The sequence below is a fragment of the Segatella cerevisiae genome (assembly GCF_024054555.1).
GTDB classification, from domain to species: Bacteria; Bacteroidota; Bacteroidia; order Bacteroidales; family Bacteroidaceae; genus Prevotella; species Prevotella cerevisiae.
In genome coordinates this window covers 1-42,527 of the sequence record NZ_JAMXLY010000026.1, presented here as the reverse complement: position 1 = coordinate 42,527, position 42,527 = coordinate 1, and the positions used below count along the sequence as shown (strand labels likewise).

At 42.5% G+C, this 42,527-nt stretch carries 27 protein-coding genes; 9 read left to right on the top strand and 18 right to left on the bottom strand.

What is annotated here, in order from left to right:
* The first annotated feature begins 8 nt into the window (after positions 1-8).
* From NG821_RS07825 to NG821_RS07815, 3 genes are read left to right on the top strand one after another with little or no spacing between them, the layout of a single operon-like run.
* Positions 9-122: a transposase gene (locus NG821_RS07825; protein ID WP_394802071.1), complete on the top strand. Its 114-nt coding sequence runs from the start codon at positions 9-11 to the stop codon at positions 120-122.
* Between the two features lie 24 nt (positions 123-146).
* Complete coding sequence (locus NG821_RS07820) at positions 147-992, top strand: GLPGLI family protein (protein WP_252761101.1); 846 nt, start codon at positions 147-149, stop codon at positions 990-992.
* A 20-nt stretch (positions 993-1,012) separates the two neighbouring features.
* Complete coding sequence (locus NG821_RS07815; protein WP_252761100.1) at positions 1,013-3,541, top strand: TonB-dependent receptor; 2,529 nt, start codon at positions 1,013-1,015, stop codon at positions 3,539-3,541.
* 214 nt (positions 3,542-3,755) lie between these two features.
* On the opposite strand, the gene arsB is transcribed toward NG821_RS07815, so the two are convergent.
* The 4 genes from arsB to NG821_RS07795 form a co-directional block, all read right to left on the bottom strand.
* Positions 3,756-4,814, bottom strand: coding sequence for an ACR3 family arsenite efflux transporter (arsB, locus tag NG821_RS07810; protein WP_252761099.1), 1,059 nt, complete (start codon positions 4,812-4,814; stop codon positions 3,756-3,758).
* 81 nt (positions 4,815-4,895) lie between these two features.
* On the bottom strand, positions 4,896-6,614 hold the full coding sequence (gene arsA, locus NG821_RS07805) for an arsenical pump-driving ATPase (RefSeq protein WP_252761098.1): 1,719 nt from the start codon (positions 6,612-6,614) through the stop codon (positions 4,896-4,898).
* Positions 6,615-6,624: 10 nt separating this feature from the next.
* Complete coding sequence (gene arsD / locus NG821_RS07800) at positions 6,625-7,044, bottom strand: arsenite efflux transporter metallochaperone ArsD (protein WP_262921875.1); 420 nt, start codon at positions 7,042-7,044, stop codon at positions 6,625-6,627.
* Positions 7,045-7,165: 121 nt separating this feature from the next.
* Entirely contained in the window at positions 7,166-7,501 is a 336-nt protein-coding gene (locus tag NG821_RS07795; protein WP_252761097.1) for an ArsR/SmtB family transcription factor, read from the bottom strand.
* 531 nt (positions 7,502-8,032) lie between these two features.
* Here NG821_RS07795 and NG821_RS07790 point away from each other — a divergent pair.
* From NG821_RS07790 to NG821_RS07765, 6 genes are all read left to right on the top strand, one after another.
* Positions 8,033-9,043, top strand: a complete 1,011-nt coding sequence (locus NG821_RS07790; RefSeq protein ID WP_252761096.1) for an aminodeoxychorismate synthase component I — start codon at positions 8,033-8,035, stop codon at positions 9,041-9,043.
* Entirely contained in the window at positions 9,006-9,602 is a 597-nt protein-coding gene (locus NG821_RS07785; protein ID WP_252761095.1) for an aminotransferase class IV family protein, read from the top strand. Before NG821_RS07790 ends, NG821_RS07785 begins: the two co-directional genes overlap by 38 nt.
* Positions 9,603-9,804: 202 nt before the next feature.
* Entirely contained in the window at positions 9,805-10,494 is a 690-nt protein-coding gene (locus tag NG821_RS07780; RefSeq protein WP_252761094.1) for a response regulator transcription factor, read from the top strand.
* Positions 10,491-11,873, top strand: a complete 1,383-nt coding sequence (locus NG821_RS07775) for a sensor histidine kinase (RefSeq protein ID WP_252761093.1) — start codon at positions 10,491-10,493, stop codon at positions 11,871-11,873. Before NG821_RS07780 ends, NG821_RS07775 begins: the two co-directional genes overlap by 4 nt.
* A 111-nt stretch (positions 11,874-11,984) precedes the next feature.
* The gene (gene mgtA / locus NG821_RS07770) at positions 11,985-14,633 is read left to right on the top strand and encodes a magnesium-translocating P-type ATPase (RefSeq protein ID WP_252761104.1); all 2,649 of its coding nucleotides are present in this window, start codon (positions 11,985-11,987) and stop codon (positions 14,631-14,633) included.
* Positions 14,634-15,062: 429 nt separating this feature from the next.
* Positions 15,063-15,623, top strand: a complete 561-nt coding sequence (locus tag NG821_RS07765; protein WP_252761092.1) for an RNA polymerase sigma-70 factor — start codon at positions 15,063-15,065, stop codon at positions 15,621-15,623.
* A gap of 1 nt (position 15,624) precedes the next feature.
* Here the strand turns inward: NG821_RS07765 and NG821_RS07760 are convergent, their stop codons facing one another.
* The 14 genes from NG821_RS07760 to NG821_RS07695 all read right to left on the bottom strand — a co-directional run bounded on the left by NG821_RS07760 (position 15,625) and on the right by NG821_RS07695 (position 42,237).
* Positions 15,625-17,058, bottom strand: a complete 1,434-nt coding sequence (locus tag NG821_RS07760; RefSeq protein ID WP_449619108.1) for an IS4 family transposase — start codon at positions 17,056-17,058, stop codon at positions 15,625-15,627.
* A gap of 299 nt (positions 17,059-17,357) precedes the next feature.
* The gene (locus NG821_RS07755; RefSeq protein WP_252761090.1) at positions 17,358-18,539 is read right to left on the bottom strand and encodes a glycoside hydrolase family 27 protein; all 1,182 of its coding nucleotides are present in this window, start codon (positions 18,537-18,539) and stop codon (positions 17,358-17,360) included.
* 435 nt (positions 18,540-18,974) lie between these two features.
* Positions 18,975-20,879: a RagB/SusD family nutrient uptake outer membrane protein gene (locus NG821_RS07750; RefSeq protein WP_252761089.1), complete on the bottom strand. Its 1,905-nt coding sequence runs from the start codon at positions 20,877-20,879 to the stop codon at positions 18,975-18,977.
* A gap of 11 nt (positions 20,880-20,890) precedes the next feature.
* Positions 20,891-23,935 carry a SusC/RagA family TonB-linked outer membrane protein gene (locus NG821_RS07745; protein ID WP_252761088.1) on the bottom strand — a complete coding sequence of 1,015 codons (3,045 nt, stop codon included), beginning with the start codon at positions 23,933-23,935 and terminating at the stop codon, positions 20,891-20,893.
* Between the two features lie 438 nt (positions 23,936-24,373).
* Positions 24,374-25,348 carry a FecR family protein gene (locus NG821_RS07740; protein WP_252761087.1) on the bottom strand — a complete coding sequence of 325 codons (975 nt, stop codon included), beginning with the start codon at positions 25,346-25,348 and terminating at the stop codon, positions 24,374-24,376.
* A gap of 245 nt (positions 25,349-25,593) precedes the next feature.
* Positions 25,594-27,471 carry a CocE/NonD family hydrolase gene (locus NG821_RS07735; protein ID WP_252761086.1) on the bottom strand — a complete coding sequence of 626 codons (1,878 nt, stop codon included), beginning with the start codon at positions 27,469-27,471 and terminating at the stop codon, positions 25,594-25,596.
* A gap of 24 nt (positions 27,472-27,495) precedes the next feature.
* Positions 27,496-29,283 carry a glycoside hydrolase family 2 protein gene (locus NG821_RS07730; protein ID WP_252761085.1) on the bottom strand — a complete coding sequence of 596 codons (1,788 nt, stop codon included), beginning with the start codon at positions 29,281-29,283 and terminating at the stop codon, positions 27,496-27,498.
* Between the two features lie 195 nt (positions 29,284-29,478).
* A complete protein-coding gene (locus tag NG821_RS07725; protein WP_394802070.1) occupies positions 29,479-30,849 on the bottom strand; it encodes a glycoside hydrolase family 125 protein in 1,371 nt (456 codons plus the stop codon).
* Positions 30,850-30,966: 117 nt separating this feature from the next.
* A complete protein-coding gene (locus tag NG821_RS07720) occupies positions 30,967-33,303 on the bottom strand; it encodes a glycoside hydrolase family 3 N-terminal domain-containing protein (RefSeq protein WP_252761084.1) in 2,337 nt (778 codons plus the stop codon).
* Between the two features lie 27 nt (positions 33,304-33,330).
* Positions 33,331-35,526 carry a DUF4838 domain-containing protein gene (locus NG821_RS07715; protein WP_252761083.1) on the bottom strand — a complete coding sequence of 732 codons (2,196 nt, stop codon included), beginning with the start codon at positions 35,524-35,526 and terminating at the stop codon, positions 33,331-33,333.
* A gap of 74 nt (positions 35,527-35,600) precedes the next feature.
* A complete protein-coding gene (locus NG821_RS07710; RefSeq protein ID WP_252761082.1) occupies positions 35,601-37,418 on the bottom strand; it encodes an alpha-L-fucosidase in 1,818 nt (605 codons plus the stop codon).
* An 8-nt stretch (positions 37,419-37,426) separates the two neighbouring features.
* On the bottom strand, positions 37,427-39,232 hold the full coding sequence (locus tag NG821_RS07705) for a hypothetical protein (protein ID WP_252761081.1): 1,806 nt from the start codon (positions 39,230-39,232) through the stop codon (positions 37,427-37,429).
* Between the two features lie 57 nt (positions 39,233-39,289).
* On the bottom strand, positions 39,290-41,158 hold the full coding sequence (locus NG821_RS07700; RefSeq protein WP_394802069.1) for a beta-galactosidase: 1,869 nt from the start codon (positions 41,156-41,158) through the stop codon (positions 39,290-39,292).
* Between the two features lie 323 nt (positions 41,159-41,481).
* On the bottom strand, positions 41,482-42,237 hold the full coding sequence (locus NG821_RS07695) for a copper homeostasis protein CutC (protein ID WP_252761080.1): 756 nt from the start codon (positions 42,235-42,237) through the stop codon (positions 41,482-41,484).
* Positions 42,238-42,527 lie beyond the last annotated feature (290 nt).

Genomic DNA, 42,527 nt, shown 5'->3' with positions numbered 1-42,527 from the left:
TTGAAGGGATAAACAACAAAATCAAGACAATGAAAAGACAGGCGTATGGATATCGGGATGAGAAGTTTTTTGAACTCAAAATTTTATCGCTACATGATAAAAACTACGCATTTGTCGGATGAACCATTTATAATTAATTGTTGATAATGAAAAGAACATTCTTATTAGCCTTCTTACTTTTACCCCTTATCGTTGCCGCCCAATCGATAAAGAACGGTGGTGTAAAATTATCACCTGCCAAACGCAATATTGTAGACAGCAGCAATGTACGCGTCTATTATAAAATGACCTGGGCCGTTGACCCTACGGCACCAAATACCAAGAGCGAAGCACAGACCGTCTTGCTGATCGGAAACAATGATATTCAATTTTGTGATCTGCCCAACCTGATGCTCGATTCACTCACGGATGCGACATATTACAACAAAGAAACCTCAGCTGCCTATTTCTCTAAAGCTTTTCCGATCATCCGCCAAAAGTGCTATGGACTCAACGTCGTCAAGTCACTCCATTCCGATGCAGCTACCATTCAAGACAACCGGGGTGGTGTCATACATTTCATTTATTCTGACAACATCCCCGCTATCCATTGGCAACTCATGGATGGGGATACGCTCATAGCTGGACAAGACTGCAAAAAGGCCACAACACGATACCGCGGACGAGACTATGTGGCATGGTATGCAGATAAAATAGCCCTCCCTTTCGGACCTTATGTTTTCGGTGGTCTGCCGGGACTGATCATGAAAGTCAGTGATACCAAAGGTTATTTTGACTATGAACTCAACGGATTGGAGCAACGCAGTCATAAAGAACCGATCTATCTTTTCGTCAACCGGAAAGAGGTGAAGACCACCAGAGAAGGCGACAGAAAAGGCTACAAGAATTATTGCGATCACCCTGACGAGGCGTCCAAGGCATTTATTCACACTTTGGATGATGACTCTGATCCGACACCTCCAAAGCCTTATAATCCTATGGAATTGGAATGAGCAGGTGGATATGTCTATTCTTGATGTTACTGAAGTGCCTGTGCAATGCAGCACAGGATGCCGGGACTTATTCGGGGAGAGTGACAGATGCAAAGGGAACCTCCATCGGCTACGTGACTTGCAAGAGTTGTGATGCTCAGGGCAAGACCCTTTCCTACTGCATCACTGACCATGAAGGAAAATACACATTATCGGTGCCTCATGGGACAAATTCCTTGCTCTTTTCACGAGTGGGTTATGTCTCAGTGAAATTGCCTCGGAGCAAGATCCGTCAGATTCAGACGATCGTGATGGAACCATCCGTCGTGGCATTAAAAGGCATAGAGGTACAGGTAAAGCCTATCCGACAACACGGGGATACCCTGATCTACAATGTAGCCTCCTTCAAAAGCAAGGACGACAAATATATAGAAGACGTACTGAAGAAACTGCCGGGCGTCAAAGTCTCTACCAACGGTTCTGTGTCTTACATGGGGAAAAGCATCAACCAGTTGAATATCGAAGGCCAGAATCTCATGGGGAACAGATACAATGTGGTGACGAGAAACATGCCTGTGGACGCCGTCTCGCAGATAGAGGTTCTGGAAGACAATCAACCTGTGCGTGCCCTGCAAGGAAAAGTGCCGAGTGATCGTGCCACATTGGACATCAAGTTGAATGCCGGCTACAAGGCGAAGCCTTTCGGTGAGGCCTATTTGTCCGGAGGAAGTGGCGATAAGATCTTGGGAAACGGCAGGCTCACCGGCATTCTGGTAGACAAGCGAAAGCAGGTATTGGTCAATCTGAAGGCCAATAACAGCGGTGAAGACATCTCCTCAGACCTCACTGCGCACGACCTGTCAGATGATGAGACATGGAACGCTGCATCACCCCTACCGCTCATCTCTCAATTGGAAGCCCCTTCTCTGCCCATCAGTGCCTCCCGGTATCTCTGGAACCACTCGATGTTGCTGACAGTGAACCGTCTGTATAGGCTCTCCCAATATGGTTCTCTGAAATACAATGTGTCCTTTGCCGACGACAGGAAGAACACGTCAGACAGCAGTTATGTGTATTATGGCAGCAATCAACCCGTGGAAGTTTTTGAAAGCCGCCATCAGAATGATGGCAATTATGCGGCACTGGGCACGATAGAGTATGAACTCAATGCCAAACAGACATATCTGAAAGATGCTCTGAACGGCAGTTTCTCTTCCGTCAGCCAAAAGGGTGCCCAAAGAGGCAATGTGCAACAGTTGGACGTCAGCACTGCGCACCATCCGCTGCAAGTGTCCAATCAACTCCAGGCAACTTTCAACACCCGACGGCAAACGTATGAGTTGTTGTCCACAATCAACTATGTCGGACAGCACGAGTCGATGGACTTGTCCGGTTCTCCTGTGTATACCGGCAACACGTGGGTCAATTCCTCCCGTCTGGAGACAGACAATCATCTGAAGGTCTCCCTGCCTTTCTTCAAACAGCAATTGGACCTGACTATAGGCAGCACAGGACGGAAAGACCATCTGCAAACCAAAGATGGCAGTTATGACTACAACTATCTGACCTTTTACGCCAGTCCCTCATTTGTGATACGTTACGGTAAAGGCTATGTGAGTTTGGGCGGGAAGATGATGTATATGAGGACAACGCTGCCGGCAAGCCGCGAGAAGCATGAGGACAAATGGCTGTTCTCTCCAGAGTTTAACTGGCGGCACACCTTCTCTCCTGCTTGGGAGATCAGAATGAGATCGGCACTTGCTTCCAGCGCCTCAACGGAAAACATCGCACCGGTCATGCTCCGCACAGACTACCGGACGCTCTCGCAAATGGCAGACTCCACGAATTGGATCTATCGCTCGATGAGTTCGGCATCCCTTGCCTACCATAATGTCATCTCACTCCTCAACTGGGATCTCTTCGTTTACTATACGACTTACAGGAGGAGTTATTGCCGGCAGTATACCTATACGGAAGATTTTTCCTTATCACAACCCCTATGGCATTCCACCACACAGAAAACACTGCAGATCCTGACTTCCCTGGACAAGTCCTTCTATAACACAGGACTGACACTGAAATCTTCCCTCGTCTACAGCCGCATGATCTTGCCAATAGCCCAGAACGGCTTGTTCCGGGAAGCACGGTCGAATGCTGTAAGTGCATCGGCGGCACTTTATGAGAACAAATGGAAATGGGTGAACTTCTCAAATATCCTGACCGGCAATCTCACATGGCAGGACAAAAACCAGTATCTTGACCGCACACTGCTGAAGAGTTATTCGGATATCGGCACACTGAGTCTCTATCCTGTGGCACATTTCTCCGTCCGTATCGCCTTAGACTACAGTTGTGCGGAACTGTCAAAGGGGCACTACCAGCATCTCACCTTCCTGGACATGGGTTGTCAGTGGAGGGTAAGCAACGGACTGGACCTGGACCTGAAAGCCTCGAACATCCTCAATAGGAAACGCTATAAACAGGCTGAATATAATGGTCTGGATTACAACTATTATCAAGTGGCTCTTAGAGGATGTGAGGTCATGGCGGGCCTGCGATTCAATTTCTGATCTGATCAAATGATTTTACCTAGGCAACAAAAGAATGGCATCAACGCCGAAAGACTTATTGGCATCAGGATACCTTTGCCTAGGCAAAATATAAGAAAAACGGAATTGAATCATATGCTTAAGTGCGTATTCATTAAACGCACTCTATTTATTTGGAAAGTAACTTACGCTCCCCAATACAGCACATTAAAGTTAAAGGATACAATTTCTTAAATTAGTTATTCAAGTGCAGTCCCTTAACAAAGAATTTTTTCTTGAAAAATAATGCTATATTAACTAAACCTATCATTACAGGAACCTCTATAAGTGGTCCAATAACCGTTGCAAAAGCTTCTCCAGAATTAATTCCAAAAATAGCTACTGCGACCGCAATTGCTAATTCAAAGTTATTACTGGCTGCAGTAAATGAAAGGGTAGCACATTGCTCATAATTTGCTCCCGATTTTTTACTTATAAAAAAAGTTAGCAAAAACATTATAATAAAATAGATTACTAAAGGAATTGCAATATGGATAACATCCAACGGCATTTGAACGATGTATTCAGCTTTAAGAGAGAACATAACAATAATAACAAATAGCAATGCTATTAAGCTAAGTGGGGAAATTTTAGGAATAAATTTTGCATTATACCATTGCTCGTCTTTTAAATGGATTAAAATAAAGCGAGTGGAAAATCCGGTTACCATTGGTATACCCATATAAATTGATACACTTTTTAATATATCAATTATTGTAATTCGAGACACGGACTCATTTGCAGGTAATCCAAATAATTGTGGAAATATAACCATAAAAATATAGGCATATATCGAATACAGAAATATCTGAAATAATGAATTAAGTGCCACTAGTCCAGCTGCATATTGCCGGTCTCCTTGGGCAAGATCATTCCAAATAATCACCATTGCAATACAACGAGCTAGACCAATTAGTATTAGCCCATACATGTAATCTATATTGAAACGAAGAAAAGAAATAGAAAGTATAAACATTAGGATAGGCCCAATAATCCAATTTTGCAATAATGATAGTCCTAATATCTTTGTATTTGAAAAAACTTCACCTAATTTTTCATATTTTACTTTTGTAAATGAAGGATATATCATCAATATCAAGCCCAAAGCTATATAAATATTTGTAGTTCCGATTGTAAGACTACCCCAGATATAACTAATATAGGGAATAAAACATCCCAAGAGTAAACCCAAAACCATAGCCAAAAATATCCAAAAAGTCATATAATGGTCTAAAAAATTTATCCCTTTCTTCATAATATAATTTGTTAAATATAACACCTTAAAATTGAAATCTACCACAAAACGAATCCGTCCGACTATTTAAATATCATATCTTTATATTCTAGATTCATCATTCTTCCATTCAATTAGGACAGTATGTCTGTCTGAACGCTGGCAAACTTTCTTTATCCATTGTCGTTCACTTCTTGCTTTTTCTAAAAGGAACATGTCACTGGTTTGATTGAGTAAAACGCATTGATTAACTACCCACCATGTAGAATAAATTCCTGCTCGTTCAAGATCATCTTGTAGTCTTGAAGCTTCGTATACAGGTGTTGCTTCTGGCAATGTAACAATAATAACTTCTGTTTGGTATCGATCATGTAAACGTGGCAATAGATTTTTTACAGATTTTGGAGTAATTCCTTCTGTATGTAATATTTGACGATCATAGCTTTGCACAGAGCTAAGCAATAATAATGTATGGCCAGTAGGCGCTGTATCTATAACTACTATTTCTGCTGATGCTTTTTCCACGATATCTGCAAAAGCACGAAAAATCGCTATTTCTTGTGTACAAGGAGAACGAAGATCTTCTTCAATATAAGAAAAATCCGTAACCCCTGCTTTTTTAGCTTGCATCCTGACTTCATTTTTATATATTTCAAGTTGTTCTTGAGGATCAATCTTGCTAATATTAATTCCTGCATGAACAGCTAACTGATAGTTTAAATGATCAGCAGGATCTGTTGTCGTCAATCTAACCTTAGCCCCTCTTTCCTTAAGTCCAAATGCAATTTTTGTAGCGATAGTTGTTTTTCCCACTCCACCTTTACCCATCGTGAAAATAATACGCTTTCCACTTTTATAAATATCATCAATAAGGTCGTCTAAATGAGGACATTTGGGAATAGAACGAATGGCTTTTGCTTGAACATGTCTATCAGAAATAAAAAATCTACGAAGATTATTAATATTTGAAAGACTATAAGATCGTAAAGGCACTTTAACAACAGGAAAGGACTGGAGTTCTTGGGGGATGCCAATTATCGAGCGTTGTTGTTCTTTATAGATTTGTGAAGCCAAGTTGTCATTAGATTTTTTATCCATAAGTCCGTTGATAATAAGAAGTTGATTACGAATTCCTATTTGCTCTAATTCTAACGAAGCACGTGCAGCCTCTTTTAACGGTGCCATTTCAGGTCGACTTACTAGTATCAAAATAGTCCTTTTATCGTCAGAGAGATTTCTTACAGCCTGTTCGTAACTTTTTTTTCTTCCTCTTAAACCTGATAATTGACCAAGACATGAAACTCCGTATTTACTTGTTTTAATAAATGTATTCCATGCTGATGGCAGGCGAAGCATACGTAGAGTGTGGCCTGTAGGAGCAGTATCAAAAATAATATGATCATATTTGCAAGCAATTTTTTCACTTGATAAAAAATCAGAAAACTTATTGAAAGCTGCAATTTCTACAGTACAAGAACCTGAAAGTTGCTCTTCTATATTTTTAATGACAGATATTGGCAATAAATTTTCATAAAGTTTCAACACATGATTTTTATATTTGTTAGCAGCTTTTATGGGATCAATGTTAATAATTGTCAAGCTTGGTAAGGCTTTGATTGATAAGCCTTGCTCTGGAATTTTTTCTCCAAAAACATCTTCCAAATTTGATGCAGGATCAGTACTGATAAGCAACACCTGTTCTCCTTTATCAGCCATTGCTACAGCTGTAGCACATGCAATACTAGTCTTCCCAACTCCTCCTTTACCTGTGAAGAACAAGTATTTAAAAGTCATTAAATCTGAAATAGAATAAGATTTCATTTTCCTTTCCTTATTTTTTTTTGCTACAATTACAATGATTTACCTTCTCATTATTTTTAGCACAACATAAATAATTACTAGTAAGACTCTCTAGTTGAGAGATTGAAGATGACGGGACAATCATTAGATTTTTATCTGTCCATTCACTCATTTGCTTTGTGGAAGGATATTTCCCTTTAACAACAACCTTCCCGTCAACTAATGTGATAGGTAACACCTTTACTCCTTCCGAATTTAACATTTCATATACCTTCTGATTTTTCATAAAAGCCTGCGGTTCAGAACTTAAATTATACCGCTTGACAAATACTCCCATATTCTTTAGAGAGTCTACTAAAGTCGCAAATCTCAATAAATCTTTGTCTATGCTAGGACCACAAATACCAGTTGAGCAACACATAGCAGGATCAAAAATTTCTATTTTTTTCATTTTATTATGATCGTTATAATTAAAATTTGATATCTATTATATTATTCATAAGATATATTTCGTATATTTACGAACATTTAATCACTTCACAAAGACCAGAAGCAAATATTCCAAATATAATCTATTGATTAGAACATTTACATTTTTCTGTTTGAATTTTCTGAGAGAAAAAATTCAAGAAAAGTTCTCGTGCATAAATCCAATTTTCTTTATTAATACAATACTTTACCTTAGGAGGTACAATGGTGCCTTGTATTAATCCAGCATCTTTTAGCTCTTTTAGATGTTGACTAACAGTAGCTTGAGATATAGGTAGTTCGTTATTAATATCTCCAAAATAACATTCGTTCTGTTGTGCCAAGAATTGCAGAATTTGAACTCTAGCAGGATGGCCTAAAGCTTTGGCAAAACGAGCTATTTGATCAGTTTTAATTCCATATTCTCTTTTTTCATCCATCTTTATTATTATATTTTAAAATGTTTCTAACATTTATCAGAATAATCTACTTGCTATTATTCGTATTTCGCAAATATACGAATATCCATTTCTGCTTATACCATTTCAAATATATTTTTATAGTACTTTAACTTAATATCAGGGAATAATTTTCATTTTTTCAATTGATTTTTATTATTTGCCTAAAAGAATTCATATAGTTCACATAATTTACTAATCAGAAAATAGCAATTTCAGACGATCAATTAATGTATAAATCACTTTTTTAAACTCAAAAGCTCATATTAATTCCATAATGTAACCATAACAAACATTTTTATAATTAAAACTCCTTCTCAAATCATAAGGCATAATCGTTTATGCCGGAATAAATTTCAGAAACGTTCTTTTTTATATTATAACACCTCGTATTTGGATAACTCAAAAAAAACGCTAACCTTTGCATATCCGGAGAAAGTTCTCCGGAACCCCACTATCCGATATCAGCGCTGAGGAGAGCAGGAAAAGAACAATTGGCGCAAGCCGAATAGTGTGAATATTCTCAGTAAAAACCTTGCCATCCGGAAGATGAACGAGTTGGGAGGCCGGCATCAACCGTTTGTCTTCATTATCAGTTATGACCAGAACCAGTGTATTGTCCTCCAACCGGAAGAAGTTGATCCTAAAGAACTCCTTTATCATTTGGGGCCGTTTTCCAATGAACCGCCTCAATTCACTGGTCTGCAAACCAAGTCATTGGAGTGGAAAATTTATCCTCCCACTTTTGAACAGTACCGGAAAGCTTTTGACCATGTCCGGCAGAATGAGTTGAAAGGCAATTCTTACCTTGCCAACTTAACCGGTTGTACACGAGTGAAGACCAATATGACACTTCAGGAGATTTTCAGAATCTCGAAGGCAAAATACAAGGTATGGTTGAAACAGCAATTTACCGTTTTCTCGCCCGAGACCTTCGTGCAGATCAAAGGACGGAAGATCTATTCCTTTCCGATGAAGGGCACTATAGATGCCGCTATACCAAATGCGGCACACCACCTCCTGAATGACCCCAAGGAAAAAGCCGAGCATGCCACGATCACAGACCTGATCAGGAACGATCTCAGTAAAATAGCAGAGCATGTCACTGTGGAAAGATACCGCTATATCGAAACTATCAAGACCCACAGCCATACTCTCCTTGCGACAAGTTCGTGCATCTCCGGTGTCCTTCCCAGTGGATACTATACGCAGATTGGAGACCTGTTCTTCAGCCTCCTCCCTGCCGGTTCCATCACCGGTGCACCTAAAGACAAGACGGCTGAAATCATACATGAAGCAGAGCAGTATGAGCGTCACTTCTACACCGGTGTAACCGGTTATTTTGACGGTCAAGACCTCGACAGCGGGGTAATGATCCGATTCGTCGAACAAGAGGTTGACGGCAGCATGGTCTTCAAAAGCGGAGGTGGCATCACCGTCCGGAGCAATTGCGCGAAAGAGTATCTGGAATTAAAACAGAAAGCTGATGTACCGATTTATCGAAACACTGAGGATAGAGGATAAGAAGGTCTTTAACTTCGAAGCCCACAATCAGAGACTGAACAAGACTATCAGACATTTCAGTCCCCGATCACCGGAGATCGATCTCGGAGAACATATCTCCGCTGACCTTGTACAACGGACAAAATGCCATATCGTATACAGTGACCAAGTCCTCTCTGTCAGTTATCAACCCTATCACCCTCGCCCGGTCCACAGTCTGCAACTCATAGAATGTGATGCGATCGATTATGCCTATAAATATGAAGACAGGGACCTCCTTCTGTCTTTGTACGGTCAGCGTGGCCAATGTGATGATATTCTGATTGTAAAGAACGGCGTCATCACCGACACTAGCATAGCCAATATTGCCGTCTATGACGGAACGCAGTGGTACACCCCTGCCCATCCGCTCCTCCGAGGCACGCAACGAGAACTGCTGTTGCACCAAGGTCTGTTGACAGAAAGGGAGATCACGCCGGCAGAACTATTCAGTTACAGGAAACTCTGCACACTTAATGCCATGTTGGATTTCGAAGAAATGGAATTCGAAATATCTGACCAGACAATCAAACGGCCTTAAAGGACAGAAGACTGTTCATGAAAAGGCATTCTTTTTCCATAAAAACGGACAATATCTACAAAAATACACTACCTTTGTAATCATCTGAACGAAGAAATCACAATTCAGGAATTCTAATCAGATTCTAATATTACGGCATTGCATAAGACACTGAAAAAACGTATTTTTGCAATGGATTTGTCTTTCTTACAATAAAGGGTCTATGGAATCTATACTGGTCATAGAAGATGAGCAACGCGTGGCCTCGCTTCTCAAGCAGGGCTTGGAAGAGAGCGGTTATCAGGTGAGGGTCGCCTATGACGGACTGACGGGATTGCGTCTTTTCAGAGAAAACAAATTCAATCTGGTCATTTCAGACATTATCCTCCCCGGAATGAGCGGCTTCGATCTCTGCCGTCAGATCAGAAGTCTCGTCCCGCAAATCCCGATCCTCATCCTGACGGCTTTAGGATCTACAGATGACAAACTTGAAGGGTTTGACGTCGGAGCCGATGATTACATGGTCAAACCTTTTGACTTCAGAGAACTCAATGCCAGAATCAAGGTCTTGCTGAAGCGCCGGAGTTCTGATGAGACTGCCAAACAACCTGAAGAAATCCACTACGCTGACCTTACCATCCATCTGGGTACAAAGAAGGTCACGAGGAACGATACGGAGATCAAACTCTCACCTAAAGAATATTATCTGCTGCTCTACATGGTGGAGAATGCCGACAGGGTCCTCAGCCGTGCAGAGATCGCTGATCAAGTCTGGCATACCCATTTCGATACAGGCACCAACTTTATTGATGTTTATATCAATTATCTGAGAAAGAAGATCGACCGGAATTTTGATACAAAACTCATCCATACTCGAACCGGGTTCGGATTTATACTCACTGACAAGCCATGAAGATCAAGTTGAAACTCACTTTGGAATATTCTGCCATCACAACCCTTCTCTTTCTGACGGCAATGGTATCCGTCTACTATGTCAGTGCACGGACCCGCAGTGAGACTTTTTACAGAAGTCTCGAACAGGAAGCGATCACTAAAGCTCATCTGTTTCTGAGCGGTAAGATCAACCCTTCCATCATGCATTCCATTTACCTCAACAACAAAAATTTCATCAATGAGGTGGAAGTTGTCGTCTATCAACCTCCCTTCCATATGCTCTACCATGATGAACTGAAAAGTGATATTATCAAGGAGACTCCCGGCATGATGAACCGGATTCTCAAGCAGAAAAGGATTCATTTCAAGGTCGGGAAATACCAGGCTGTCGGGATCACCTACCATTTCCGGAAGAAGCAATATATCATCACGGCTGCAGCCTATGACCAATATGGGATCACCAATATGATCGCCCTGAGAAACTTGCTTATCTGGTTTTCCATCGTCGGCATCTCCCTTTTAGGACTTGCAGGATACATCTTGGCACGCCTCGCCTTTGCCCCAGTTAAGGTGTTGTCTGACGAAGCCGAAAACATCACTGCCAAAGATATCAACAAGCGGCTTCCGGTAAAAGACGACCGCGATGAGGTCGGAGAACTCAGCATCGCTTTCAACCGCTTGCTGGATCGCCTCGAGAAAGCCTTCAAGTCACAAAAGATGTTTGTAAGCAATGTCTCCCATGAGCTCCGGACGCCTATGGCAGCCCTGATAGCAGAACTGGAATTGGCCGTATTCAAGAAAAGGACATCCGAAGAGTACGAAGAGGCTATACAAAGGGCCTTGCTCGATGCACATCACGTCGTCAAATTGATTACGGGGTTATTGAACCTTGCAAAAGCCGATTACCTGCCGGAACAGATCAAAATGAAAAATATCCGGTTGGACGAGCAACTTCTCGATGCAAGGGAAACCGTACTTAAGGCTAATCCGGACTATAAAGTCGAACTCATATTCGAGAACGAGGCTGAAGACGACTCTGTCCTGACGGTTTCCGGCAACAGTTACCTTCTGACGACAGCCTTCATCAACTTAATCGAAAACAACTGCAAGTTTTCTCCGAATCATACCTCCTCCGTACATATCTCCTATTGGGAGAAAGTCTCTATTCTGAGATTTACGGATAACGGAATAGGCATCTCTGAAAAAGACCAGAAAGAGATTTTCAAACCTTTCTACAGAGGAGAGAATCAAGACTACACTTCCGGGCACGGTATCGGCATGGCTTTGTGTTTCAAAATCATTCAATTGCACAAAGGCACCATCGAAATCAATTCCCTGAAAGGTGAAGGGACAACCTATATCGTCAGTCTGCCTCATATCCCCAGTCCTTCATTCTAATGGTTTTCTAATAGAAGTCTAATTTTCCTCTAACCCTCTGGACAAGCGGATAGCCTTACCTTTGCAGCCGCAAAAGGTAAAAAGAACTATCAACTATTAAATGGAGAGTTTATTATGTGGAGAAAAAAAATGACAACCCGGTATGTATTCGATACCGCTAAAGTCTTCAGAGCTGCCATGCAACCTCTGGCAGGCATCTATTCTTATTTCAAGACTACTCCCAATGGTCTGGATACCGATGAGGTAAAAGACAGAAACCGACAATATGGCCCTAATGATATCGCTCATGAGCACCGTAAAAACCCCATTCTACTCTTTATCTCTGCTTTCATCAATCCTTTCACGGGTATCCTGACTGCACTTGCCATCATCTCCTTCATCCTCGATGTCGCAATGGCTGCGCCGGGACAAAAGAACTGGACCTCCGTCATTATCATATCCGGGATTATCATTATCAGTGCGATCCTGAGATTCTGGCAGGAGACAAAGGCAAGGCTTGCCACGAACGGTCTGATGAAAATGGTGACCAATACCTGTAGTGTATTGCGGTCCGGAGAACCGGAACAAGAAATAGATATCTGCGAACTGGTACCAGGCGACTTGGTCAGGGTAGCTGCAGGAGATATGATTCCGGCAGACCTGCGGATCATAGAGTCAAAAGATCTGTTTGTCGGTCAGTCCTCACTCACAGGCGAGTCAGAACCGGTAGAAAAAGTTTCCGTCCCTGAGAATGTTTCGGAAAATACCGGTAATGTATTGGAATTGAAGAATATCTGTTTTATGGGTTCCAATGTGATCAGTGGGACAGCTAAAGGCATTGTCTTCGCGACAGGCAGTCACAGTTATCTGGGAACCATTGCCAAGACCATTACCAATAAGCGCGTGACGACAGCCTTTGATAAAGGCATCAGCAAAGTCAGTTATCTGCTGATCCGGTTCATGTTGTTCATGATACCTTTCGTCTTCCTGATTAACGGTTTTACAAAGGGCGACTGGTTGCAGGCCTTTCTCTTCGCCGTCTCAGTAGCTGTCGGTTTGACTCCTGCCATGCTGCCGATGATCGTTACAGGTAACCTGGCAAAAGGTGCCATCACCATGTCCAAGAAAAAGACTATCGTCAAAGACCTGAATGCCATACAGAATTTCGGTGCCATGCATATCCTTTGTACGGACAAGACAGGTACCCTGACTTGTGACCGTATTGTCTTGGAAAGGTATCTGAAAGCAGACGGACAAGACGATGAAGACAAACAGGTCTTACGCCACGCGTACTACAACAGTTATTTCCAGACAGGATTAAAGAACCTGATGGACCAAGCCATCCTTTCCCATGTCAAGGAACTAGGGATGGAAAATGTCAAGGATCAGTATACCAAGGTGGATGAAATCCCCTTCGACTTCCAACGGCGGCGCATGTCTGTCGTGATCGAAGACCGGAACGGGAAACGCCAGATCATCACGAAAGGTGCCGTGGAAGAAATGCTGTCTATCTGTTCCTTTGAGGAAATCAAAGGCAAGATACTGCCTCTCGAACCGGAACGGAAGGATAGAGCAGAAAAAGTCAGCAGGGCACTCAACCAAGAAGGCATGCGCGTCCTGGCAGTGGCCCAAAAGAGTTTCCCGACGAAAGACCATGACTTCGCCGTTAAAGACGAAAACGAGATGGTGCTGATCGGATTCCTGGCTTTTCTGGACCCCCTCAAGCCTTCTGCTACAGAAGCTATCAAACAGTTACATGAAAACGGAGTAGAAGTGAAGATCCTCTCCGGTGACAATGATATCATCGTCAAGAATGTCGGCAGACAGGTCGGTATTGATACCCGCCTAGCCATTACCGGTATGGAAATCGAACATCTGACAGACGATGATCTGAAACCTATCGTCAGGAAATGCAAATTGTTCTCCAAACTGACGCCCCTACAAAAGACACGTATCATCAGTCTTCTGCAGAACCAGGGGAATACGGTAGGTTTCCTGGGGGACGGCATCAACGACGCTTCGGCATTGAGACAGGCGGACATCGGAATATCAGTAGACTCAGCTGTAGACATCGCCAAGGAAAGCGCTGACATCATCCTTCTCAAGAAGGATCTGTTGGTACTGGAGGCTGGCGTCATCGAAGGACGGAAGACTTTCGGAAATATCATCAAGTACATCAAGATGACAGCCAGTTCCAACTTCGGGAATATGTTCAGTATGATGGTTGCAAGTGCGTTCTTGCCCTTCCTGCCTATGTTGCCGGTGCAGGTACTCATCCAGAACTTTCTGTACGATATCTCTCAAGTTGTCATTCCATTTGACCGGATGGACCCTGAATACCTTAGAAAACCCCGGATATGGGATGCTTCAGACCTGAGCAGGTTCATGATCTGCATCGGGCCTATCAGTTCTATCTTTGACATTACGACATTTCTGATCTTATGGTACATCTTCGGTTATGACAGCCAAGTCCATCAGAGTTTTTTCCAAAGTGGGTGGTTCATCGAAGGTCTCCTCTCTCAGACTCTGATCGTGCACATGATCCGCACGCCGAAGATCCCATTCCTGCAAAGTCGTGCAACATGGCCGGTTACGTTATTGACCTTAGTGATCATGGCAGTTGGTATCGGCATCCCCTATACATCTATCGGACGTTCTTTAGGTTTCGGGTCAATGCCTTTGAATTACTTTCCTTGGCTTTTCGGAATCTTACTCGCTTACTGTCTGACCATTCAATTCGTCAAGAAAATATACATGAGACGTCTTCACAGATGGCTGTAACCACCCTTAAGGATTTCCTTTCTCAACAGTATGGGCAGAAGCATCTGTCGTAGAAATAATACAAGTTTAAACTAGGACATAAAGAAAGTCATTGATGATTTTCTTTATTTCCTTTTTGTGAAACATACTCTTAATACTCGGATAAGATTTATCCTAATCTTGGTCATATTTATAGGCATTTATTGTTACATCTATGGGATCTTGAGAGAATCTGAATTCTAACAATTATACAAAATGAGTTCTTTATACGATAAACTCATTTCTTTCTAAGTAAAAGTAAATATTTAACTATTAAAATTTTTATTTCTTCACTATTTTTTTTACTTTTGTAACATTATAACATATCTTAATAATTTCTACCAATTTCATGGAAGAATAATCTCACTGATTAAAGTTTTCTAATAGATTTGTGCCATAAGGTATACCAATATGATTATAAATCAAATTCTCCTACAAAGGCTTCAGGAAGGTGACCAGAAATCTTTTGATAAGATATTTTTGCAGTATTATCCCAAAGTCCAATTATTTATTAATGGAATTATCCACCAAAAAGAAGATTCAGAAAATATTGCACAAGATATCTTCATAAAATTATGGCAAAACCGTTCAACAGTGGATAGAATTCAAAATTTCGACTCCTATATTTTTACTGTCTCCAAACATGCCGCTTTCAATTATTTGAGAAAAGAAGTATACCATAATTCAGAATCTATTAATCGCATCGCTTCACAGGAAGATTATTCTATAGAGGATGAAATGATGGCTAAAAGTTTATTGGAATATATAAGAAAAGCCATTAATAGCATGCCGGATCAACGTAAAAATGTTTTTCTACTGAGTCGTATCGAAGGTCTGTCTAATGAGGAAATAGCCAACAAGTTACATATCAGCAAACGAACCGTTGAGAATCATATCTACAGTACTCTCTGTTATTTAAAAAGGCTGATTATATTTTTTCTATTCATTTGCTCAACTTTCGCAAGTGAATAACTCACGAAGCGACTTTATAAATATTCAAAAGTTTATGGAACTTGGGATTTCCATCAATCAAGGCTGAGAGCAGTTCACCGGCATCAGCGGACACGATTTCTGCCACTTCAAGAACGGCATCCAGGATAAGTTCCCATATTTTGTCCGTTACGGACAATTCTAGAGTGTTCCCGGTAGTCTCATTAAAGAGTTCACCGAGCGTTTCATACGATTCAAACCTTTTGACCGTACACAGTATATTGTACTGCATCATGGCCAGTGTAATACCGGCTATCTGTGCTGAAAAGTGAACGGACTGGCATTTTCCAAATCCGAACAGGGACTTTTCATCGTGATAGGCTACTTCCGTGGCCCATCTCATGGAGTAAATCCTGTATGCCCTTAGGAAACTGAGACTCAGGTCCGTAGTCAACAGTCCGTTCCATTGTCCGTTGCGTCCTCTCTTACAAAAGAACAGGCGGACTGTGGTGCGGGCAAACTTCACGTCAATCGTCAGATAAGTGCATTTGAGCGTAGTATTATACTTGCAGAGCTTCCTGCCGTGGAACTTCCGGATGATTTCCTTGGCCGTAAGAAGTCCATATTCGGTTTGATAACGGGTCTTGCCCAGTTTGACCATGCCCAGAAGATTACATTTGATATGACGGGAAGTAATCAGACGGACAAAACCGGCATTGGTAAACCAGCTATCCATCAGCAGATAGTCGAAACGGATACCCTTCCTGATGGCGTACTTCACCATTTCAACGGCCTTGTCTGTCTTTTTCATACTGTATTCCCCGATGCGCCGTGCAACTTCCCTCCCGTCATGATTCTCGCTAAAACGGGCATTACGCTCCTTGTTGGTGAGACCCTGCTTCCTGTCCGGGTTCTTTCCGTTCTCTCCATGGAGGGAGAAATCGAGCATCAGCTGGCTCATGCCGTCAGAGAGCAACAGTGTAAGGCACTTGTAGCCAAGGATACTCCCATGACGGACATGGGAGTATATCCGACCGATCAGCTCGGATTTCCTGCCCGTCTTCGGGAGGTCGGTATCATCTATTATCAGACAGACAGGCTTATCATGGGGCGACACGGTATTCCTGCTGATTTTCCTGAGCAGCTGAAGATTCATCGAATAAAGCAGGCTGCGCCACTTGACGTTGTCATCATTTATAAAACGATAGAACATGTCCTTCTCACACAGGAATATCCTACCCAGTGAGGAACAGGAATACCTGAATGCATTCTTCACCGCAAAGAACGGGAACAACATGAGAAGACTGAGCACCTGCAGGCTGGTAAACCGGCAGTTCCCTTTCTTCTCGGCTCCTATTTGCCCCGGGCGTATGTTTATATGTTCCATTACACTCATTATGCTGTCTATTGCACGATTGTTGTCATTTTCTGAGAAAAAACTTCTCAAATCTGATAGAATTGTAGTATCTTTGTTCACGGCTTCAAAGTTTGTGCTTTATTCTTTTGCGATTATAAAGTTACTCATTTTCAATGAGTTATACAAATTTTGAAGCCTCTTTTATTCCAAATTTATGTTAACTTATGCAACTGGTTCTTCACTTGCGAAACTTAAATTCATTTACTTAAAACAGTAGTAAACCATTTCATTCTCTTTATCAAAAACGAATCTCTGTTTTTTCATCAAATCTATCCGGTCTTTCGGAACCAGCTTAAAACAAAAAAGGAAGGATCTTCTCTTTACATCAAAGACCCTTCCATTTTCAAGCTTTCTCTTCTTTATTTTATCTTAGGCGTAAGTCTATACATTACAACATCATGACCAGGAATGACTTCCTTTTTTATCTTCTTGGTAGTCCCCTCATTTTTCTTTGTCCATAAATTACGGATAGAATAGACCTTCTGGTCAAAAGCGGTAGAGAGTTTGCTCACGTCATCTGTAAAATTAAATTTCTGCCAGTCAATGACATACTTTTCTGGTATTATCCCTCTATTAAGAATACAAAAAGCCCAATCACCGCCTGCCAAAGGTTTGAACCAGATTTCCAAGTCGTTCTCCTTTGCATATCTAAGACCTTCAATCCCCAACTTATCCTGATCTACGGCAATCACATCCTTATTCATAATAATACCTGCAGTTTCCTTGCTCATATGACGGATATCATTCCCCAAGATCAGAGGCGCTGCCAGCATACACCACATTGAGAAATGGGCTCTATCCTCATTGACGGGCATGCCATTACCAACCTCCAACATATCAGGGTCGTTCCAATGTCCCTGACCGGCATACTTTCTAAGACCGTTTTGCTGGTCTAGTATACTCAATACACTTTTGAAATTATTCTGTATATCCCCGGTCGTCCGCCAAGACTGTGCGAATTTTCCTGCCCAAAGCCAAGGCTTGTTCGTACCCCATTCACACAAACTGAAATACATTGGTCTGCCCGTTTGCTTAATGGCATCAGCCATCAGACTATAAGCACCTTTAGCATTCACATTTTCCGTATTACACCAATCCTCCTTGATATAATCGATTCCCCATCTTGCATACTGCAAAGCGTCCTGATACTCATGTCCAAGACTACCTGGATAGTTGGCACAAGTCTTGTTACCAGCGCAAGTATAGATACCGAATTTCAAACCTTTGGAATGGGCATAATCCGAAAGGGACTTGATGCCTGAGCTGAACCGCTTTGAGTCAGCCTGAATGAATCCGTCTTTGTCACGTGGACCATGCCAAGCATCATCGAGATTAACATACTGATAACCGGCATCCTTCAAACCCGTCGAGACCATCGCATCGATAATCTCATGGATCAGGTCCTGATTGATTTGGCAATTGAATTTGTTCCAACTGTTCCATCCCATAGCCGGCGCTTCTCCTAACTTCTCCTGCGTTTGTCCCATGGCTGTCATTGCAAGACAACATAAAAGACTAACTAAAACAAAAATTTTCTTCATTACAATAAATAGTATTAATCAAGTTGATATTTTAAAAGTATAAGATCGACAATATGATATTTCTACTTTTCAGACTTATTGTTTTTCACTTTTACAAAAATAGTGTTTTTTATGTTCTTAACCATAAAATATTGACGCTATTTTAAAGAATTCATTACAGTATTTATTCGACCTACATAAAAACATTTTATAAACTAGACCCTAAGACCGATAACTAATTAATTCCACGATTTATAATCAAAAGTGTAATAAATAGAATCCAAAAATTCTACAAATATAAGAGAATTATAATCGAGCCTTATTAGAAGGTTTAAAAGGAAATTTTAATATAAAGCGCAACACAAGACTAAAGAGTTTTAGTAAAAAGAGCCCCGAAAATTCTTGATAAACTTTCGGGGTTCATTTTTTACTTGTCTACAATCCTCTTTCCTAAAGTTAATAACCTGGGTTCTGAACAAGATTTGGGTTAATTTGAATTTGGTCTAGAGGAATGGCCAACCAGTAATTCTTAGGAGCTTCAAAAACCCGTGTTCCTCCTTCTTTCATATCCTTTAATTGATAGAACTCTTTTGCAGTTTTTCCAGCCAAATTCCACGCTTTCTGGTAGCGCATCATTTCCTTATCCGCAATTTTCCATCTACGAATATCATGAAAACGGCGACCTTCCATAGCAAGTTCTATTGAACGTTCATCGTGCAGGACCTGGCGCAATTTATCTCCTGTCGGTATGCCACCTACTTTTGCCCAGGAGTCTTGAAAAGACGGCAGTCCGCAACGCGCTCTGATCTTATTCAGATATATAAGACTTTGACTACTCAGTTTACCATTATATTCAAAATCCGCCTCAGCATAATCCAGATACACTTCAGCCAAGCGTATTATAGGAAACACATAAGAACTAGTTGTATATTTTTTACTATTCCAATTATATGAATCTGCTTTAGAAACCCATTTCTGACAATAATAACCATTGTCTGATTGATATTCATGATCTGAATTACCATCATTTTGTTGCATTTCTCCCCGACGGCATTTGAGAGTAATCGTACCACCTTGGATTTCATAACTACCTCTGTCATAGCCGATAGAAGCATAAAAACGTGGTTCCCGATGCAAGTGGAAGCATGCAGTACTATCACCATTAGGGAGTTTGACGATAGAATACGGATCGAGATCTTTTGTTTCCGGATCATCTTTCCAAGGTAATCCGTTTTCCGTATAATAACGGTTTATACAATCCCACGTTGGAATCATATATCCACGAAAACCTTCACTGGTATATTTATCTATACCAACACGAGGAGCCATGCATTTAACATCATATGAAACAGTACCTTGCTCGGCATATCCAAAAAGTAATTCTTTCATATTATCAAGGTTAAATGTTCCAGAAGCACCTACAAAAGCATAGTGATAGTTGTTCTTGCCAGTTGTGGGATCAGCAGTAGAACTTCCATAGAGTTGGTATCCGTTAGCTTCACAATAATCTATAGCCTCTTTAGCTGCATCCATGGCTTTTTTCCATTTCTCCTTGTCATAGACTTGGTTGATCAGATTCGTACCATCGAGATTTTTAAAATTTGCATAATATTCACTGTTACCGTTGACCAAGGGTGATGCCGCATACAACAAGAGACGTGCCTTAAGGGCAAGCGCTGCTGCAGCCGTGGCGCGATTCATGTTATTAGGTTCCCACTGTGAAGGAAGAAGCTTAGCTGCTTGGGTATATTTGTCAGCAATAAAATCAACACACTCATCATAAGTGTTACGTGGCAGATTCATTTCTGCCGGAGTGCTATTTGGTTCCATTTCCTTCTTTACCAAGATAATTGGACCATAGTATTCCAACATAATTTGGTGGTAATAGGCAATCAGGAAAAGTACTTCCCCCTTATAGTACTTTAGAGCGTCAGCATCGATATTGGGGACCCTGTCGATATTGTTCAACACATTATAACAATACCGGACACCTTCCCAAATCAATTTTGTTTGTACTCCAGTAGGGTAAGAAGCTGCGGTATTGCTCCATAAGGAGAAGTATGTTGATGTGGGAGATTCGAGTCCATAAATTAAGCTCTTGAAATGAAAATACCTGACTGATCCATACCAACCGGTTATCAAATCGTTCCCAGCCGTTATATCTGGAAAATCCTGTGGGTGAAAATAATTGGGAATCTCAGAATAGCAAGAGAGTACCATTTTCTCCGCAGAATTCTGAGTTTTGTAGATATCATCAATGGTAGCGGAACTTTGAGGTACAACATCCAGAAAATTACAGGATGATAAAGTGAAAAGCAGTAATAATGTAACTGTTAAAGATGTGATATGTTTCTTTTTCATGACTCCAATGTTTAATAATGAAATTGTATCCCTATTTTTACGGTGCGTTGTAATGGATATGATAATCCGTTTCCGCCTCCCATCTCAGGATCCCACGTCTTAAATGGTGAGAAGGTCAACAGATTTGTTCCGGACAGATACACACGCAGCCACCTATTGAAGGTGTATCCGACCTCTGCAGTCTTCAGACGCAAATAGGATGCATTTCTAACGTAATAAGTACTTGTTTGTATGTCATTCTGCAAATAGACAGATGACAGGCGTGGATAGGATGCGTCGGCAACATTATTTGCTTCGGACCAATGGTCATCTACGATATACCGGGAGATGTTATACCCTTGATGGGCCGCGTCAGCAAAGGGCCAAATGTCGGACATCAGGAGGCTCACTTTGGCATCTCCCTGAAAAAAGACAGACGCGTCCCATTTCTTGTATTTGATGTTGAGACCTAAGCCATATACAATTTCCGGTACAGTAGGATTTCCGATGGTTGTGATGTCGTTGCCGTCAATTTTGTTGTCACCGTTGAGATCCTTGTATTTAATATCCCCTATGGTATAATTGGAAAGAGTCTGTTTGGGCGAATTGTCTATTTCTTTCTGTGAAGTGAACAGGCCTTCTGCTATATATCCGCGGATACTGTTTATAGGATGTCCGATGACCGAATAGTAAGATGCGACATTGGTCGGCTCATCTTTATTTGTTACTTCATTGTGTGCATACGTAAAACTGCCGTTGACCCCTATAATAAAGTCTTTATTGACTGCCTTATGAAAATCCAATCCAATATCCACGCCATGATTCTTGACTGAACCGATGTTTGCATAAGGAAAAGCATTTGCAAAACCTGAAATAGCAGCCATTGAACGCCGTTGCATAAATATACCTGTACGGTTCTCATGAAAGAAGTCAAAGGTAAGATCCAAATCGTTGAAAAGCCCCATATCCATACCAATGTTCATTTTCTTAGATTTTTCCCAAGTAGCATCTTCATTACCATATACACTGATTTCTGGACCAGAGGCCTGACCATGGTTTGTACCATACCACCATGCTTGTGCTTGATTTAAATTAACAGATGTCACATACGGAAATCGTGTACTAAGTACATCATTTCCTACCAGTCCGTATGTACCTCTTATTTTCAGATTATTGACAATATGTTTCAGAGGTTGAAAGAACTTCTCGTTGGAAATGGTCCATCCCAAAGCGATAGCCGGAAAGAACCCGAACCGGTGTTTGGGTGCGAAGTTCTCTGAACCATTATACCCGAATGTAGCCTCCATTAGATATTTCTCGTCATAATTGTATGTCAGCCTTCCTGCAATCCCCTGTTCACGATAGGGAAGGAGGTCGTATTCGTTACCGTTGGTCTTATCATTGCGCGTCTCTTTCATATGATATACAAATGTTGCCCCCGTATTGTGCTTCCCGAATGATCGTGCATAGTCTACTGTGGCCTGTAGTGACCAGACGCGGTTTGTCGGGTCCTGGCCTGAAGCAGACTGAATGGCTGTGTTGCCTGCCGTACCTATAGGGGATTCCGTATATTGGTAATTCCCGTTTTTGTCAATGGTATAATCATCGGACACTTTATAATAATAAGGCTGTATCCAATGGTTCAACCAGCTGAAACTATAATTATAGAATGAGGCTAGTGCGCTGGCGCTCAATCCGGGTGTAATGAACTTGAGATCCTGATTGACAGTAAACGCCGTAGTCATGTAAACGTAGCTGTGTTCAGTATAGCCGCTACTCATTTTGGCATAAGGGTTAATTTCAACTGTCCCGACATCCCAGGAAGTATTGTTCCCGTAGCGTACGAAAGTATCTTCATCTTGAGCAGGAAGGGTGGCAGGGAAGCGTACAGGATTGCCTCTCATAACTAAATAAAAGAAATCAGACAACTGCATTTCCCCTCTAGTATCTCCAGGATCAGCACCGGCATAAGGTGCATGATATTGGTAAATCTGCGCATTCATGTTCAATCCAACCTTAGTAGTAGAGGTAATGTTAGCCGTAATATTACTTTGGAAGAGGTATTTCTTACTGTATGTACTTGTATTCATCACGGCCTCTTTGGGAGATCGGGTCATGCCGTTTTCATTGAATATGCCTGCATTCATGAAATATCCGATTTTTTGACTTCCGCCCTTTACAGATATATTCAGATTCTGGTTCAAACTGTAATCCTTGAACAGAAGTTTGTACCAGTCATTGTCAGGAAATAAGTAAGGATTTGCCCTGGAACGGGTCTTGTCAATTTTATCCTGGCTATAAAATGGGGTATACGTTGTGCCGTTCAAATTGGCATCATTCTTCTTCGCCTCGTTATACATTTCCATATAAGTAGCCCCGTCTGCCATTTTCTGGATTGTTGTCGGCATCGATACAGTATTGTCAAAACGGATATCCACAGACATCTTGTCTGACAGCCTCCCTGTCTTGGTCGTGATGAGGATGACACCGTTGGCGCCCCTAGAGCCGTAAAGGGATGTAGCAGTAGCATCTTTTAAGACAGAGAAGGACTCTATGGATTCTGGTTGGATATTGTTCAGCATGGTGGTATTAATCTCCACACCGTCAAGAAGGATCAATGGAGAAGTGTTTGAACCGAAAGTGGATACGCCTCTGATATAGAATTGGGCTGCATCATTGCCAGGTTCTCCTTTTTTCTGGAAAGCGATGATACCCGGTATTTTACCGGCAAAAGAAGTGGTCAAGCTGCTTGAGGTCATCTTCAAGTCGTCGGCCTTTACAGCCGTAACGGATCCTACTAGAGATTCCTTTTTCTGCTTTCCGAAACCGACTACTACAACCTCATCCAATACTTTGTTGTTTGGGATCAAGTTGAATGAAATAAACTTTTTGTTCTTTATTGCTATTTCTTTCTTGTTATAGCCCAGATAAGATGCCGTAAGCGATTCGTCATCACTGGAAACAGCTATGGAGAACAGTCCGTCTTCATCAGTAATAGCCTTGTTGCTTCCTTTACTTTCAGTTATCGTCGCCCCTAGAACAGGATCATTGTTTTCATCACAAACAAATCCTTTCATAACATGTTTTCCTGAATTTTCATGGGTTTCCTCTTTTCCCTCCAAGGTTGTTTTTTTTATAGGCACTTTCGCCTTAGTTCTAGTCTTCTTTGATAAAATAATATGGCGACCTTGTATAGAATAAGATAAGTCATTTCCCACTATCTGTTCCATAATAGACTGTAATGAATTTGCACCTTTTTTAACCGGGATCACCTTTTGCAAATTCAAAAGATTTCCAGTATAATCTACTGAATAACCTATTTGACTCTCTATGGCATCAACGGCTGTTTTTACACTCACTTTTGCCTGTCCGAATTTTACAGTTTGGGCAGAGATAGACAACATAGGTAACAAAAGAAATAAGAATAAAAAATATTTTATTCTTTTTTTACTAATATCACATAAATTCATTTTCGCATTTTTCATTTTGATTATTAATTAAGGATAAGGAAATAATTACTTTTCACTGAGACATATTGTATCTCCTATCATTTCATATTTGAAATTCCCCATTTTAGTCAACACATTCAACACATCTTGTAACGATTCCGAAGAGCTGAATTGAGTAGTAAATAACAGATTTACAGGAATGCCTTTTTCCACATTTACCTTCACATTAAAATGATGTTCTATATCTGAAATAACATGACTTAAAGGACTCTGAATGAATATCAGATTTCCTTTTGTCCAAGATATATATTTATCCGCATCCACTTTCTCCTTCGAAAATTCATGCTTGTTTGCACAATAAATGCATTGTTCCCCCGGAACAAGATTCAGAACTTTTGGGGATTTAGATTGACATTCATATTCGCATACTCTCCCATCTACCAAAGTTGTTACGATTAAATCAGGATGATATGCCTTTATATTGAAACGAGTTCCTATATCCTTGACAATTAAATTTCCTACATGAACGAGAAAAGGTGTGCCAGGGTTATGCTTGATCAAAAATACAGCCTCCCCACTTAGATAGACCTCACGAAAACCTTTATCAAAATGCTTCGGATATTTAATGACGGATCCGGAATTCAATTTTATAACTGAACTATCTGGTAAATAAATGGTTTTTAATTGTCCATCTGGCACCCTACAAATAACCATTTCTTCTTGTTGGTGTTTTCCATTCATAAATAACAACGTCCCTACTGTTACTGAAAATAGCAATAAGACAATAGCTGCATATTTTAGATTAGTACGAATTTGATGTGAAGAAGACAAACCTAAACGATGATGTACTCTATGTAACGCATGAGACGTATTTTTATCTGACTTTACATTTATATGATTCCATATAAAATGTAAAGCCTCTGTTTTCTCTTCCACGTTTTTTGCTTCCAATAGCCACCTTTTTACAAATGAATGGTATTTGTTGGGTAAGGTATTGTTAAAAAACTGAAAGACTATTTGGAATAGTTCGTCTTTTCTCATTTTTCATGGTCTTTACACACAGAGGAGTCAATAACAAGGCCTAAGTACTCAGTTAAATAAAGTAAAAATAATTAAAATAGAACATAAAGATATTTGAGATTCTGATAAGAGCAAAATCTCAAATAAAGAAAAGGCGAATAGAATATATCAATCTATTTCAGAACCATCAAACTAACATCTACGTTAACAAAACGACAACGTTAAGGTCAACAGAATGAGATGAGATAACCTAAAAATCGATATTTTTATTTCCTTAATACAGGAATGCGAATACAAGAAAAATGCGCTTTATCCGAAAAGATATTTATCGTGCAAGGTCTAAACGCAGACTCCTCACAAGTATAGATATCCGTGAATGTCTGAGGATTACGATCAAAAAGAGGAAAACAAGAACTCTGAATTTGTACCATCAAACGATGACCGGGAAGGAAAGTATGGGCAATATCATTCATTTTAAAAGTGACTTTGGTGATTTGGTTAGGTACAAAAGGGACTTCTCTATCAAATCCTTCTCTGAACTTCCCCCGCATTATATCCCCCCTGACAAGCATCTGGTAACCTCCCATAGGATAGTTTTTCACAGGGAGTTGATTCTGAATTTCCTTGGTATATGAGAATCCATCAGGGTAGACGTCAATAAGTTTAACCACGAAATCTGCATCAGTAGAAGAGATCGAAGTTTGTAACTCTACGTCCAAAGGACCACCTAAACACAATGTATCATTCAGAATATCACTCATATAAGTCAACACATCAGGACGAGTAGAGGCAAACCGTTGGTCTGAAGCCATATATTCCCGATTACGATAGTTTTGGACATCAGCAGTATAAGGTACAGGATGTGCAGGGTCTGAAATATAGGATCTATATAAATCCGTTCCTTCGGGTTGAGAGAAAGAGAGTTTTCCATCCACATGAAGATAAAGAGGCTCCATGTGTACATTGGATAAAGGCCATGATCCTGCATGATGCCAACGATTTTCACCACTGAAATAGATATTAGTCAAACTCTTCGGCTGCGCTTCTTGGTTATCATTGAGATAGTAATCAAAGAAGGGAAATTCAATGTTCTTCATGAAATAATCAGAAGTCGAATCTCCAAACCATACCTGGCCCAGATTCTGGTAAGAAGCATTATTCCAGCCTCCATGATACCAAGGGCCGAAAGTCAGATAGAGCGGAGTCTTCGGAGACTGTTTCTTAATTGCTTTATACAGGTTCCATGCTCCATAGCAGTCCTCTGCGTCAAAGAGACCGCCAACTACCAGCACGGCCGGTTTGACAGCCTTGCAATATTGAAGAGGTGTCCGTCTGACCCAGAAGGTGTCCCGGTCAGGGTGATCCATAACAGTATTCCAGAATCTGACACTATCCCCGAAAGTCCTGGTGAAATTGCGTATCGGCCCCATCTTCAGATAATCAGTATAAATATCATTGGGGAATTTGATCCCTCCGGATATGTGTGCAAGACCATTAGGATGATGAGGAACATCAAAAGAAGCATCAAAGCGGTAAGTATCCACCAGACAGAAAGCGCCGTTATGATGCTCGTCATCTCCCATAAACCAGTCGGACACCGGTGCCTGTGGAGAGATCGCCTTGATAGCCGGATGGCCGGACAAACCAGCCATCAACGCATAGAATCCAGGATAAGAGGTGCCCATAACTCCTTCCTGTCCATTATTATGGGTGTGCCTTAAAAGCCAGTCGGTGGTATCATACACATCTGAAGCCTCATCAAAGACTTTTCCTTTTTTCTTAGGGATAAAAGGACGGATATTCTCATATATCCCCTCACTTCTATAGGTTCCACGGACATCCTGGTAGACAATAATATAATGATGAAGGGCAAAGAACTTCATAGAATTCCAGAGTGACGAACTGAACCGGTCCGGACCGTAAGGCTGACAGGAATAAGGTGTCCTGCAAAATATGATCGGATGCTTTACCGTATGATCCTTCGGCTCATAGACTACTGTATATAGTCTTGTTCCGTCCCTCATGAGGATCATCACTTCACGTTTGGAATAATTCTCCTCTATCCATTTCTGATTGATGCCATCAGCCGAAACTGGAGTATAAACCAAGATCAGGGTAAGAGCTAAACTGATTAAATATTTCATGTCTTACGTTATTCAAATTAGAATCTACCTGACACTTTCAAAAATAGCCTTGATCCGTTTCATATCAAACTTAGGTGTCCTGTCATAATAGTAAATACCATTCTTCTCCTGCTCCACATCTGTCAGTTGGGTATAGCAGAAACCACATACATTCTTGCAAGCTCTAAGCGCATCCACTTCCTTTTGCAGACATTCATAGAAGTCTTCCATGCTCTTGAAACCTCCTCCATAGCCCCATGAAGTTTTCTGATCCTGAGCCTTCATCCAAGGCAATCCACCAAACTCATCCACAATATAGGGCTGACCTTCATAAGATGCCAGGAACTTTTTATCCGGTTGATTACGATAGGGTTCCTGACCTTCTTTAAACGTCAGCTCTTTAATTAATTTATTCGGATCCCGCTCATAATCGTGCACACTCCATATATCCGTGACAACATGTCCGTCACCACTTGCATCATTTATGGGACGAGCAGGATCCATAGCCTTTGTCGTATGATAAACATCCGTGATCAAACGTTGATAGGTACCCAGCTGGCAATTCCACGTTTCGTTAAAAGGTGTCCAGATTGCAATCGAAGGATGGTTTCGTCTGCTCTCTACGATTTCACTCCATTCTCCGATAAAATTTCTTGCTCCCAGCTCGTCATTCACATCCAGGTCCCAACTCGGTGATTCTGCATACGTAAAATAACCCAGTTTATCTGCCCAATAAAAATACCTCTCTTCAAAGGCTTTCTGATGTGTGCGAGCCCCGTTAAAGCCAGCCCCCTTACCTAATTCTATATCTTTCTTCAAAGCCTCGTCGGAAGGGGCTGTCCACTCTCCATCCGGATAATAGCCCTGATCTAGCACCAGGCGTTGATAATAAGGCTTGTTATTTAAACAGACATATCCGTTCTCCGTTGATACCTTACGCATCCCTGCATACGATTTCACTTCGTCTATGACTCTCCCATTTTTATCTACCACCTTGTAAATGATAGTATATAAGAACGGGGACTCAGGACTCCACAGTTTCATCTTTGGAATCAGCAGTACCAGTATACTGCTGTTGCTGCAACGCACGGTTTTTGAAACGACCACTTTCTTTCCGGATAGGACTGTTGTTGTAAGCCTGTCATCAGATTCATGATAGAATTGGGGATGGACTACCAACTGCTGCTGATCAATATCCGGACAGGCATACACTGATTTTAATCCTTCCGCAGAAACAGCTTCCATCCATACAGTCTGCCAGATTCCCGTTACACGCGTATAGGAGCATCCCTGAGAAAAATAACTGGTACACTGCTTGCCACCGGGTTGTTTTCCTGAACGGAGGTCATCCTTCACGTACACAACCAGACTATGCGTCGTACCGGGGGCGACATAACGTGTGATATTGGCAGAAAATGATGAACTGCCGCCAGTATGGCTCATCACAAACTTACCGTCAATATAGATATCTGCCTGATAATAGACCGCACCAAAGTTCAGCAGAATATCTTTACCTTTCCAATTTGAAGGAATTGAAATCTCGCGCTGATACCACATTGCATTTATAAAATCTTTGTACTCTACACCGGATAGCCGGCTTTCAGGACAGAACGGAACGATGATTGTACCATCAAAATGCTTTAACGACTGCCAATTTCTGTCTTTCCCGGAATTACTGAAATCAAAAGCATAAGTCCACGCCCCATTCAAATTAATCCATGCGGACCGCTCAAACTGCGGGCGCGGATACTCGGGCCGAGGTATGATTTCGGCTCCTCTCAAGCTTATTAATGTTACGAACAAACAGAGTACACAAATAATTGTCTTTTTCATTGCATATTAAATTAATGTGAGTTTAACCAGCAAATGCAAATTTATAGAATTAATTCAAGAAAACATTGATGTGGAAAAAGAAAATCTATTTTTTGTTTGTTGTTTATTTTCTATTGTATTTTTACTCTCTGCATTTTCTAAATTAAACTTGCCGAAACAACAAATCACAGATATTTCTTAACCTTACTCCTTTTATCATTTAGCACTATTCAGCAGATCAGCCTTCCCTTCATCAATGAGTTTCAGAACCAGTTCCCCGAACAAAGTGTTCGACCAGGCAAACCAGGGACGGGTAAACTTCTTCGGATCATTCTTGTTGAACGATTCATGCATGAACCCTGTACCTGCATCCGTATGCTCCAAAGTCTCGATGCACCATTTGATTTCCGCATCATCCGTACTCGTGAAGGCTCTCATCATGATGGACATCGGCCAGATCATATCATATCCGATATGAGGCCCCCCTATTCCTTCAGCTGCACTCCCACGGAAGAAATAAGGATTATCCTCACTCCAGACGAAACGGCGCGTGTTCTGATAGATGGGATCCTTCATCTCTGACGGATCCAGATAGCCCATAGCCAGAAGGCTCGGAGCATTCGCATCATCCATCAGCAGGTGATTCCCGAAGCCGTCCACTTCATAGGCATAGATCCTGCCATACTTGGGATGATTGTATACGGCATACTTGTGCAAGGCCGTTTCCACTTCATCTGCCAGAGAGGTACACTGTGAAGCCAGGTCATCACGGCCGTTCACCCTCTTCAATATTTCAGATGCCTTACGAAGGGAACTCACTGCCATAAAATTTGAAGGCACCAGAAACAGGAATGTCGTCGCGTCATCAGAGGGACGGAAGACCGAGGCAATCAGGCCTACCGGTTTTACAGGCGCTCCATAGCCGTCATTCTGTACCGTATCCAGGGCACGGTCCGTCTTGCGCATAAAATGATAGGGACCAAGTCCGCTCTTGCGCTGCTGTTCACGGAAGGTTTTCAGTACGTTCTGTATGGCTGACAGCCATTCCGGACCGAACACGGATGTATCACCGGTCACCTGCCAGTAATAGTAGGCCAGGCGGATCGGATAGCACAGGGAATCAATCTCATATTTACGTTCGTGCAGTTCCGGTTTCATAGCTGTCTCGTCACTGTCCCATTCACTCCCGGTAGGACCGTCATTGAAGGCATTTGCATACGGGTCAATATTGATACATTTCATCTGACGGTTGATCACTCCGCGAAGCATGGCTTTCAACCGGGGATCCTTGTTGGCGAACTGGACGTAGGGCCATACCTGGGCTCCTGAGTCGCGGAGCCACATCGCATGGATATCTCCCGTATAGACAACGGTATCGTCATTACCATTCGCATCCTTACCATAATGGACAGTCGTATCCAGCGTATTCGGATAACAGTTTTCAAACAGCCATGCCAGATAGGGATTCCCCTTCAGGATTTTCTTTACCTCTGCTATTCTCCGGTCAATCACTTTGGAACGGAACAGACGCTGTGCCACCGGAGGACGATGGGTGACCAGACTTACACCAGGAACGGATGCTGTCATCGTACTATGATTCACACATTTTTCTACATGAAGATTTGGAACAGCATATACGTTTTTGACTGACAAGAGGGACAAAGCCATCATCAATCCTAAAAGTTTTTCGTTATTTCTCATCATTTATTGTATTGATAATTTTGTTTTCAAACGGATATCTGCGGATGAACTCCCTATCTGGATATCAAAGTCTCCGGGCTCTACCACACGCTTCATGTCCTCATTGATGAGGGAGAAGTCATCTGGCGTGAGGATGAAAGTCACATGTCCGATCTCTCCTTTCCGGATATGGATACGCCGGAAGTGCTTCAACTGTCTGACGGGCTGGACGACGGAGGCGTACTCTTCCGTAAGGTAGAGCTGGGGCACTTCATCTCCATCATAACTGCCTGTATTATGGATATCAAATGATACCTCATAATTCTTGTCTGAGAGCCTGGTTACCTTCAGGCCGGAATACTCAAAACTGGTATAGCTCAGTCCATAGCCGAAGGGATAAAGGGGTGTTGCCGGCATTTCCACATAATCATGGGCTACGGGGACCTTCTGGTTATAATATACAGGCAACTGCCCTGTACTTCTTGGGACGGAGACCGGAAGACGGCCGGCGGGGTCATAGTCACCGAAGAGGACATCCGCCAGGGCATCCCCACCTTCCTGGCCGGGATAATAGGCCGTAAGGAGGGCATCTGCATTCTTTGAAGCCCAGACCTTATCAAGGGGACGGCCTTCTATGTAAACCACGACCAGGGGCTTACCCGTTTCCTTCAATGCTTCAAGGAGTCTGTTCTGGAGCCCGAGCAACCTGAGTGTGGCCCGGTCAAAACCTTCGCCGCATTCCATGTCACTGACCGTCTTGCTGTCGGCCACCGCTGCTCCCGTCTCTTTATAGTTGGTCTTGAAATCACGTGCACTCGAGCCTCCTACCGCTACGATGACCACGTCTGAACTGTATGCTGCTTCCACAGCCTCCTTTATATTCTCTGTCGTAGTGTCCCGGATAGCACAGCCTTTGACGTATTCAACGTCTGACAAAGGCAGTTTGGTACGTACTCCGTCAAGAAGGGTCTTGATATTCGAGTCTTCCTGGGGTGCGGTATAGTCTCCGAGCATGTTATAGCGGTTGTCTGCATTGGGACCGATGACGGCTACTTTGATCTTGCGGCGCAGGGGCAGGGCTCCGTCGTTCTTAAGAAGTGTAATTGAGGCCCGGGCTACACAGCGCGATACTTCTATGTTCGCAGGAGTACGCACACCTCTGGCCGCTGCCTCCGGATTGACATAAGGGTGTTCGAAAAGGCCCATCTCCATCTTCATCCTCAGGACTCTTGCCACTGCCGTATCCACGGCTGACTCGCTTACCTTCCCGTTCTTCACGGCATCACATAAACGGGAATAGGCATTTGCCCCAAGGTCTACATCCACTCCGGCCTTGAGTGCCATCACGCCTGCATCTTCCAGGGAACGGGCAACATGATGTGTACCGTAGATTCCGTCTATGCTGTACAGATCCGAGACGACAAAGCCCTTGAAATGCCACTGATGGCGGAGAATATCCGTCAGCAGGTACTTATTGGATGTACAGGGTATGCCATCCATGGAATTGTATGAGGTCATTACGGACAGGGCGCCGGCATCTATGACTTTATGAAAGGGGGGAAGGAAACTCCCGAGAAGTTCACGCTGTCCGATAATCGACGGACGGCCGTTCTGGCCGCCTTCCGAGATTCCATAGGCGATAAAGTGCTTCAGCGTAGCAAGGGTACTGTAAGGCTTCGTCAGGTCTCCTGCACCGAGCCCTCTCACCTCTGCCGCTCCGATGTCACCGCTCAGTACGGGGTCTTCACCCATCGTCTCCTCCACACGGGACCATCTGGGATCGCGGGCAAGGTCGAGGACGGGGCCATAACTGATATGGCCGCCCTGAATGCGGATCTCTCTGGATATCACCCTGCCGGCCTGTTCGATCAACTCCGGTGACCAGGTGGCGGCCATACCCAGTCCGGTAGGGAAGACTGTCGTACCTATTGCCATGTGCCCGTGAGGGGCTTCTTCTGCAAGGAACAGTGGGATGCCCAGACGGCTGTGCTCTATGGCATACTTCTGCAGTGCGTTGCCTGCCTTGGCTGCCAGCTCAGGATTCAGTCCGTTGGCAAGCGTCTTACGGGTCCACGGATCTGCGCGGTATGTACCCCACAGCATGCCGGGATGCCTCTCTGAAAAGTCTTTCATGAACTTATCGGATACCGTCACTTTCCTGCCTTTTATGGTATAGTAGTTCCAGCCCAGGGCACACTGGATCTGACCCACCTTCTCTTCCAGCGTCATGCGATGGAGGAGGTCTTCCACACGCTCTGCTATAGGTAACTTCGGATTCTTATATGGCAGGACCTGTTTGGCTGAGACTGCTGCAAAACTGCATAAACAGAGACTTATACCCCAAATCTTCAAAAATTTCATATTTTATCGTCTATCATTATTTATATATCATAACACCGTTACTTCATCCATAAAGAACCAAGCAGGATAACCTACTCCATAATGCCAGGAAGGACACATTCCGATGGTATTCACCTTGACTTTTATATATCTGGCCTTTACCGGATGATCCACAGAGACTTTCCCACTAACAAACTTTACAGCTTCATCACGATCTTCAGGGAACTGGAATGAACCAAACTTAGTATAGTGCTTATTATCAGTAGAAACAGAATAAGTTCCACCGGCTGGTAACAGGACCCATGCTCCAAGTTGATGAAGGAAATCAGTATCAATGGAATGAATCTCTTTTTCATCTCCTAAGTCCATGATAAATTCTGCATCGGTTCCATTCCAACCGACCCAACCTTCCACATAAGTCGTCCCTCCGAAAAGTCCGTCCGTAAGTGCCGTATCTGCTATCTTCTGATAGCTCGGAGAAGGTGCGGATATCCATGTTATTTTTGCACCCTTAGCCAGATTCTGATTACTTGCAGGCAGATACCTCTTCATATAAAGATCACAATAATCAGAGCACTTGTTATTCCGTTCATTCAGATATTTAACATCCAACTCTGATGTCCTTTTTCGAAACAAGTTTACTTTTCTTATTATGTCATCTTTATCATTCCCTGTCATTGTCCGGGCAATCTCAAGTTCAGAATACTGTAATGGTAATCTTGCCATTCTGACCCGGGACAGTGTTGCACTATCATCCTTGACAGATGCTTCCGCCTCATCAAAAAGTTCATTGTAAGTCTTCAACAGATTTCTATTCAACATGCCATTCTTATGAGATATCGGGGAGTCATATATCCACAAAGGAATTCCACTTGCCAACAGTGCTCCTTGCATGATTTTCTGATATTGATATAAATAAGGAGCTGCCTTACCATAATATTTATGCATAAATGATCTCATCAGTGAGTCAGCATCCAAATATGGATTCCACATCAATTTAGCAAGCATGTATGCACGCATCTCTGAAAAATCGGTCCCTTTACTTCCATTGACCTGCTCAAAAAGCATCGTAGCATGATTCTTCTTAAACAGTTGTATATTCTTCTGGAGAATGTGGAAATTAGGAAATGGAGACACCATATTGTCAAAATTAATTCCATAATCCCATACAAATATATTATTCGAGATCTTGGACCACCCTTCCAAAGCCTGAACAAAATTCCTTCCGGATTCATTGTCTGTTAATGGAACTTCCCGCTTACAGTCTATGTCACAAAGCATAATGTTCACATTCGGCAATGGCTTGACATGCTCAGGCGGACGCATACTATAAAGATATGCTAAGGTAGAAAACTGTTTATCGGGGAAACGAGCAGCCAACTTATTTAGAAAACGAATGATATTTCCTGAAGGTGATCCTTCGTATTCATCGACAGCACGACATTGAGGACACTGACAATACGTTCCATTACCATCATTCTGGCTAATAGAAATCATATTCAGACCTGGATTGGCACGAAAGATGGAATCAACATTATGGCATACGATTTTAAATACTTCGGGATTAGTAAGACATAACTGGCTATGATCACCTGGTTGTCGATGACCATTTATCATAGAATAATATTCAGGATGTGCTTTACCATATCTTGATGCGGGCATAATGCGATTGAAGGTATGTACCCATAGATCAGAAACGAAGACCTGATCAGGATCTTCCAAAGCCATCCACTGATAATAATCAGAATCCGCATTTCCATAGCTAAAAGTCTGACGATAGCGAAAAGCCGGTGTTTCGACATCATAGAATACTGGCAGACTGATATTCTCGGATTTACTATAATCACATACTTTATAAGCCAGATAATCAACTCCCAGATATTTTTCCAGGACATGGACGACTCCATTAACAGCTCCGGATCCTCCACCACTCTCTATCGTTAATTGCCCATGAGCACAGTCTGCAAGGAATCCATCCACACCAGCCTTTTGGGTCATACCTCCGATCACAACATCATTCTTTCGTGGAGGAACATTCGATACTACAGGAAGTTCTGCACCGGATATTTTATAAATGAAATGCTGAAATAATATTGCAGCATGGCAAGTCATTGTATCCCGACTCAAGCAGACTATTCGTGATGTGGCCTTACCCTTATGAGCAAGCCTGATTTGTGCAGAAGCCGTATGAGGGATAAACAGTACTACCGCAAATAATAAAATTATAGATCTGATACCTTTCATCTTTATATTACTTTGTTTTATTTGCAACCATCAGATATGAATGAAAATTATAATCTCTATACAATACCCGCATTCTATTGTACGACAAGTTTCTCATAATTTATTTTCTTACTGTCATCAATCATCCTGACAGCCTTCAACACCAGATATCTGGCATCGGTTGGTGTAAAATAGACATCCTGCATGATCGGGTTATTCTTGATATTCGAGAATTCTCCACTTGTGACAAGCCTCAACTGATTCAGATCATTACCGGCATATATTGCATAGTTAGAAATAATGCCCGTCCCTGCAGGTTGGTAATGCAGAGAACTGAGATTACAACTCTTGCTAAAATCAAGGACCAGTTCATTAGCACTGGATGTATTTTGCACCGTATAGGGTATACTTTTCAAATCAGCTGTCTTTGACACATAATCTTCTTTCGCCAGAGGAGCATAGTAGGCTCCGAGTTCATTAATACACAAACAGGCTCTGGAATCCAGGAATTTTATTCTCAACGCACTGGTCTTAATGGTATTGAATCTTAGCAGACGCTTATAACCGATAGTAGTAGTCTCTTCTTTCAGCTTTACAGGAAGCCATATCTTACCAGATTTGTATTCTACAAGAAACGACTTGACTCTCTGACCCAGCGGAATATATTCTTGTAATTTTATACGGTTTATTCTTTCCGAATGCTTGAAAGAGATATTCAGATCTGCTTTTACGACACCATCATCAGTAGCCCAGTAGGTATCATAACGACCATCCGTAAGATTTTTAACAGAATAGTCCTTGCCACGGACATTTGATGCTTTTATCCTTGCATGAAGCAAGAGATTCGTTTTCAACTCACTGAGTACTCTAAGATGCATATTGACAGCATTGGCTGAATCCACAGGATAGATCAGTCCGTCCTTATCAACCGGAAAATTAAGGAGCATCGTTCCATTATGGCCGACACTACGATAATAAAGATCCGTCAACTGATCCACTGATTTCACCTTATCATTTTCTTTTGCATGATAAAACCATCCCGGACGGATTGATACGTCACATTCCGCCGGCACCCACTCATTTCCGTCTGCATGTCCATACTGCAATTCATAATATTTATCATAACCGGGATAGACAACGCCCTTACGCAGGAAAGACCAGTTGGTTGCTCCTGCATAGCCATTCTCATTCCCAACCCAGCGGCACCCGGGACCTCCGTCGGAAAAAGCAATTGCGTGAGGCTGCAACTTTGCCATCATCTGATAGGCGCGTGGAAAATCATAATAGGTCCGACGGTCTATCTTGCGGACTTCTTTCGCTCCGCCATACCAGCCGTCACCTCCATTGGCTCCGTCAAACCAGACCTCAAAGATATTTCCGTATTTGGACAACAGTTCATGAAGTTGATTATAAAAGTACTCAACGTAGAAAGGAGTACCATAAAAGGCCTGATGGCGATCCCACGGAGAAAGATAGATTCCGAACTTGATGCCGTATTTACGGCAGGCTGCAGACAACTCACCTACAATATCTCCCTTTCCATCCTTGTAGGGAGCGTTTCTGACGCAATAATCGGTATATCCAGTCGGCCAAAGGCAGAAGCCATCGTGATGCTTGCAGGTCAGGATTACCCCTTTAAGACCAGCTTTAACGAAAGTCTTTACCCACTGCTCGCAATCCAGTTTCGTCGGATTAAAGGTATCCAATTTGGAATCTCCGTATCCCCATTCGCGGTCATTGAATGTGTTCAAACCGAAATGAACGAATGCATAATTTTCCATTTTCTGCCAACGGATCTGGTCCTGGGTAGGAATGGGATAACAGGGTGCCGGGGGCATCACCTTCTTTTTTGCCTCAATACAAATTGCAGAAGTAATAAAAAGCAAAACAAGAATGTACAGTCTTTTCTTCATTTTTCGTTTTATTTTATAAGAACGTTATCTATATAATAGACGGACGGAGGGATCTGTTCGTCACATCCCGCCAACGGGGGACATTTCTGTTGGTTGGGTGTCTTCCGGTCCGGCAGATTCCTGTATCTGCCTGTTCTGAAACTCAACCTTTCCACTTCCCCTACAGCATGCAGGTCCGGATAGTCATTAGAATGATATGTAAAGCAGCCGGTTCCACTGACATCTATGGAGAGATTGACCTTATTCCATTCTCCTTGACGGTACTGACCGATAACGGTAGAATCGGACATTATATTACCTTGATGGAAAGACAGGCTGACCGCACGTGTCCCATGACGGTCTGTCACATCCACCTCAAAAGGATCATCGTTTTCCTTTTCTACAAAAAGATCAAAGGAGATATCGACTTTTCTGGAAGGCTGAAAGACTCGTATAGCACGCGCATAATCATAACGATCTGAATCCGTAAGACAAAGATGATGCTTGTCTGTCACATACACATCTGCCCACCGGGGACGGTAAATATTCCAGTTTGCTACAGGAGCATGGGATTCTATCTGATCAAAGTTGTCATTGACCGTTCCATGCCATACAGTGCGAACAGGGACGGGGACACGGCTGACCCAGATATCTTCTTTATTGACACTGTATGTAAGCCATAGGCAATCATCAGGAGGTGTCTGTTCCCCCTCTGTAATACCACGCACATAACAGGGACCGAAGTCTTTGTTCTCGCCATAAAACCGACGTGGAGGGACCTCTCCATGAACGACACTCATCGTATCAAAGACTATTCCGTCCTCACTCGTTGTCACAATCAGGGGATAACGATACTGTTGTGTCTCTATCGGATTATAGCACATGGCATACTTGCCGTCGGGTGTTCGCTGACCCCAGTTCTTGCCTCCTGCCATAATCAGTGATGGTACCCTTACAGGTGTAGACCAGGTCTTTCCATTATCCGGAGACAGTGCCGCCCACGAATATTTCCACAAGGCAACGACTTTCCCATCCTTGCGATGATAATAACTGGTGGCCTGAACGGTATTGATAGAATCCTTCAATGTATAAAAGCCATCCAGTCCTCTGTCTTCATCTATCCACTGCAATGTCTTAAGTCGGTCATGCAGCAATGCCGCACAGGCGGCCTTAAAGCCTTTGTCCTTGGATCTCGTATAGAACGGGTAAGAAGTATTGCTTTCATTCCAATGAGTATGGGAAGAATACCTGATAAAATAAATCGGTCCCATTGTGCCATTCTTGTAGATCTCACGTACGACGCGACCGATACCTCCTTCCTTGAAAGGGTTGTAACTATGACCATAAAATGCAACGATCAACAGCCGGCCACTTGGAGCGGTATAGAATCCCATACGCTGGTGCATGATATAGCCATAATATCCTTTTGGAAATGTGACACCTTCAGGTGCTTTATAGACCGGAAAGGCAACAATGGGTTTCCCCCAGCTCCGACCGTCTGGAGAGGTCACGACCATCGTATGTCCAGGGGGTTGCTGCTCGTCCGAAGGATTACTCAGGTATTCAAGATAAAATTTTCCATTCCAGTAGGTCAGGTTCGGCGCATGATTATAGGTCCATCCGAAATTATCAGCCAGTTCCGGATGTGTACGATTTGCACGCAGCACTTGAATATTCTCTGTCCCGATAGCATAGGGAAAACCGCCGTCATGAAGACGGGGATTGCATATTTCTCCGCCAATATAACGGACCGGTTCTTTACTGGTTCCGGTCTGAGCCTGACTGTAAGCGGCTATCGATAGAAATACCATGACGGTTAAAACAAGATGTTTCATATTCTTCTTAATGATTTCAAACCGTATCCAACAGCATTGAGGATACGGTTGCCTTTTCTACAATCCTCCCAGTTTGTCAAGTATAGGCTCCTGGACTCCCGACAATTCGAGTTTCTTGCAGTCATTCTGTTGTTCAAAGACAACAATCTGATTTTTTCCTTTCTTCAGGAAGCAGCCAGGCAGATACAGTGTCTGCTGAGGGCCGGCCTTCCAGTAGCGTCCCAGGTTGATCCCGTTGACGAATACGATACCTTTCCCCCATCCGCTCATGTCCAGGAAGGTATCTCCGACTTTCTCCAGGCTGAATGTTCCATGGTACAATACCGGCAATCCGGGTTGATAACTCTCCGGGTATCCAGCCATATCAGGAACTTTATCCATCGGCAGTTTATACATTTTCCAGCCGCCGGTTATTTCATCCTCTCCGATTGTTACAGGTTTCGTAATGCCTTTATTGTTGTCCGTGATACGTGCACCGTAATTGATGCGTCCCATGTTCTCGACAAAGATGTCCAGCACGCCGTCATCCGGTATTTCCACTTCCAGACTATCCCTGCCGGTCATGCGATTCAGTTCGCCTGCCTTCTTCCCGTTTACGTAGACGATTCCGTAGTCTGCTATGCCCGGTACTCTCATCATACCGCTGACGGCTTGGGGAAACCGGCGATGGTAAACCACATAGCCATACCCCTGGTTTAATTCTTCAAAGGTCAACGGTTCTTCATTCTCGACTGCTTTCATATCTTTCAACAGACTAAAGACATCTACAGTCTTGTCGAGCCTGATACGGGGGATTGCTATCACCGGAATACGTGCCGGTACCTGAGGCAGCTTATGCTTTACATATTTCATCATCAGGGTCCGCAATGCGTTATATTTCGGGGTCGCCCAACCGGCCTCACTGATTGGAGCATCATAGTCGTAACTCGTCAGATCGGGCTGGATATTGCTGTCATTACTGTAATTCGCTCCTGAGGTAAACCCGAAATTGGTTCCGCCGTGGATCATGTAAAAGTTGAAACTTACTCCTGCCTCAAGGTATTTACGAGTCTGGTTCACTACCTTCTCCGTGCTTACTCTCTGGAACGGTTCGTTCCAGTGATCAAGCCAACCGGGATAGAATTCTGATACCATATAGGGACCTTCGCCGCCGTGATAGGCATTTACGGCTTTTTTAAGATTGTCTACATTATCTTCGCCGTTGGCTGCCGGAAGGGCTCCTTCTATCGCCCCACCACTAAACAGCCAGCTGCCGTCTGCGGTAAACATAGGAACGTTAAAGCCCGCATCAAGCAGTTCCTGATGTATGGCCGCACTATATTTCTTATGCATTGCCAACGGAATGTCCTTACGTTGGGATACATAGGAACCGAACTCATTTTCGGCCTGAACCATGATGACGGGACCGCCGTGGGTGACCTGAAGGTCCTTCACCTGAGAGGCCAACTGATTGATGTATACCCGGCACGAATCCAGGAATGGACGGTTATACGAGCGGATGACAAGGCCCTTTACTTTCTGAAGCCACCAGGGATAACCGCCGTATTCCCACTCTGCACAACTATAAGGACCGGGGCGCAATATGACCATCATCCCTTCTTCTGCAGCTACCTTGACAAATGCACGCAGATTATGATTACCTGTTGTCCAGTCCCATACACCGGGAGACGTTTCCTGATAATTCCAGAACACATAGGTGGCCACCGTATTCAGGCCCATTGCCTTCATCATCTTCAGACGCTGGTGCCAGTAAGGTGCAGGGACACGGGCATAATGCAGCTCACCGGAACGAATCTGTATAGCCTTGCCGTCATACAGGAAATTTCCGTTCTCGATAGTGAAAGTATGCCTAGACGCTCCGGAACCATACATCTCCCAACTCGTCAACAGCATACTTAACAGAAGAAATAACTTGATTTTATTCATACGTAAATATTTTGTGCCACATTTATTATTAAAAAGACCATTCATCATCTTTATCACTAAATTTTCGCGAATCAAACGGGATTTACATTATGATTCTATTAAATTTAATGTGAATGAACATGAAAACTCTTCTGAAATTTAAGCCAACCATGAAAGAAAAGAGACTAACAGCCCGTCTGTGTCCTTTGCCCTATTGCAAAGGTACGTATTTGTTAAGATATGTTTGCACTATCATAATGTTAATTCATATTAAATTCAATAGGATTAGAAAATTATGAATCTAGTTCATTCTATAAGTTTCACTTTATCATGAACTTACTTTATTATTCGTCCAACAATGCATGAATCGTATTTCTTACTCTACATTCGGTAGTGAGCATAATCGTATCTTCATCTGCTCCTTTAGCACCCATGAATACGTCAGGATTAAAATACTTCATCTGACTCTTCTGAGGCTCCCTTGCTGAGAAGTGAAAATTCATGACACCTGTCTCTTTCTGTATCTGTGCAATGTTCCCTTCATTGACGCCACACCCGGCCATGATCTTGATCCTGTCTCCTGCTTGTTGCTGAAGTTTTTTAAGAAAAGGTATTCCCTCTTTTGCAGAAGGCTGTTGCCCTGAAGTAAGAATGCGATTAAATCCCAGCGAGATAAGGTCTTCCAATGCTTTTTGAGGATCTTTGCAACGATCGAATGCACGATGGAATGTGACACTCATTCCCTTAGCATGCTCCATAAGCATGGCGTTGGCTTTCTGATCAATACCTCCGTCAGCCGTAAGACAACCGAAGACGACACCATCAGCACCCAACTGTTTGCAAATATCGATATCGGCAGTCATTCGTTCCAGTTCCAACGGAGTATAAAGGAAATCTCCACCTCGGTTACGGATGATAACATGAAGTCTTGTTGTCGTCAACATCTGGCGGGAAACCTTAATTTCTCCATAAGAAGGTGTAGTACCACCTTCCGGAATTCCCATACAAAGTTCTACACGGTCTGCCCCGCCTTCTTGCGCAGCCAGACAACTCTCCACACTATTCGCACAAATTTCTATTTCAAATTCTGTTCTTTTCATTGTATCCTATCTTTAGTATAAACTCCGGGTAGTCCAAACGGAATCTTCAGGGATCAGAATCGGAATAACAATATATTTCATTCTATTCATGTTTTTTCCGTTGTTTACATTACAAATGTAATGAATTTCCAGCATAAAGACAAATGATTTGAACAACAAAAAAGAGGGTGTGTCAAAATAGACATATCCTCTTTTTTTATCACAAAGCCCCGACTTTCTCAAGCCAGGGCTTTGCCATGTCCAAAAATTTTTGTACCTTTAGACATATACTTTATAACTATGGCAAAGTT

Coding starts and splice junctions, on each gene's coding strand:
- NG821_RS07820 (WP_252761101.1), top strand. CDS start 147: ATGAAAAGAACATTCTTATTAGCCTTCTTACTTTTACCCCTTATCGTT.
- arsB (WP_252761099.1), bottom strand. CDS start 4,814: ATGAAGAAAGGGATAAATTTTTTAGACCATTATATGACTTTTTGGATA.
- arsA (WP_252761098.1), bottom strand. CDS start 6,614: ATGAAATCTTATTCTATTTCAGATTTAATGACTTTTAAATACTTGTTC.
- arsD (WP_262921875.1), bottom strand. CDS start 7,044: ATGAAAAAAATAGAAATTTTTGATCCTGCTATGTGTTGCTCAACTGGT.
- NG821_RS07795 (WP_252761097.1), bottom strand. CDS start 7,501: ATGGATGAAAAAAGAGAATATGGAATTAAAACTGATCAAATAGCTCGT.
- NG821_RS07785 (WP_252761095.1), top strand. CDS start 9,006: ATGTACCGATTTATCGAAACACTGAGGATAGAGGATAAGAAGGTCTTT.
- NG821_RS07780 (WP_252761094.1), top strand. CDS start 9,805: ATGGAATCTATACTGGTCATAGAAGATGAGCAACGCGTGGCCTCGCTT.
- NG821_RS07775 (WP_252761093.1), top strand. CDS start 10,491: ATGAAGATCAAGTTGAAACTCACTTTGGAATATTCTGCCATCACAACC.
- NG821_RS07765 (WP_252761092.1), top strand. CDS start 15,063: ATGATTATAAATCAAATTCTCCTACAAAGGCTTCAGGAAGGTGACCAG.
- NG821_RS07755 (WP_252761090.1), bottom strand. CDS start 18,539: ATGAAGAAAATTTTTGTTTTAGTTAGTCTTTTATGTTGTCTTGCAATG.
- NG821_RS07750 (WP_252761089.1), bottom strand. CDS start 20,879: ATGAAAAAGAAACATATCACATCTTTAACAGTTACATTATTACTGCTT.
- NG821_RS07745 (WP_252761088.1), bottom strand. CDS start 23,935: ATGAAAGGATTTGTTTGTGATGAAAACAATGATCCTGTTCTAGGGGCG.
- NG821_RS07740 (WP_252761087.1), bottom strand. CDS start 25,348: ATGAGAAAAGACGAACTATTCCAAATAGTCTTTCAGTTTTTTAACAAT.
- NG821_RS07735 (WP_252761086.1), bottom strand. CDS start 27,471: ATGAAATATTTAATCAGTTTAGCTCTTACCCTGATCTTGGTTTATACT.
- NG821_RS07730 (WP_252761085.1), bottom strand. CDS start 29,283: ATGAAAAAGACAATTATTTGTGTACTCTGTTTGTTCGTAACATTAATA.
- NG821_RS07725 (WP_394802070.1), bottom strand. CDS start 30,849: ATGACAGCATCCGTTCCTGGTGTAAGTCTGGTCACCCATCGTCCTCCG.
- NG821_RS07720 (WP_252761084.1), bottom strand. CDS start 33,303: ATGAAATTTTTGAAGATTTGGGGTATAAGTCTCTGTTTATGCAGTTTT.
- NG821_RS07715 (WP_252761083.1), bottom strand. CDS start 35,526: ATGAAAGGTATCAGATCTATAATTTTATTATTTGCGGTAGTACTGTTT.
- NG821_RS07710 (WP_252761082.1), bottom strand. CDS start 37,418: ATGAAGAAAAGACTGTACATTCTTGTTTTGCTTTTTATTACTTCTGCA.
- NG821_RS07705 (WP_252761081.1), bottom strand. CDS start 39,232: ATGAAACATCTTGTTTTAACCGTCATGGTATTTCTATCGATAGCCGCT.
- NG821_RS07700 (WP_394802069.1), bottom strand. CDS start 41,158: ATGAATAAAATCAAGTTATTTCTTCTGTTAAGTATGCTGTTGACGAGT.
- NG821_RS07695 (WP_252761080.1), bottom strand. CDS start 42,237: ATGAAAAGAACAGAATTTGAAATAGAAATTTGTGCGAATAGTGTGGAG.